The sequence below is a fragment of the Natronomonas marina genome, assembly GCF_024298905.1.
GTDB classification, from domain to species: Archaea; Halobacteriota; Halobacteria; order Halobacteriales; family Haloarculaceae; genus Natronomonas; species Natronomonas marina.
The window spans coordinates 3530009-3586241 of the sequence record NZ_CP101154.1 but is presented as its reverse complement, the minus strand read 5'-3'; the positions used below and the strand labels follow the sequence as shown (position 1 = coordinate 3586241).

At 69.5% G+C, this 56233-nt stretch carries 54 protein-coding genes and 1 tRNA gene (2 of these 55 cut by a window edge); 37 read left to right on the top strand and 18 right to left on the bottom strand.

Annotated elements, in window-relative coordinates; genetic code table 11:
- Both NLF94_RS18705 and ncsA read left to right on the top strand, forming a co-directional pair.
- Positions 1-769, top strand: partial view of a PAS domain-containing sensor histidine kinase gene (locus tag NLF94_RS18705; RefSeq protein WP_254839153.1) — the final stretch only. Its footprint begins 1535 nt before the window's first position; 769 of the gene's 2304 nt are visible here — the last part of the coding sequence; its start codon lies off the left edge, out of view; its stop codon occupies positions 767-769.
- Between the two features lie 67 nt (positions 770-836).
- The gene (gene ncsA, locus NLF94_RS18700; protein ID WP_254839152.1) at positions 837-1820 is read left to right on the top strand and encodes a tRNA 2-thiolation protein NcsA; all 984 of its coding nucleotides are present in this window, start codon (positions 837-839) and stop codon (positions 1818-1820) included.
- 120 nt (positions 1821-1940) lie between these two features.
- Here the strand turns inward: ncsA and ftsZ are convergent, their stop codons facing one another.
- The 3 genes from ftsZ to NLF94_RS18685 form a co-directional block, all read right to left on the bottom strand.
- The gene (gene ftsZ, locus NLF94_RS18695) at positions 1941-3146 is read right to left on the bottom strand and encodes a cell division protein FtsZ (protein WP_254839151.1); all 1206 of its coding nucleotides are present in this window, start codon (positions 3144-3146) and stop codon (positions 1941-1943) included.
- A 3-nt stretch (positions 3147-3149) separates the two neighbouring features.
- A complete protein-coding gene (gene cdrS, locus NLF94_RS18690) occupies positions 3150-3323 on the bottom strand; it encodes a transcriptional regulator CdrS (RefSeq protein WP_254839150.1) in 174 nt (57 codons plus the stop codon).
- Between the two features lie 233 nt (positions 3324-3556).
- On the bottom strand, positions 3557-4117 hold the full coding sequence (locus NLF94_RS18685; protein WP_254839149.1) for a double zinc ribbon domain-containing protein: 561 nt from the start codon (positions 4115-4117) through the stop codon (positions 3557-3559).
- A 140-nt stretch (positions 4118-4257) separates the two neighbouring features.
- On the opposite strand from NLF94_RS18685, the gene NLF94_RS18680 reads away from it, so the two are divergent.
- Positions 4258-4331: transfer RNA gene (locus NLF94_RS18680), tRNA-Tyr, on the top strand.
- Positions 4332-4652: 321 nt separating this feature from the next.
- Here NLF94_RS18680 and NLF94_RS18675 read toward each other — a convergent pair.
- Complete coding sequence (locus NLF94_RS18675) at positions 4653-5693, bottom strand: HNH endonuclease (RefSeq protein ID WP_254839148.1); 1041 nt, start codon at positions 5691-5693, stop codon at positions 4653-4655.
- A gap of 200 nt (positions 5694-5893) precedes the next feature.
- Here NLF94_RS18675 and NLF94_RS18670 point away from each other — a divergent pair, with 200 nt between their 5' ends.
- From NLF94_RS18670 to NLF94_RS18645, 6 genes are all read left to right on the top strand, one after another.
- On the top strand, positions 5894-6040 hold the full coding sequence (locus NLF94_RS18670) for a hypothetical protein (protein ID WP_254839147.1): 147 nt from the start codon (positions 5894-5896) through the stop codon (positions 6038-6040).
- Positions 6041-6107: 67 nt separating this feature from the next.
- Positions 6108-7391: a glycosyltransferase family 87 protein gene (locus NLF94_RS18665; RefSeq protein ID WP_254839146.1), complete on the top strand. Its 1284-nt coding sequence runs from the start codon at positions 6108-6110 to the stop codon at positions 7389-7391.
- A gap of 98 nt (positions 7392-7489) precedes the next feature.
- Positions 7490-9802 carry a GAF domain-containing protein gene (locus tag NLF94_RS18660; RefSeq protein ID WP_254839145.1) on the top strand — a complete coding sequence of 771 codons (2313 nt, stop codon included), beginning with the start codon at positions 7490-7492 and terminating at the stop codon, positions 9800-9802.
- 74 nt (positions 9803-9876) lie between these two features.
- Complete coding sequence (locus NLF94_RS18655; RefSeq protein WP_254839144.1) at positions 9877-11652, top strand: sensor histidine kinase; 1776 nt, start codon at positions 9877-9879, stop codon at positions 11650-11652.
- A gap of 64 nt (positions 11653-11716) precedes the next feature.
- On the top strand, positions 11717-12550 hold the full coding sequence (locus tag NLF94_RS18650) for a deoxyribonuclease IV (protein WP_254839143.1): 834 nt from the start codon (positions 11717-11719) through the stop codon (positions 12548-12550).
- Positions 12551-12640: 90 nt separating this feature from the next.
- Positions 12641-13420: a class I SAM-dependent methyltransferase gene (locus NLF94_RS18645; protein ID WP_254839142.1), complete on the top strand. Its 780-nt coding sequence runs from the start codon at positions 12641-12643 to the stop codon at positions 13418-13420.
- Positions 13421-13601: 181 nt separating this feature from the next.
- Here NLF94_RS18645 and NLF94_RS18640 read toward each other — a convergent pair whose 3' ends face one another.
- Positions 13602-14195 (bottom strand): LURP-one-related family protein, encoded by a 594-nt coding sequence (locus NLF94_RS18640; RefSeq protein ID WP_254839141.1) that lies wholly within the window; start codon positions 14193-14195, stop codon positions 13602-13604.
- A 318-nt stretch (positions 14196-14513) separates the two neighbouring features.
- Complete coding sequence (locus NLF94_RS18635; protein ID WP_254839140.1) at positions 14514-15695, bottom strand: lactate 2-monooxygenase; 1182 nt, start codon at positions 15693-15695, stop codon at positions 14514-14516.
- Between the two features lie 151 nt (positions 15696-15846).
- Here NLF94_RS18635 and acs (NLF94_RS18630) point away from each other — a divergent pair, with 151 nt between their 5' ends.
- From acs (NLF94_RS18630) to NLF94_RS18595, 8 genes are all read left to right on the top strand, one after another.
- On the top strand, positions 15847-17835 hold the full coding sequence (gene acs, locus NLF94_RS18630) for an acetate--CoA ligase (protein WP_254839139.1): 1989 nt from the start codon (positions 15847-15849) through the stop codon (positions 17833-17835).
- A 152-nt stretch (positions 17836-17987) separates the two neighbouring features.
- Positions 17988-20513 carry a bacterio-opsin activator domain-containing protein gene (locus NLF94_RS18625; protein ID WP_254839138.1) on the top strand — a complete coding sequence of 842 codons (2526 nt, stop codon included), beginning with the start codon at positions 17988-17990 and terminating at the stop codon, positions 20511-20513.
- A 208-nt stretch (positions 20514-20721) separates the two neighbouring features.
- Positions 20722-22692: an acetate--CoA ligase gene (gene acs / locus NLF94_RS18620; RefSeq protein ID WP_254839137.1), complete on the top strand. Its 1971-nt coding sequence runs from the start codon at positions 20722-20724 to the stop codon at positions 22690-22692.
- Between the two features lie 76 nt (positions 22693-22768).
- On the top strand, positions 22769-23236 hold the full coding sequence (locus tag NLF94_RS18615; RefSeq protein WP_254839136.1) for a DUF4212 domain-containing protein: 468 nt from the start codon (positions 22769-22771) through the stop codon (positions 23234-23236).
- Positions 23237-23301: 65 nt separating this feature from the next.
- Positions 23302-24906: a sodium:solute symporter family transporter gene (locus NLF94_RS18610; RefSeq protein ID WP_254841453.1), complete on the top strand. Its 1605-nt coding sequence runs from the start codon at positions 23302-23304 to the stop codon at positions 24904-24906.
- Between the two features lie 3 nt (positions 24907-24909).
- Positions 24910-25368, top strand: coding sequence for a universal stress protein (locus tag NLF94_RS18605; protein WP_254839135.1), 459 nt, complete (start codon positions 24910-24912; stop codon positions 25366-25368).
- A gap of 164 nt (positions 25369-25532) precedes the next feature.
- Positions 25533-26237: a ferritin-like domain-containing protein gene (locus NLF94_RS18600; protein WP_254839134.1), complete on the top strand. Its 705-nt coding sequence runs from the start codon at positions 25533-25535 to the stop codon at positions 26235-26237.
- Positions 26238-26348: 111 nt separating this feature from the next.
- Positions 26349-26729, top strand: coding sequence for a DUF5518 domain-containing protein (locus NLF94_RS18595; protein ID WP_254839133.1), 381 nt, complete (start codon positions 26349-26351; stop codon positions 26727-26729).
- A gap of 144 nt (positions 26730-26873) precedes the next feature.
- Here the strand turns inward: NLF94_RS18595 and NLF94_RS18590 are convergent, their stop codons facing one another.
- Entirely contained in the window at positions 26874-27539 is a 666-nt protein-coding gene (locus NLF94_RS18590; RefSeq protein WP_254839132.1) for a cob(I)yrinic acid a,c-diamide adenosyltransferase, read from the bottom strand.
- A gap of 167 nt (positions 27540-27706) precedes the next feature.
- Between NLF94_RS18590 and NLF94_RS18585 the strand changes: the two genes are divergently transcribed.
- A complete protein-coding gene (locus tag NLF94_RS18585) occupies positions 27707-28651 on the top strand; it encodes a beta propeller repeat protein (RefSeq protein WP_254839131.1) in 945 nt (314 codons plus the stop codon).
- A gap of 121 nt (positions 28652-28772) precedes the next feature.
- Here NLF94_RS18585 and NLF94_RS18580 read toward each other — a convergent pair whose 3' ends face one another.
- Complete coding sequence (locus NLF94_RS18580) at positions 28773-28931, bottom strand: hypothetical protein (RefSeq protein ID WP_254839130.1); 159 nt, start codon at positions 28929-28931, stop codon at positions 28773-28775.
- Between the two features lie 238 nt (positions 28932-29169).
- On the opposite strand from NLF94_RS18580, the gene NLF94_RS18575 reads away from it, so the two are divergent.
- Complete coding sequence (locus NLF94_RS18575) at positions 29170-29916, top strand: class I SAM-dependent methyltransferase (RefSeq protein ID WP_254839129.1); 747 nt, start codon at positions 29170-29172, stop codon at positions 29914-29916.
- Positions 29917-29945: 29 nt separating this feature from the next.
- Here the strand turns inward: NLF94_RS18575 and NLF94_RS18570 are convergent, their stop codons facing one another.
- From NLF94_RS18570 to NLF94_RS18545, 6 genes are read right to left on the bottom strand one after another with little or no spacing between them, the layout of a single operon-like run.
- Positions 29946-30638, bottom strand: a complete 693-nt coding sequence (locus tag NLF94_RS18570) for an adenosylcobinamide amidohydrolase (protein WP_254839128.1) — start codon at positions 30636-30638, stop codon at positions 29946-29948.
- A complete protein-coding gene (gene cobD, locus NLF94_RS18565) occupies positions 30635-31645 on the bottom strand; it encodes a threonine-phosphate decarboxylase CobD (protein ID WP_254839127.1) in 1011 nt (336 codons plus the stop codon). Before cobD ends, NLF94_RS18570 begins: the two co-directional genes overlap by 4 nt.
- The gene (locus NLF94_RS18560; RefSeq protein WP_254841452.1) at positions 31632-32180 is read right to left on the bottom strand and encodes an NTP transferase domain-containing protein; all 549 of its coding nucleotides are present in this window, start codon (positions 32178-32180) and stop codon (positions 31632-31634) included. The genes cobD and NLF94_RS18560 overlap by 14 nt, the downstream gene beginning before the upstream one ends.
- Positions 32180-32932, bottom strand: coding sequence for an adenosylcobinamide-GDP ribazoletransferase (gene cobS, locus NLF94_RS18555; protein WP_254839126.1), 753 nt, complete (start codon positions 32930-32932; stop codon positions 32180-32182). The genes NLF94_RS18560 and cobS overlap by 1 nt, the downstream gene beginning before the upstream one ends.
- Positions 32923-33840 carry a CobD/CbiB family cobalamin biosynthesis protein gene (locus NLF94_RS18550; RefSeq protein WP_254839125.1) on the bottom strand — a complete coding sequence of 306 codons (918 nt, stop codon included), beginning with the start codon at positions 33838-33840 and terminating at the stop codon, positions 32923-32925. The genes cobS and NLF94_RS18550 overlap by 10 nt, the downstream gene beginning before the upstream one ends.
- Positions 33837-34457 carry an HAD family hydrolase gene (locus tag NLF94_RS18545; RefSeq protein ID WP_254839124.1) on the bottom strand — a complete coding sequence of 207 codons (621 nt, stop codon included), beginning with the start codon at positions 34455-34457 and terminating at the stop codon, positions 33837-33839. The genes NLF94_RS18550 and NLF94_RS18545 overlap by 4 nt, the downstream gene beginning before the upstream one ends.
- A 203-nt stretch (positions 34458-34660) precedes the next feature.
- On the opposite strand from NLF94_RS18545, the gene NLF94_RS18540 reads away from it, so the two are divergent.
- The 4 genes from NLF94_RS18540 (at position 34661) to NLF94_RS18525 (ending at position 37310) form a co-directional block, all read left to right on the top strand.
- Positions 34661-35053: a hypothetical protein gene (locus tag NLF94_RS18540; RefSeq protein ID WP_254839123.1), complete on the top strand. Its 393-nt coding sequence runs from the start codon at positions 34661-34663 to the stop codon at positions 35051-35053.
- 82 nt (positions 35054-35135) lie between these two features.
- Complete coding sequence (locus NLF94_RS18535) at positions 35136-36647, top strand: molybdopterin-dependent oxidoreductase (protein WP_254839122.1); 1512 nt, start codon at positions 35136-35138, stop codon at positions 36645-36647.
- 46 nt (positions 36648-36693) lie between these two features.
- Positions 36694-36975 (top strand): winged helix-turn-helix domain-containing protein, encoded by a 282-nt coding sequence (locus NLF94_RS18530; protein WP_254839121.1) that lies wholly within the window; start codon positions 36694-36696, stop codon positions 36973-36975.
- 38 nt (positions 36976-37013) lie between these two features.
- Complete coding sequence (locus NLF94_RS18525) at positions 37014-37310, top strand: DUF8036 family membrane protein (RefSeq protein ID WP_254839120.1); 297 nt, start codon at positions 37014-37016, stop codon at positions 37308-37310.
- A 1-nt stretch (position 37311) separates the two neighbouring features.
- On the opposite strand, the gene NLF94_RS18520 is transcribed toward NLF94_RS18525, so the two are convergent.
- The 3 genes from NLF94_RS18520 to NLF94_RS18510 form a co-directional block, all read right to left on the bottom strand.
- A complete protein-coding gene (locus tag NLF94_RS18520; protein ID WP_254839119.1) occupies positions 37312-38097 on the bottom strand; it encodes an inositol monophosphatase family protein in 786 nt (261 codons plus the stop codon).
- Positions 38098-38259: 162 nt separating this feature from the next.
- A complete protein-coding gene (locus tag NLF94_RS18515; RefSeq protein WP_254839118.1) occupies positions 38260-39105 on the bottom strand; it encodes a lipoate--protein ligase family protein in 846 nt (281 codons plus the stop codon).
- Positions 39106-39141: 36 nt separating this feature from the next.
- The gene (locus NLF94_RS18510; protein WP_254839117.1) at positions 39142-39873 is read right to left on the bottom strand and encodes a ribonuclease H-like domain-containing protein; all 732 of its coding nucleotides are present in this window, start codon (positions 39871-39873) and stop codon (positions 39142-39144) included.
- A gap of 195 nt (positions 39874-40068) precedes the next feature.
- On the opposite strand from NLF94_RS18510, the gene NLF94_RS18505 reads away from it, so the two are divergent.
- Genes NLF94_RS18505 through NLF94_RS18460 form a run of 10 tightly spaced genes read left to right on the top strand, consistent with a single transcriptional unit; the run spans position 40069 to position 51586 of the window.
- A complete protein-coding gene (locus tag NLF94_RS18505) occupies positions 40069-41067 on the top strand; it encodes a HEAT repeat domain-containing protein (RefSeq protein ID WP_254839116.1) in 999 nt (332 codons plus the stop codon).
- A gap of 60 nt (positions 41068-41127) precedes the next feature.
- Positions 41128-42318, top strand: coding sequence for an ABC transporter substrate-binding protein (locus tag NLF94_RS18500; RefSeq protein ID WP_254839115.1), 1191 nt, complete (start codon positions 41128-41130; stop codon positions 42316-42318).
- A gap of 2 nt (positions 42319-42320) precedes the next feature.
- Complete coding sequence (locus NLF94_RS18495; protein ID WP_254839114.1) at positions 42321-43481, top strand: ABC transporter substrate-binding protein; 1161 nt, start codon at positions 42321-42323, stop codon at positions 43479-43481.
- The gene (locus tag NLF94_RS18490) at positions 43468-44391 is read left to right on the top strand and encodes an FAD-dependent oxidoreductase (RefSeq protein ID WP_254839113.1); all 924 of its coding nucleotides are present in this window, start codon (positions 43468-43470) and stop codon (positions 44389-44391) included. The genes NLF94_RS18495 and NLF94_RS18490 overlap by 14 nt, the downstream gene beginning before the upstream one ends.
- Positions 44392-45558 (top strand): FecCD family ABC transporter permease, encoded by a 1167-nt coding sequence (locus NLF94_RS18485; protein ID WP_254839112.1) that lies wholly within the window; start codon positions 44392-44394, stop codon positions 45556-45558. It begins immediately after the preceding gene.
- The gene (locus NLF94_RS18480; protein ID WP_254839111.1) at positions 45555-46451 is read left to right on the top strand and encodes an ABC transporter ATP-binding protein; all 897 of its coding nucleotides are present in this window, start codon (positions 45555-45557) and stop codon (positions 46449-46451) included. The genes NLF94_RS18485 and NLF94_RS18480 overlap by 4 nt, the downstream gene beginning before the upstream one ends.
- A complete protein-coding gene (locus NLF94_RS18475) occupies positions 46448-48409 on the top strand; it encodes an ABC transporter ATP-binding protein (protein WP_254839110.1) in 1962 nt (653 codons plus the stop codon). The genes NLF94_RS18480 and NLF94_RS18475 overlap by 4 nt, the downstream gene beginning before the upstream one ends.
- A 53-nt stretch (positions 48410-48462) precedes the next feature.
- Complete coding sequence (locus NLF94_RS18470; protein WP_254839109.1) at positions 48463-49482, top strand: hypothetical protein; 1020 nt, start codon at positions 48463-48465, stop codon at positions 49480-49482.
- Positions 49479-50666, top strand: coding sequence for an ABC transporter substrate-binding protein (locus tag NLF94_RS18465; protein ID WP_254839108.1), 1188 nt, complete (start codon positions 49479-49481; stop codon positions 50664-50666). Before NLF94_RS18470 ends, NLF94_RS18465 begins: the two co-directional genes overlap by 4 nt.
- The gene (locus NLF94_RS18460; RefSeq protein ID WP_254839107.1) at positions 50663-51586 is read left to right on the top strand and encodes an FAD-binding protein; all 924 of its coding nucleotides are present in this window, start codon (positions 50663-50665) and stop codon (positions 51584-51586) included. The genes NLF94_RS18465 and NLF94_RS18460 overlap by 4 nt, the downstream gene beginning before the upstream one ends.
- 56 nt (positions 51587-51642) lie before the next feature.
- Here NLF94_RS18460 and kynU read toward each other — a convergent pair whose 3' ends face one another.
- Positions 51643-52887 (bottom strand): kynureninase, encoded by a 1245-nt coding sequence (kynU, locus tag NLF94_RS18455; protein WP_254839106.1) that lies wholly within the window; start codon positions 52885-52887, stop codon positions 51643-51645.
- Positions 52888-52944: 57 nt separating this feature from the next.
- On the opposite strand from kynU, the gene NLF94_RS18450 reads away from it, so the two are divergent.
- The 4 genes from NLF94_RS18450 to NLF94_RS18435 all read left to right on the top strand — a co-directional run.
- Positions 52945-53847: an alpha/beta hydrolase gene (locus NLF94_RS18450; protein WP_254839105.1), complete on the top strand. Its 903-nt coding sequence runs from the start codon at positions 52945-52947 to the stop codon at positions 53845-53847.
- 221 nt (positions 53848-54068) lie between these two features.
- Positions 54069-54995, top strand: a complete 927-nt coding sequence (locus NLF94_RS18445) for an ABC transporter substrate-binding protein (protein WP_254839104.1) — start codon at positions 54069-54071, stop codon at positions 54993-54995.
- A gap of 2 nt (positions 54996-54997) precedes the next feature.
- The gene (locus NLF94_RS18440) at positions 54998-55708 is read left to right on the top strand and encodes an ABC transporter permease (protein ID WP_254839103.1); all 711 of its coding nucleotides are present in this window, start codon (positions 54998-55000) and stop codon (positions 55706-55708) included.
- A protein-coding gene (locus tag NLF94_RS18435) for an ABC transporter ATP-binding protein (protein WP_254839102.1) crosses the window boundary here: on the top strand, positions 55708-56233 show its 5' portion. Its footprint extends 239 nt past the window's final position; 526 of the gene's 765 nt are visible here — the first part of the coding sequence; its start codon is at positions 55708-55710; its stop codon lies off the right edge, out of view. The genes NLF94_RS18440 and NLF94_RS18435 overlap by 1 nt, the downstream gene beginning before the upstream one ends.

The following is a 56233-nucleotide window of genomic DNA, read 5'->3' as shown; positions in this document are numbered from 1 at the left end:
GCTGAACGCCGGAGCAGCCCTCGACCGGAGCGACCGCGAGGAACTGCTCCGGGAACGGACCGAGGAACTCAGGACGAGAGCGTCACAGATGGAGTTCGTCAACGGCATTATCAGACACGACGTCCTCAACGGGATGACCGTCGTCCGGTCGCGGGCGTCGTATCTCGAGGACCAACTGGAGGGACGGAACCGCGAGCACGCCGAGACCGTCGTCGAGTGGGCCGACAACATCACCGGACTCGTCGACCGCGTCCGGACGGTCCTGTCGACGCTGGGCGACGAGGAGAGCGCCGATCTCGAGGTCGTCGACGTCGCCGACCTGCTCCGCGAGGAGTTCGGCCGCCTCGAACGAACCTACCCGGAGGTGACCTTCGAGTCGGACCTCCCCGAGACGGTGCCGGTCCGGGCCGACGACGTGCTCGCGGACGTCCTCCAGAACGTCGTGACGAACGCCATCGAGCACAACGACCCGGAGGGGCTGGTGGTCTCGGTGAGCGCCGAGGTAGACGACGACCGTGCGACCGTCCGGATCGCCGATGACGGCGTCGGTATCCCGCCGGACCGGCAGGACGCCGTTCTCCGCCGGGGGGAGTCACGGACCGAGGCGGCCGACTCCGGGTTCGGCCTCTTTTTCGTCGACGCGATGGTCGAGGCCTACGACGGCGACGTCCGAATCGAGAACGACGACGGCGCCGTGGTAGTCCTGGAGTTGCCGGCCGCCGACGCCCCTGCGGAGCGGCCGACTGTCGGGCGTGGCGAGGGGGGATGAGCGGCCTCGCCGACGGCTCCGCCCGGAGTCGAAACCCGTATCCCACCCAGTCGGCAAGGGACCGCCAATGGAGTGCGACAAGTGCGGTTCGGACGCGGTGATGCACGCCGCCTACTCGGGACTGCACATGTGCGAGGAGCACTTCCGTCGCTCCGTCGACTCGCGGGTCCGCCGCCGGATCCGCGAGGACGCGCTGCTCCCGGAGTCGGCCACACCGGACGACCCCGAGACCTGGCTCGTCGGGCTCTCGGGGGGCAAGGACAGCGTCGTTCTCACGAAGCTCCTCCACGACACCTTCGACGCCGACCCCCGGGTCGAACTCGTCGCCGTCACCATCCACGAGGGCATCGACGGCTACCGGGACGCCTCGCTGGAGGCGTGTCTGGAACTGACCGACGACCTCGACATCGAACACGAGGTGGTCAGCTACGCCGACGAGTACGACCTCGAGATGGACGACGTCGCCGCCGACGACCCGCTCGATATGGCGCCGTGTGCCTACTGCGGGGTGTTCCGCCGGGACGCGCTCTCGCGGTACGCCGAGGAGTACGGCGCCGACAAACTCCTGACCGGACACAACCTCGACGACGAGGCACAGACGGCGATGATGAACCTCCTGTCCGGCGACGTCCGACAGATCGCAAAGCACTTCGACGCCTCGCTCGGCAGCTTCGAGGACCGAGAGGTTGACGACGACCCCTTCGTCCCGCGGGCGAAGCCGCTGCGGGACATCCCCGAGAAGGAGGTCGCCCTCTACGCGCACCTCGCCGAGCTCCCGACCCACATGGCCGAGTGCCCCCACGCCAGCGAGGCCTATCGCGGCGAAATCCAGCAGCACCTCCACGACCTCGAGGAGGACCATCCCGGGACGCGCCACTCCATCATGTCCGGGTACGAGGAACTCGCGCGGCTGGCCGCCGAGGCCTACCGCGACGACGCCGACGCCCCCCAGGGGCGCTGTGAGCGCTGCGGGGCACCGACGAACAACGCCACCTGCCGGAAGTGCGAACTCGTCGAGGAACTGGGCGGCGAACTACCCGGCGACGACTGAGGCGCCGTCAGCCGGGCGTCATACACGATGTTTTACGCCGATACTGTCAGTCGAGTTTCCCGACAGCTATCGAAGCTAACCGCTGTACGGCTTGCAAAAAATTAGTATAAGATCTCGGACTTATCGGATTACGTCGAGGCCGTTGTTCTGCTCGACTTCCGAGCGACCGCCGTCGGTTTCGCCCACGCCGAAGCCGCCGCTACCGGACTCGGACCCGCTGGGCGGCGTCGAGGCGAACTCGTCTTCGGTCTCGACGCCCTCGATGGCCTCCCGGGAGGCGTCGGCCTGCTTCTGGGTGGTCGGGCCGAGGATCTGGGCGGACTGGACGCCGGTCATGATGGCCATGACCCGGACCTTGCCCTTGTACTCGTCCTGGATGCGGGCGCCCCAGATGACGTTCGCCGAGGCCTCGAGGCGCTCGGTGATGTTCTGGGCTATCCCTTCGGCCTCCTTCAGCGTGAGGTCGGGACCCCCCGTGATGTGGACCAACCCGCCGGATGCACCGCGGTAGTCGACGTCCAGGAGTGGGTGGTTCATCGCGTCGTTCACGACCTCCTTGGTCTTGTTCTTGTCCTGGGTCTCGCCGACGAGCATCACCGCGACGCCGCCCTGGTTCATGATCGAGGTCATGTCCGCGTAGTCCAGGTTGATGAGCGACGGCTGGGTGATGGTCTCGCTGATGCCCTTGACGGTCTCGGCGATGATCTGGTCCATCACGGAGAACGCCTTGCCGATGGGCAGGTTCGGGACGTAGTCCAGCAGGCGGTTGTTGTCCAGCACGATGATGGAATCGGCCTCGTTGCGCAGCTTCTCGAGGCCTTCCTCGGCTTTCACCGTGCGGGCGCGCTCGACGTTGAACGGCGTCGAGACCATGCCCACGACGATGGAGCCCTGCTCTTTGGCGATCTTCGAGACGACCGGCGCCGCGCCGGTACCCGTACCGCCACCCATGCCGGCCGTGACGAACACGAGGTCGGCCTCGCCGAGGACCTCCTTGATGGTGCCCTGCGCCATCTCGGTGGCGCGTTCGCCCATCGAAGGGTCACCGCCGGCCCCGAGCCCGTTGGTCAGGGACTTGCCGACGAGGATCTTCGTGTCGGCTTCCACCATCTGCAGGTGCTGTTTGTCGGTGTTGATGGCGATGGTTTCGGCGCCGTCGACGCCGATGTTGTACAGGCGGTTGACGGTGTTGTTGCCGGCACCGCCGGCACCGACGATGACGATGCGGGGGTCACCGAACTCGGCGCCGTCGCCGTCGAGGTCGGCGTCCATGTCCCGCTGTTCGGCCTCGGCGTTCTCCAGTGCGGAGTTGACGATGTCCTGCATCGTCTACACCTTCGCCCACGGGCGGTTCTCGTCCCGTGCTTCGGCGTCCTGTTCGTTCAACATCTCACGCACGGCGGAGCGAATCGCCTCGCTCCGGTTCGGGAACTCCCCCGTATCGACCATGCGTTCGACCTCTTCGATCTGCTGCTTCGGGATCCGTAGTGTCACACGCTCCATATTGTTCTTCCCCTCTGTTTGTGGGTAAGACGGCGGTGCACACGCGAACTGGTTCGCGTTTACACCGGGAAAACGGCCGCGACAGCGGCGCACACGCGCCGATTGCCCCCGATGTAAGACGTACCGTCTTACGCAGATGTATGCACAGAAGGTAGGAACTTAAATGTTGGGGGCGGCGTAAGACAAATTCGTAGTATCGTCGTTTACCGACCCGTATAGCGTATTTTCGGCGTTTACGAGTCGCTCAACACGTCGGCTGCAGGGGTCCGACGGCCACAACTCGGGCAGAATCCCCAGTCAGAGCGGAGTTCGTCCCCGCACTCGCAGAACACTCTGTGGGACGCTTTCTCGCCGCAATTGGAGCAGTAAACGGCAGACGGCGGCAGGTCCTCGCCGCACTGTTTACACGTATCGGCCGTCGCGTCGGACGCGTTTTCGCGCTCCCCCTCCTCTGTCTTACGCTCGCCCCCCGTCTCGTGTGACACGCTGTCGGAATCGCCATCCAGCGTGATGTTTACGTTCACGTCCTGGGGTTCTCGACGCGTAAACGACCCCTCCAGTCGCTCGGCGACGATGGCGTCGACGCGCTCGGCGATGATGTCGTCGAGCGACTCCTCGGCGGTCGACGGCCCCGTCCCGGCGCTTACAGAGCGCTCACCCGCGTTTACGGGCGTTTCCTCGTTCCCGTCGAGGTACGCCCGGAGGGCCTGGCGCATGACCTCGCTCTTGGAGGCGTCGAACTCCTCCAGTTGGCGAACGAGGTCGTCGTCCGCCCGGAACGTTATCTTGCTCATTACTCGTCCGACGATTGTGTGTGACAGTATTTCAATCTTCCCGCGTTGTCTGACGGACGTCCGTCGGCGCGTGAGTCGCTGACACGAGTCCGACGGAGGTCAAAACCGTTAAGTCCGACAGTCGTCTCGTTCCGAGTGGACCGCCCTTAGCTCAGACTGGTAGAGCAGTCGACTGTAGATCGACTTGTCCCCCGTTCAAATCGGGGAGGGCGGACTACGTTTTCAGTCGAACTGTGGCAGAACCAGCTTCTGCTGTTCCTCGCCGTTAGCGGCGCTGAAAGAGCTGTTTTCGATTTCGTCGGACGGGCCTCGAAACTGGAACAGAACTGGAGTCATGTCGCCGCCCTCTGCCGTCTCGCGGTTTTCGTAGTTGGTCAGGGGTAGTCTGTGTGACGTGCTGGCCGCACCACGTCGCCTACGAGTACCGTTCGTGTCACGAGACCGTCTCGACTCCGCTGATCTCGATCGAAACGAGTTCCGAGCGTATGTTCCCTTCTCCCGTTCTCGACCGCTACTGTGCCCACCTCTGCGCCGCTCACTCCCCGGCGACCACGTCGTTGTGGTACGCGAGGTACTGGGCGCCGGGTTCGTGGTCGTCGGCCGTCAGGAGCGTCCGACCGGTGACCGACCCGTCGTACTCGTGTCCGACGGTCAGCGTCCGCGGGTCGACGGTCACCGTCCCGTGCTCGAAGTCGGCGTGGTGGTTCGGACAGACCACGACGGCGTTTTCAGGGTCGGCCGGCCCGTCGTGGGGTGCGGCCAGCGGCATGAGGAAGTGAATCTCCGAGTAGCCCCCGTCGTCCCCGCGCCGTCGCCGCTCGCCACAGACCATGCAGGTGTCGTCGTACCGGGCGCGAAGGTCGCTCTCGAGGGATTCCGGTGTGTCCTCGTCCGTTTCGTCGTCGGTTTCGATATCCCGAGAGCCGGACGCGTCAGCGGCCGGAGACTGTCGGACGCCCCCGCCCTCGGGTGACTCGCCCGCCGACCGCCCTCTCTCGGAGCCGGCACTGTCGAACGGGCCCGATCGCCCCGACCGATCCGCGTCCGCGCCGGGCGGCGTGAGGTCGTCGGTCGTGGCGACCAGCCGCCGGCCCTTCCGCGTCAGCTCGTTGACGCCGTCCTCGCGGGAGAGGTACCCGAGCGCGCACAGCCACGAGCCGTACCGTCCGGCCTCCGCGGGCTCGATTTCGGCCGCCAGCGTGGCCGACAACAGGTCGGCTATCTCGACGTCGGTGAGCGGCCGGACCGCGAGCCCCTCGAGTGCCGTCTCGAAGCCGTCCACCGAGTCCGACAGCGCCTCGTAGAGGACGGTCTCGTCGTGTGTGTCGAGGTATTCGCGGCCGACCTCACCTGGCGAACAGCCGTCGCCGGCACAGTCGAGGACGCCGACGGTCTCGAGGAATGCGAGTCGCTGCTCCGCGCTCTCGTCGTCGGCCGCCCCGGCGGACAGTTCCGCCAGCAGCGCGCCGCGGTCGACCGCTTCCTCGCTCGCGTCCCGGAGCAAATCCCGCAGGGCCGCCGGCCAGCCTGCGGGGTCACCTGCCAGCGTCTCGACGGTCGTGGGTCCGTCGCTCATCGTCGGCAGGTGGGCGGGCGGACACAGGAAAGTTCGGGTTCACAGCTACCCACGGACGTGTACAGCCCCGCCGCTGGCCCCCGATTGAAACGTCTCGGTTCCTTATATGTCGAGGGTCCAAAGCGGGAGTGAGGTCGGACGTAGCGGCGCCGGGACACGGCCGGGGAGCCGTGTCGGCACGTTCGAGACTCGTTCGATCCATGTCCATACTCACGCGCGTCAGACGGCTGTTCGTCGCCTCGCCCGAGATGCGGGAGTGCCGCCGGTGCGGGACCACGCTCGGGCCCGACAGCGACGTCTGCGACAACTGCGGCGCCGAGGACGTCGCCAGCTACCGGATCGAGTGACCGTGCCCGCACGACGCGGCGGGCGTCGTTCGAAAGACGTATGCCGGTCGTTCGTTCAACGCTACCCATGTCCGCCCTCCGGCAGCTGTGGTCCCTCCGGCGGCGCCGTCCGTGGTTCGTCGCCGCCTCGTTTGCGGTACTCGCGTTCCTCCTCGCGTACCCGGCCCTCCACTGGTGGCTCCAGTCGACGGGTATCGCCGGGGAGTTCCGGTACTTCGATCTGGGTGCCTACCGGCAGGCGGTCAACAACTGGCAGGCCGGCGACCCGCTGTACGTGCAAAACGACAACGGCGGCTACCACGGGAGCTACCTCTACCCGCCCGTGTTCGTGCTACTGTTCGTCCCCTTCACCGACTTCCCGTTCGCCGACATCACGTTCTACCAGGCCGGCGCGCTGTTGAACGTCGTCTCCGTCGGCCTGCTTTGGGTCGGCCTGCAGGCCGCAATCGCGGGGTACGGTCTCTCGCTCGCGTGGTACGAGCGCGCTCTGCTCCTGTGGGCCATCGGGGGATTCGCCCCCGTCATCGTCTCGATGCAGTTGGCGCAGGTGTCTGTCTTTCTGGCCGCACTCCTGGCGTTCGCGCTGGCTGGTCTCCTGTACGACGAGCGCGACGGGACCGGTCGGCTCGCGGCCTACGCCAGCGGCTTTGCGACGGCTGTGGCGGGTACGTTGAAGCTCATCTACGCGCCCGCGGGCGCCCATCTCCTGCAGGACCGCCGGCGGTTCGTCGGCGCGGTCGCAACCGGCCTCGCGCTCGCCGTCCTGTCGGTCGCGGTGTTCGGCGTCGAGACCCACCTGCGCTACTACGACGTGCTGACCTGGGGGAAGGGGTGGGGCGACTCGCGGGCGCCCTACCCGCCCGGGCTGTGGCTGCCGCCGTACTACCGGCCGTTCTACTACCTGGGTTCGACAGCCGGAATGGTGATCCGGGTCGGTCTGGCCGCCGTCATCTCCGCGCTCGCGCTGCTGTCGGTCGACGAGGGCGTCGAGAGCGAAACGTTCGCGCTCGGCGTCGCCGCCATCCCGCTGGTCGCCCCCCGCGCGTACACGCAGGACCTCGCGGTGTTCCTCCCCGTCGTCGTCGCACTCTTGGCGACCGAACTCCGGCGAGAGGACGGCCACCCCATCGTCCCCGTCGTCGGCCTGTGGCTGGCCGCCGTCCACGCCTACGGCCTCTACGCCATCGTCAACCTCCTCGGCGACTGGTTCCCGCCGTCGGCCACGCCGACGCTGAAACCCATCGCGGGCCTGCTCCAGCCGGGGCTGTGGGCGGCACTCCTCCTCGTCGGCCTCGCGATGTACCGCGTCGGCGATGCCGCCACCCTGCCGGAACGGCTCTCCGGCCGCTGACGCCCGACGCCGGGCCGGGCCCGCTCGCTGGGAGTGAGGCGTAAAGAGCGTCGAAACCATGCGCAGAATTAAATCCGAGCCCACCGCTACGTTCGGACGTGACACAGGGGACGAGGGTGTTGTACGTGCGGGGAGACGACTCCCGCAGCCAGCCGGCACGCCGTCTCGAACGGCGGGGCTTCGACCTTCGGGCGGTCGAGGACGCGGCGACCGCACTCGACGACCTCGGGTGGCCGGACTGTGTCGTCTCCGAGTACGACCTACCGGACGCCGACGGGATCGAACTCCTCCGGGCGGCCCGCGAGCGTGCGCCCGACCTCCCGTTCGTCCTCTTTACCGATCGGGGCAGCGAGGCGGTCGCAAGCGAGGCCATCGCCGCCGGCGTCACCGACTACCTTCCGAGGACGGGCGGGGAGTCGGCCGAACGTCTGGCCGACCGAATCGAGCGTTCCGCGACCGGGACGGACCGTCGAGCGGACGGTCGGTTCCGTCGGCTCCACGATGCGACCCGGGAGTTGATGGCCGAAACCGATCCGGAACGGATCGCCGAACTGACGACCGTGGCCGCCAGGGAGATCGTCGACGCGTCGGACGCCGCCGTCTATCTCGACGACGACGGCCTCGAGCTGGTCGCCGCGACCGGACCGCACGAGGGACGTACCGAGAAGCCGCCGGCGGCCGTCGAACGGACCCACCGGACCGGCGACGCGAGCCCCGGGAATGCCGGACGGGCCGGCGGCACCGACGGCGAGACGTACCTCCCGTTGGGCGACCACGGGGTGTTCGCGGTCGCGGCCTCGGGGACGGACGCCCTCGCTCCCGCCGAAATCCGGCTTGCGACCATCCTTGCGGCCAACGCCGAGGCCGCCCTCGATCGGGCGGAAAACGAAACGGCCCTGCGGCGGGAACGGGACGACCTCGCAGCCCTGTTCGAGAACATCCCCGATCCGGCGGTCGAGACGACGATGCAGGACGGCGAACCGATCGTCGAGCGTGTCAACACCGCCTTCGAGGAGGTGTTCGGCTACGACGGCGAACGGCTCCGCGGCGAGAACGTCGACGGTTACATCGTCCCGGAGGGCCAGGAGACGGAGGCCGAAGGCTACAACGAACGGGTCGAGACCGGCGAGGGCTTCTACGGTGAGGTTCGTCGCCGCACGACCGACGGCCTCCGTGATTTCATCCTGCACGTCGTCGCCCACGACGTCGGCGGTACGGAGACCCGCGGTTACGCCATCTACACGGACATCACCGAACAGAAGCAGCACCAGCGGGAGCTGGAACGGCAGAACCGCCGTATCGAGGCGCTCCACGACGTGACCAAACGGATGAAGGCCGCACCCGACCGGACGACGATCTACGACATCGTCATCGACGCCGCCGAGGAGATTCTGGCGTTCGACCTCTCGCTCATCGACGAGATAGAGGACGGCGTCCTCGTGCCCCAGGCGATCAGTTCCGGGGTCTCGCTGTCGGACTACTACGAGGAGACGCCGATCGACCGCGAGAACAACCTCGCCGCCGAGACCGCCCGGACCGGCGAGACGCGCGTCGTCGACGACCTCCGTGCCAGTCGGTACGCGCCGGCGAACTTCGAGTACCGGTCGGCGCTCAGCGTTCCGCTCGGCGACTACGGCGTCCTCCAGGCGGTCGCCACCGAGGAGGCGGCCTTCTCGACCGACGACTGCCGGCTCGCGGAGCTACTGGCCGAACACGCCGTCGTCGCAATCGATCGCCAGAAGCGCGAGCGCGAACTCGAAGAGCGGGCCGAGGAACTCGCCCGGCAGAACGAGCGCCTCGACAGGTTCGCAAGCGTCGTCAGTCACGACCTCCGGAACCCGCTGTCGGTCGCGCGCGGGCGACTCGACCTCGCGCGGGCGACCGGCGACGAGGACCACTACCGGGCCGTCGAGCGCGCCCACGAGCGAATGGACGAACTGGTCAACGGCCTGCTGACGCTGGCTCGGCGGGGCGAACTCAAGAGCGACCCGACGCCGGTCGAACTGCGAAGCGCCGCCGAACAGGCGTGGCGCACCGTCGAGACCGGCGACCTCGAGTTGGCCATCGAGGACGCCCCGACCGTCCGAGCGGACCCCGAGCGGCTCCGGCAACTGCTCGAGAACCTCTTTACCAACACCGCCGAACACGGCGACGCGGCGACGACCGTCACCGTCGGCGGGCTCGATGACGGCTTCTACGTCGCCGACGACGGCGTCGGCATTCCCGAGACCGAGCGCGAGGCCATCCTGAAATCGGGACACTCCGGCACCGACGAGGGAACCGGGCTGGGGCTGGCCATCGTCGAGACCATCGCCGAGGCCCACGACTGGACGGTGTCGGTCGTCGAGAGCGCCGACGGCGGCGCGCGCTTCGAGTTCCGCGAGGACGCCGGCGGGACGGCCGACGAGTGATCGTCGGCGGGGCGTTCAACGCGCCCGGATTTCGGGTGAACAGTTATTTATTGGACGGTAATAGACCGGGTACTGTGGCCACGCTCTCCTGGCTCCCGGTCGACCCCGTCTTCCTCGCCTACGTCCTCGCGTTCGGGGTTGCCAGCGCGGTCTGTCTCCTCGGCATCCCCCGCGCACGTCGGATCGACCACGCCGACACCCGGCGCGGTCTCGTCGCACTCCTGATTGCCAGCGGTGCCTGGGCGAGCGCCCACGTCGGCTTCCTGCTCGCGCCGACGCCGGGGCTCAAACTCGCCTTCCACTACGCCGGGCTGATAATCGGCTTCGGGACCGTCGGCCCGTGGCTGTACTTCTGTTCGGCCTACACCGGCCGGCGGCTCCACCGCTCGAGGACCCTCCGCCGGCTCGCGGGTGGCGTCTTTCTCGCCGTCGTGGCGGTGAAGCTCGCCAATCCGGTCCACGGGCTCTACTTCCGGACGGCGTTCGTCGAGACGCCGTTTCCCCACCTCACGGTCACCAACGGGCCGCTCCACTGGCTCGTGATGGGGCTTGCGTACGCGCTGTCGGCCGTCGGCTACTTCATGCTCGTCGAACTGTTCTGGCAGGTCGGCCACGAGACGCGGCCGCTCGTCGCACTGGTCGGGCTGACGGGCCTGCCGGTCGTCCTCGATTTCGCGGGCGCGACGAGTCCCCTGCTTCTGGACTTCACCTACGAGCCGCTGGGTGTGGCCGCTTTCTCGGTCGGCGTCCTCTTCGTGTATCTCGACGACTTCCAGACGATCCGGGTGGCAGGCGAGCGGGACGACCCCGTCATCGTGCTGGACGACGACGACCAGGTCCGGGACTACAACGCCGAGGCCTCGGAGCTGTTCCCGGGACTGACGGTCGACGAGCGCGTCGACGCGGTCGTCCCGGAACTGGCCGACCACCTCGACGCAGAGGAGGCGGTCGTCGACATCCAGCGGGTCGGCGGCATGCGGTACTACCAGCTCTCGACGAACCCCTTCTCCACTTCGGGGACCCGGACCGGCCGGCAGATCACGCTGACGGACATCACCGAACGCGAGCAGTACCGGACGGAGCTGGAACGGCAGAACGAGCGCCTCGAGCGGTTCGCAAGCGTCGTCAGCCACGACCTCCGGAACCCGCTCAGCGTCGCCAAGGGACGGGTCGACCTCGCGCTGGAGAGCCACGACGACGAGGACCTCGAGGCCGCCAAGTCGGCGCTGGAACGGATGGAGACGCTCGTCGAGGACCTGCTGACGCTCGCCCGCGAGGGCCAGCCCATCTCCCGGACGGACTACGTGTCCCTCGCGTCGGTCGTCGACCGAACCCGGGAGGTCGTCGACACGGGGGCGGCGACCGTCCGGGTCGAGGACAACCTCGAGTTCGAGGCCGATCCCGACCGACTCCAGCAGTTGCTGGAGAACCTGTTTCGGAACAGCGTGGAGCACGGCTCCACGAGCAGTCGGCCGTCGGCCGACGACGCCGGAAGCGAGGACGCTTCCGAGCCGTCGGTCGCTGACGCTCCCGACGACGCCGTCGAACACGGTTCGGCGGACGGGGAACGTACGGTCACCGTCCGCGTCGGTGCCCTCGACTCCGGCGAGGGGTTCTACGTCGAAGACGACGGCCCCGGCATCCCCGCCGAGGCACGCGACGACGTGTTCTCCTTCGGCTACTCGACCGAGGAGGACGGAACCGGCTTCGGTCTCGCCATCGTCAAGGAGATAGCCGAGGCCCACGGCTGGCGGGTGTCGGTCGTCGAGAGCGCCGACGGCGGCGCGCGCTTCGAGGTCACGGGTGTCGAGACGGCCCGTCGGGCGGAGGCGACCGACGGGTCGGGGTAGCCGGCGCCCCGGACCCGACGACTGATTCCGAAGCCCCTATCGTCCGGCCCGCCCGAGCGTTCGTATGCTCGACATCGGCGCACACACCTCCATCGCCGGCGGCGTCCACAACGCCGTCGAGGAACAACTCGAATACGACGGCACCTGCGGGCAGATATTCACCCACTCGCCGCAGGTGTGGCAGGACCCGAACGTCGGCGACGAGGAGGCCGAGCGCTTCCGCGAGATTTCGGTCGAGCACGATGTCGGCCCGTGGGTCGTCCACTCGTCGTACCTCGTGAACCTCTGTACCCCGAAGGACGACCTCCGGGAGAAGTCCATCGACTCGATGCAGAAGGAACTCGACGCCGCCGCGAAACTGTCGATACCCTACGTCAACGTCCACCTGGGCGCCCACACGGGCGCGGGCGTCGAGGGTGGCCTGGACAACGCCGCCTCCGCGCTGGAGGTGCTGGACGTCCCCGACGGCGTGACCGTCCTCGTCGAGTCCGACGCCGGCGGCGGCACCAAACTCGGCAGCACCTTCGAGGAACTCGCCGGCGTTCTGGAGCGGTGCTCGCTGAACCTGGACGTCTGTCTCGACACCGCCCACATGTTCGCCGCCGGCTACGACCTCTCGACGCCGGCGGGCGTCGACGAGACCTTCGCCGAGTTCGACGAGGTGGTCGGTCTCGAACACCTCGAGTGCGTCCACCTCAACGACTCCAAACACGACTGCGGCACGAACAAGGACGAACACGCCCACGTCGGCGAGGGGAAGATCGGCGACGAGGGAATGCGGGCGTTCGTCAACCACGACGCCGTCGAGGGCGTGCCCTTCGTCCTGGAGACTCCCACCGAGGACGGCAAGTCCTACGCCTGGAACGTCGAGCGCGTCCGGGAACTGTACGAGGAGTAGCGCGGGGCGACCCTCCGGTCCGCGAGGAGTAGTGCGGGGCGACCCGCCCGGTCCGGTTGGCTTTTGCCGCTCGCCGTCTTCGCTCCGCCAATGCGACGCTTCTCGGCGGACTACCTGCGGGAGACCCGCCGCGGCATGTGGGACGACGGCCGCGAGGCGCTGGCGGCGCTGGACCTCGATTCGTGCGAGCGGGTGCTGGACGTCGGGTGCGGCGAGGGGGCGCTGACCCGCGTCCTCCGCGAGGAGTGCCCCGGCGAGGTGATCGGCTGCGACCGCGACGCGGCGTTGCTGGCCGAACTCGACGGACCGACGATTCGCGGCGACGCCCACTGCCTGCCCGTCCGTGACGACGCCGTCGACCTCGTGGTCTGTCAGGCGCTGCTCATCAACCTCCCGACCCCCCGGCGGGCTGTCCGGGAGTTCTCTCGGGTGGCGAGCGCGCGGGTCGCCTGCATCGAACCGGACAACGCCGCCGTCTCGGTTCGGTCGACGGTCGACGCCGAGCGCGCGCTGGCGGCCCGCGCCCGAGAGCGGTACATCCAGGGGGTCGACACCGATGTCGGCCTCGGCGAGGGCGCTGCGGACCTCCTGCGGGCGGAGGGCCTCTCGAACGTCACGACCGAGCGGTACGACCAGACGCTCGTCGTCGAACCGCCCTACAGCGAGGCCGACGTCCGGGCGGTCGGCCGGAAGGCCAGCGCCGACGGCCTGCGCGACCGCCGGGAGACGATGGCCGGCACCGAGGAGGAACTGGACGCGCTCCGCAGCGAGTGGCGCGAGATGGGCCGGGAGGCGGTCCGGCAGTTGCAGGCCGAGGAGTACCGGCGGGAGGAGACCGTTCCCTTCTACGTGACCGTCGGCGAGGTGTGACGGTGCATGTAGGGTTGGAATTTAGCGTGGCCGACTACGAATTGTACGAATACTACGAGAGTCGCGTGTGAATACAGAGGGTGTATGCAGCAATCAAATCGATATCGATTCACTGGGCGTGTGGCATAACCGAGGAAAGTCGGGAGAGTAAGTCGAACGTCCGAGGGTACGTCGATCTCAGTCAGTTTTCCTGAATTGCATCGATAACGACTGTTCCCGCCACGATCGGGTCGATTGGCACCGAACTGCTATCGCTAATCGTGATTTCGTACTGGTCAAACACGCCGAAGCCGCTCTCGATGGTCCCAACAGCAGTGCCTTCCGCATCAGTTATCTCGAACTTGTGTCCGATCCACTGGCCCACTGGCAGAATCTTTCGACCCACAGTGAAGAGTGCGCCATGTGAGTTGATCTCGGCGAGAAGCAACTCGTCTTCAGCGTCGCGGATTCGCCAGGTATCTTGGAAGAGCGAAAAGTCGTTGTCCAGAACGACGAGTTCTTTTCCAGTCTGGCTATCGGTGAGCAGATAGTCGCCGGCGATATCCCAATTACCGCTGGCTTCGACAGTAAATAATTCAGTTCCGTCGGTGTCGAGGAAGGGGAAGGTATCGTTCCCCTCGTACATCTGGTGGGTGCAGCGGAAGATCGTGTTACCAGTGACATCCCTGGCTTCATACTCAGGTTGGAAGTTCTCGTCCGTTCCCGTCTGTTCGACGGTATACTGACTGCCAGAGAGATTGAGGGCAGTGGTCTCGTATTGTTGTGGTTCTCCCATCGTTCGGGGTGTTTTGCTAGTGACATACTTAAAGCCGGGACAAGGTTTCAATGTGAGAAATGGACAGATCTAAAGAACTGAATGGGCCAACTCCTGAAAATCATCTTGAATAAAGGTGCGCTTCAGAGCGATTACTCTCACCGACCCCAGAGGCCTACGGATACGTGACCGATTCGCGCCCTGTATACAGCAGGCCCACGATTACCTCTAACGAAATTGACGGAGTATCCTGCCCTCGACAAGCACGCTCCATCCGACAGTCGAGTCACGCCGACAGGACTGACCCCGACGGTCCGCGAGCAGTTCTACGACCGCGTCTCAGGGCGGCAGTTCCGACTCGTGTCGCAGCGAGTCGCGGTCCAGGTCCCTCGCGGCGTCGCGGCCGGCCAGCCCCATCGTGAGGTCGAAGTTCGCAACGAGGTTCTCGAGGACGTGGTGGACGCCGTCGCGGCCGCCCAGTGCCAGCCCGTAGACGAACGGCCGGCCGACGAGGCAGGCGTCGGCGCCGAGCGACAGCGCCTTGTAGATGTCCGACCCGCGGCGGATACCGGAGTCGAAGGTGATGGTCGCCTCGTCGCCCACCTCCTCGACGATCTCGGGCAGCGCCTCCAGGGCGGTGATGGAGCCGTCGACCTGCCGGCCGCCGTGGGTGGAGACGCCGACGCCGTCGGCGCCGTGCTCGACCGCGAGGCGGGCGTCCTCGGGGTGGAGGACGCCCTTGATGAGCACGGGGAGGTCGGTGTGCTCGAAGACGAACTCCAGGTCGTCCCACGTCAAAGAGGAGTCGCCGAAGATGTCGAGGAAGTGGTCGACGGCGGCCTGGGGGTCCTCCTCGGGCGGGGCCTCGAGCTGGCTGCGGAACTCGGGGTCCGAGAAGTAGTTGGCGACGCCGTGGCCCTCGAGAAAGGGGTAGTAGCCACGGTCGATGAGCCGCTCGCGCCACCCCAGCGTCGGCGCGTCGACGGTGACGACGATGGCGTCGTAGCCCGCGTCCTCGGCGCGGTCGAGGAACGAGCGGGCGATGGCCTCGTCGCTGGACCAGTAGAACTGGAACCACTTGGGGGTGTCACCCAGCGCCTCCGCGACGTCCTCCATCGAGTTGGAGGACAGCGAGGAGAGGATGAAGGGGACGTTCAGGTCGTCGCAGGCCGCCGCCGTGGCGAGTTCTCCTTCCTCGTGAACCATGCCCTGGACGCCCAAGGGCGTCACCATCACGGGGTAGTCGATCTCCTGGCCCAGCACCGTCGTCGTCAGGTCGCGCTCGGCGACGCCCTGCAGCATCCGGGGGACGATGCGCCACTCGGAGAAGTCCTGCTCGACCCGGAACGTCTCCTCGGCGCCCGCCCCGCCGTGGATGTACGCGCGGGCCTCCTCGCTCATCGCCTCGTGGGCCCGCTCGCGCAACTCCTCGTAGCTGACGGGGAATTCGGGGGTCTCGCCCTCGAACATCCCCTCGCGGTACACGCGATTGAGCTTCCGGTTGCCGAACTGCTCGGTCATGGTCGACCCGTCGTCGTGGGAGGGTATAGGGTTGGGGGAGTCGGTCGACGTGACGGTCCCGTTCCAGTCCCAGGGGTCGAGGTCGGGCCGCAAACGGGATCGGCCGCCGACGGAGGAACGCTTATCCCGGTGACAGCCCGATGAACGGGCGATGGACGACGGGGTCGACGTCGAACTGGAGGCGTGGCTCGAGAGCCGCGAACGGTTCGAGCCGCCGGGGGAGTTCGTCGAGCAGGCCAACGTCACCGACCCCTCGATCTACGAGGCGTTCGAGGAGAATTGGCCGGCCTGCTGGGAGCGCGCCGCCGACCTGCTGGACTGGGAGACCGACTACGAGGCGGTGCTCGACGACTCGGGGGCGCCGCGGTACCGCTGGTTCGTCGACGGGCGGCTCAACGCCGCCCACAACTGCATCGACCGCCACGTCGAGGCCGGACGCAAGAACCACGCGGCCATCCGGTGGGAGGGCAAGCGCGGCGAGACCGAGACCTACACCTACGGGGACCTGAAGCGGGAGACCGAGGCGTTCGGGGCCGCGCTGCGCGAGCTGGGCGTCGGCGAGGACGACGTCGTGACGCTGTACCTGCCGATGATTCCGGAGTTGCCCATCGCCATGCTCGCGTGTGCCCGCATCGGCGCGCCGCACTCGGTGGTGTTCGCCGGCTTCTCGCCCGATGCGCTTGCGACCCGGATGGACAGCGCCGACTCGCAATTTCTCGTCACCTGCGACGGCTACTACCGCCGCGGGGACGCCCTCAACCACAAGGGCAAGGCCGACCGCGCGGTCAGGCGGGTCGACCACGACGTCGAGACGGTGGTCGTCGACCGCCTCGGTGGGGGCCTGCCGCACTCGCTGGGTGACCGCCAGCACGACTACGACGCCCTCGTCACGGCCCACCGGTCGGAGACGGTCGAACCGGTCGCCCGCGACAGCGAGGACGACCTCTTCGTGATGTACACCTCGGGGACGACGGGCGAACCGAAGGCCGTCCGTCACACTACCGGGGGGTACCTCGCCCACGTCGCCTGGACCACACACGCCGTGCTGGACGTCAAGCCGGAGGACACCTACTGGTGTTCGGCCGACATCGGCTGGATCACCGGCCACTCCTACATCGTCTACGGGCCGCTCGCGCTCGGTGCGACGACCATCATCTACGAGGGGACGCCGGACTACCCCGAGAAGGACCGCATCTGGGAACTGGTCGAGCGCTACGGCGTCGACGTCTTCTACACGGCGCCGACCGCGGTCCGGGCGTTCATGAAGTGGGGTTCCGACCATCCCGAGTCCCACGACCTCTCGAGCCTGCGGCTGCTGGGGACGGTCGGGGAGCCGATCAACCCGAAGGCCTGGAAGTGGTACTACGAACACATCGGCGGCGGGTCCTGCCCGGTGGTCGACACCTGGTGGCAGGCCGAAACCGGCGGGATGATGATAACGACGCTGCCCGGTATCGGGACGATGAAGCCGGGGGCAGCGGGGCCGCCGCTGCCCGGCATCGACGCCCGCGTCGTCGACGCCGACGGCCAGGAGGTCGCTCCCGGCGAGGCTGGTTATCTCGTCGTCGAGAAGCCCTGGCCCGGCATGTTGCGCGGGCTGGCGGGTGACGACGAGCGGTTCGTCTCCGAGTACTGGGAGGACTACTCCGATCCCGAACTCGACGAGTGGGCCTACTTCGCGGGCGACGGCGCGAAGGTCGACGACGACGGCTACGTCACGCTACTGGGACGGGTCGACGACGTCATCGACGTCGCCGGGCACCGCCTGGGGACGATGGAACTGGAGTCGGCCATCGTCGGCGTCGAGGGCGTCGCCGAGGCCGCTGCGGTCGAGGCCGGCGGCGACCTGCTGGCGTACGTCAGCACCGAGCGGGAGCAGGCGGCCGACGCCGTCCTCCGGGCGACGGTCACGGAGGCCGTCGAGGCGGCCATCGGCGAGGTGGCCGTCCCCGACCACGTCGTGTTCACTCCCGAACTCCCGAAGACCCGCTCGGGGAAGATCATGCGCCGGCTGCTCGAGGACATCGCCACCGGCGAGGAACTGGGCGACATCAGTGCGCTGCGAAACCCCGAAATCGTGGGCGAACTCCGGGCGCGACTGGCCGGCGAGACGCGGTCGTACCTCGAGTCCGACGGCTGATTTCGCACCGAGTACCGAATCCGAAACGCTGCCCCGGGCGCGTCGACGGCGAAATCGGCAGTTTCCTCCCCGCTTCTCCCGCGAGGCGGCGGCCCGCTCGGGCTCGATTCCCCCGAAAGACCCAAGGTTTCGGAATACGTTACGTTCTCGAAATGGGCGGGGTACTCGACCGCGAGGCGTACGACCGGCTCCTGGCGGCCGCGACCACCGCCCGCGAACGGCTCGTGGTCCGGCTGGTCGCCGAGGCCGGCATCGCTCCCGCCGAACAGGTCCGCGTCCGGCCGGGCGACGTCGGCCGGCGGCGCTTCGACGGCGAGGTCCACCACTTCCTGTCGGTCCGAGACGGCGACGGCGAGCGCCGCCGCCGGGCCTACCTCCCCGAGGGACTCGCCCGCGAAATCGACGAGTACGCCGCGACGGCGGGGGCCGACCCCGACGCCCGGCTCGTGGACGTGACGCCGCGACGGGTCCAGATGCTCGTCGCCGAGGTCGCCGACCGGGCCGCCGCCGCGACCGGCGACGACAGTCTGGCGGGCGTCGCCAGCGACGACCTCCGGCGGTACTTCGCCCGCCGGCTGCTCGTCGAAGAGGACGTCGATCCCCGAGCAGTCCGCGCCGTCGGCGGCTGGGATCGACTTGGGGCGCTCGATTCCTACGTCGAGCCGCTCGAGGAACGGGAGATAGCGGCCGCCTTCGCCGACTCGAACGGGCGTGTCACGGCGGGGGGCGGGTCGTCCTTCGAGGACGCGACGGGCGCCGCGGTCGTCGAACTCGACGCCGACGGCCGCATCCTGGGCTGTGAGGGGGCCGTCGAGGCGCTGACGGGCAACGAGCCGGGAACGCTCGCCGGGACGCCCTTCGGCAGCCTGTTCACCGACGAGGCCCGCGAGCGCGCCCGCCCGAAGGAACTGCTCGCCGACGCCGGCCGCGACGACCTCACCGTCGAGGACTGCTGGTTCCGCCGGACGGACGGCGACCGGGTCCGGCTGTCGACGCTCGTCTGTGCCCGCCGCGATAGCGGCCGTCTCGAGGGGTTCGTCGCCGTCGTCAGCCGGGCGGAAGCCGGCGAGGGCCTGGCTGCCGGCGCCTTCCAGCGGGCCGTCGACGCTGCCGGCCAGCCCGTCTGTCTCGCCGACGCGACCGGCGAACTCCGCTACGCCAACGCCGCCTTCGAGGAGCTGACCGGCTACACCCAGGGGGAGGCGGTCGGCCGGCGCGCCGGCGACCTCCTCAGCTCCGACGAGGACGCCGACGCCTTCTACGAGGAGTTGCGCGAGACGGCGCTGGACGGCGAGGCCTGGACCGGCCAGCTGACAACGCGCCGCAAGAGCGGCGAGCGGGTCCACGTCCGACAGACAGTCGCGCCCGTCCACGACGAGGACGGCGACGTCGAGTTCTTCGTCGCCGTCAGCGCCGACGTCACCGAACGGGTCCGACGCGAGCGCGCCCTCGCGCGAAGGTGCGAGACGCTGGAGGGGCTGGAGGCGCTGGTCGCCGACATCAACGCCGCCGGCCGGGAACTCATCGAGGGGTCGACCCGCGAGGAGATCGAGGCGGCCGTCTGTGCGTCGCTGGCCGACAGCGACGCCTACGTCTCGGCGTGGGTCGGCGGCACCGACCCGGGCGACTCCCGCGTGCAGCCCCGCGAGTGGGGGATCGATCCCGCCGACGAAAGCGCTGATCCCGTCGACGTCGAGGGGTCGGCCCTGGAGACGGCCCTGGAGACGGAGACGCCGCGCGTCACGGGCGGCGAGTTCGACGAGGCCGTCGTCGGTCCGCTCGACCGAAGCACCGTCTCGGCGGCGCGGGCCGCCGGCGTCGTCCCGCTCGCCTACGGGGAGACCACCTACGGCGTCCTCGTGGTGTTCACCGACCGGGACGCGGCGTTCGGCGACCGCGAGCGGACCCTGCTCGCCGACCTGGGCGCCCGCCTCGGCCACGCCGTGACGGCCATCGAGCGCCGGAACCTCCTGCTTGCCGACACCGTCGTCGAACTGGAGTTCGGCTGTACCGACGACGGCGCCTTCCTCGTTTCGGCCACCCGCGAGCACGACTGCTCGTGTACGCTGGAGGCCGTCGTGCCCGTCGGCGAGACGACGCTCCTGTTCTACGTGACCCTCTCGGGGGCGCGGCCGGACCCGTTTCTGGACACCGCCGTCGCGGCCGACGGCGTCGCCGACGCCCGTTACATCCGGGAGTACGACGACCACTCGCTGCTGGAGTTCACCGTCGAGGGCGCCTCGCCCGCGCTGACGCTGACCGAGCTCGGCGCGACCATCCGGGCGGCGGTCGTCGACTCCGGCGAGGCGACGCTGCGGGCCGAAATCGCCCAGGAGACCGACGTCCGAAGCGTCGTCGAGGGCGTGCAGGCCTCCTTTCCCGACACCGACCTCCGCGCAAAGCAGGCCGTCGACCAGCCCGTCGAGACGGTCGCGGAGTTCCAGGACTCGCTGGCCGCCCGCCTCACCGACAAACAGCGGGCGGCGCTGCGGGCGGCGTACTTCGCCGGCTACTTCGACTGGCCCCGCGGGTCGACCGCCGAGGAGGTCGCCGACTCGATGGGCGTCTCCTCGCCGACGCTGCACAACCACCTCCGGAAGGCCGAGCGGAAGCTGCTGTCGTCGTTCTTCGAGCACACCCGTGACCACATCGGTGCCGACACGCCCCGGCCGGGCTAAACAGTTCGAACCGGGGGGCCGACGGCGTCGAGCGCGGCGTTCCGACCGCTCGGAAGCGTCGCGTCGCGGCGTCGGTTCCGGGGCGTGTCGGTGCCGCTCGACTCGAAACGAGCGGGTACCCCCGGCCCGAACGGGGTCGGTTCCACACGGTCGTTTGGCATGCTTAGATTCCCCGCTTATTAGGTGGGACGACAGTTCAACGAATGGAATGTCCGAGGAGGAAACACAACTGGAGGCTCGACTCGCCGAGCAGGAGACGTTCGAGCCTCCCACGGAGTTCGTCGAACAGGCCAACGTCTCGGACCCCTCGATCTACGAGGAGTTCGAAGAGAACTGGCCGGAGTGCTGGGAGCGCGCCGCCGACCTGCTGGACTGGGAGACCGACTACGACGAGGTACTCGTCGACGACGACGAGCCGTTCTACGAGTGGTTCACCGGTGGCGAATTGAACGCCTCGGCGAACTGCCTCGACAGACACCTCGACGAGCGCGGCGACGAACTCGCCATCCAGTGGGAGGGCGAGCTGGGCGAGACACGGGAGTACACCTACGAACAGCTCCACCGCGAGGTAAACGAGTTCGCGGCCGCGCTGCGCGAGCAGGGCGTCGAGGAGGACGACGTCGTGACGATGTACATGCCGATGATCCCCGAGTTGCCAATCGCCATGCTGGCGTGTGCCCGCATCGGCGCGCCGCACTCGGTGGTGTTCGCCGGCTTCTCGGCCGACGCGCTGGCGACCCGGATGAACTCCGCGGACTCGGAGTTCCTCGTCACCTGCGACGGCTACTACCGCCGCGGGGACGCCCTGGACCACATCTCGAAGGCCAACGAGGGGCTGGCGGGCGTCGAACACGGGACGACCACGGTGGTCGTCGACCGCCTCGGTGACGAACTGGACCACGAACTGGGTGCCGACCAACTCGACTACGACGACCTCGTCGCCGACCAGGAGGGCGCCACCGTCGAGCCGGTCACCCGCGACGCCGAGGACATGCTGTTCCTCATGTACACCTCGGGGACGACTGGCAAGCCCAAGGGCGTCAAGCACACCACCGGCGGCTACCTCTCGTACGTGTCCTGGACCTCCCACGCGGTGCTGGACGTCAAGCCCGAGGACACCTACTGGTGTGCCGCCGACATCGGCTGGATCACCGGCCACTCCTACATCGTCTACGGGCCGCTCGCGCTCGGGACGACCTCGGTGATGTACGAGGGCACGCCGGACTACCCCGAGAAGGACCGCCTGTGGGACATCGTCGAGACCTACGGCGTCAACCAGCTGTACACCGCGCCGACGGCCATCCGGGCGTTCATGAAGTGGGGCAGCGAGTACCCCGACCGGCACGACCTCTCGAGCCTGCGGCTGCTGGGGACGGTCGGGGAGCCGATCAACCCGAAGGCCTGGAAGTGGTACTACAAGCACATCGGCGACGAGTCCTGCCCGGTGGTCGACACCTGGTGGCAGACCGAGACCGGCGGGATGATGATAACGACGCTGCCGGGTATCGGGACGATGAAGCCCGGATCGGCGGGCCCGCCGCTGCCCGGCATCGACGCCCGCGTCGTCGACGCCGACGGCCAGGAGGTCGCCGCCGGCGAGGCCGGCTACGTCACCGTCAACAACCCCTGGCCCGGAATGCTCCGGACGCTGTACCGCAACGACGAGCGGTTCGTCTCCGAGTACTGGGAGGACTACTCCGATCCCGAACTCGACGAGTGGGTGTACTTCCCCGAGGACGGCGCGAAGATCGACGAGGACGGCTACATCACCATCCTCGGACGTGTCGACGACGTGATCAACGTCTCCGGGCACCGCCTGGGGACGATGGAGATCGAGTCGGCCGTCGTCGGCGTCGAGGGCGTCGCCGAGGCCGCCGCGGTCGGCGGCGACCACGAGATGAAGGGCGAGGCCGTCTACGCCTACGTCATCCTCGAGGACGGCTACGAGGAGGGCGAGGAGATGCGCGACCGGATCATCGAGGGCGTCGAGGACGCCATCGGTCCCATCGCCCGCCCGGAGAAGGTGATATTCACGCCGGAACTGCCGAAGACCCGCTCGGGGAAGATCATGCGCCGGCTGCTCGAGGACATCGCCAACGGCGACGAACTGGGTAACACCAGCACGCTCCGGAACCCTGACGTCGTCGAGGACATCGAGGCGAAGGTGCGAGGGGACTGACCGCGCACCGCTCTTTCGAACGATAGGCCACCACCGCACGAGACGACACCGATCGACCCACGAGTGAGACACATCTATGACAGACACGGACACGCACGATTCACGCGAACAGCCCGATCCGTCCGGGACCGACGAGCGCGTCGAGACGGACGGCGGGGCGGTCTCGACGGCCGCACAGGATCACGAACGGACCGACTACCTGGACTCGGAGGTGAACCTCCTGAGCCCCTCGACGCCGTTCATGCGGGACCACCTGAAGATCGTCTGGGGGACGTTCGTCGCCTGGGTGCTCGTCGTCTGGGGCCCGGTGACGGCGACCTACCTCGCCCCCGAGACGATGACGACGACGATGCCCGTCGTCGGGTTCCCGCTGCACTACTTTTTGGTCGCGGTCGGCGCGCCGACCGGGTCGCTGGTGCTGGCGGCCGTCTACGCGCGCTCCAGGGATAGACTCGACGAGAAGTACGGCATCGAGCCCGCCTCGGTCGAAAGCGAGGAAGCGACCGGCGAGGCCGCCGCCGCCGACGGGGGTGTCGAGCAGTGATCCCCCTGCAGGCCGAGGCGCTGAACATCTCGTTCAAGCTCGTTCCCGCCATCCTCGTCTTCCTGATGATGGCGTCGTTCCTCGTCATCGGCTACGTGTTCAAGGTGGCCGACACCGAGGGGATGTGGGTCGCTGGCCGCGGCATCGGCAACATCGAGAACGGGATGGCCATCGGCGCCAACTGGATGTCGGCGGCGTCGTACCTCGGACTGGCGGGGCTCGTCGCCCTGTCGGGCTTCTACGGGCTGGCGTTCATCGTCGGCTGGACGACCGGGTACTTCATCCTGCTCATCTTCCTGGCCGCCCAGATGCGCCGGTTCGGGAAGTACACCGCGCCGGACTTCGTCGGCGACCGGTTCAACTCCTCTGCGGCCCGCGCGCTGGCCGCGTTCACGACGCTTCTCATCGCGTACGTCTACTCGGTCGGGCAGGCCCGCGGCATGGGGCTCGTCGGCCAGTACGTCTTCGGACTGGACATCGTCCCGATGATCGTCGTGATGATGACCATCACCGTCGGCTACCTCGCGCTGTCGGGGATGCTGGGCGCGACGAAGAACATGGCCGTCCAGTACGTCATCCTCATCGTGGCGTTCCTCGCGGGCGTCTACGTCGTCGGCTTCACGCAGGGGTACTCGACGATACTGCCGCAGATCGAGTACGGTGCGCTCATCAACGACCTCGGGCGGGAGTTCTCCGAACCGTTCGTGAACGCGGGCTACTACGTCTGGGTCGCCACGGCCTTCTCGCTCGTCGTCGGTACCTGCGGGCTGCCGCACGTCCTCGTTCGGTTCTACACGGTCGAAAACGAGCGGACCGCCCGCTGGTCGACCGTCTCGGGGCTGTTCTTCATCTGTCTGCTGTACTGGGCCGCTCCCGCGATGGCGGCCTTCGGCGTCGACCTCTTCGCGCAGGTCAACGGCATCGGCCCCGACGCGGTGTTCAGCGGTCAGCAGGCGATGTCCGGCGCGGAGGGTGACGTCATCGTCGTGCTGGCCGCACAGTTCGCCGACCTGCCGCCGTGGTTCGTCGGACTGGTCGCTGCCGGCGGGATGGCCGCCGCCATCGCCACCACGGCGGGGCTGTTCATCACGGCCTCGTCGGCGGTCGCCCACGACATATACACGGAACTCGTCAACCCCGACGCGACCCAGCGCCAGCAGGTGCTCATCGGCCGTGCGACAATCGTCGGCATGGGCGCGCTGGTGACCGTCACCGCGTTCAACCCGCCGGCGCTCATCGGCGAACTCGTCGCCTACGCCTTCTCGCTGGCCGGGACCGTGCTGTTCCCGATGTTCTTCCTCGGCCTGTGGTGGGAGAACACGAACCGCCAGGGCGCACTGGCCGGCATGATCGTCGGCCTGCTCCTGTGGATCGCCTCGGTCGTCAACAGCGTCCTGCCGGCCTACATCGGCTTCCTCGCCGACATCGCCGGCGGCAGCGGGCAGGCGCTGGTGCCGATATACGCCCAGTACGTCCCGCCCATCGGTGCGGCGCTGGTCGGGACGCCGCTGGTCTTCCTCGTCACTATCGCCGTCTCGCTTGCGACGCCGGAGCCGCCGATGGAGACCAAGCACCTGGTGCGGCAGTGCCACAGTCCCGAGCCGATGGGACAGCAACAGACCGCCGAAGACGTCGTGACAGACGGGGGCGAGACCCCCGCCGACGACTGACCAATGTACGAAAAGATACTCGTTCCGACCGACGGGAGTGACGTCGCCGAAACCGCCGTCGAGCACGCGCTCGACCTCGCCGAGAAGTACGACGCGGAGGTGCATGCCCTCTACGTCGTCGACATCGACTCGATGAGCCTGACGCTCGGCGGCGAACAGCTAGACCGCATCGAGGCGGGACGCTTCGACGAGATGGAGGAGGTCCGCGAGGCGGCCGACCGGGCGACCGGCTACGTCGCAGACCGCGCCCGCGAGCGCGGCCTCGAGGTGGTCGAACACGTCTCCTCGGGGCGCCCCCACGAGAAGGTCGCAAGCTACGCGGAGAACAACGACATCGACCTCGTGGTGATGGGCTCGCACGGCCGCTCGGGCGTCAAGCGCGCCCTGCTGGGCAGCGTCACCGAGCGGACGCTCCGGGAGACGCACGTCCCGGTGCTGGTCGTCGACGTCCGCGGCGACTGACCGGCGGTTTCCCCTTCTAGACTGTTCGGTCCCAAGGCGCCGCTCGTCGGGTTAGTACGACCGTCGAATACGGCGCAATTTGGGTCGCGGTCCGGACGGAATCCGGCGAAGCCTCTTTGAGGGTCGTCCGAACCATCGGGCGTGCCCCGGAGGCACGGCAACCCATGACCGACGGAATCGACGGAACGGCGATTGCGGACCGTATCGTGGCGGCAGCCCGTGGCGAACTCGGGACGGACACCCGGCGCGGCGTCCTCAGGAAGTCCGCGGGGGCCGGCGCCGGACTGCTCGCGCTCGGCGCCGGCGCCGGCGGCGCGGCCGCCCAGGACGACTCCTTCGAGGACGACATCGCGGTGCTCAACTACGCGCTGACGCTCGAGCACCTCGAGGACGTCTTCTATCGGCGCGGAACCGAGGAGTTCAGCAAGGAAGACTTCCGGGAGGCCGCCTACGACGACGAGCAGGACCTGGAGCAGTACCCCTGGGACATGGAGCAGGCCTACGACCGGATGGTCACCATCGGCGAGCACGAGGCGACCCACACCGAGACGCTGACGAGCGTCATCAACGACCTCGGCGGTGATCCCGCCGGGGAACTGGAGTACGACTTCGGCTTCGAGACCGTCGCGGACTTCATCGGCATCGCGATGGTGCTGGAGAACACCGGCGTCTCCGCCTACGACGGCGCGATCAAGTTCATCGAGAGCGCCGAACTCACCCAGGCGGGCGCGACCATCGCCACCGTCGAGGCCAGACACGCGTCCTACCTCAACGACCTCAACAACGAGGACCCGTTCCCGGAGGCCTTCGACACGACCAGAAGCAGGTCCGAGGTCCTCGACGCGGCCGGCGGTTTCATCGAGTCGTAACGGTCCGCACCGGTGGACCCACACGCTTCGTCCCCTCTCCGGTGCCGTCCTGGGGCCCGCCCGGTCGGTGTCGGGGATGCTTTTATTCGCTGCCCCCGTCCAGCCGGATGTATGGCCGAAGGAGATACCCTCCTCAACGCGTTGATCGGCGGCGTCGTCTCGATAGTCCTCTCGTTCGTTCCCTTCTCGCCGGTGCTCGGCGGAGCCGTGGCCGGCTACCTCCAGGGCGGCGAGCGGGGCGGGGGGGCCCGCGTCGGCGCCTACGCGGGCGTCGTCGCCGCGATTCCCATCGCCCTGTTTCTCTTCGTCGCGGTCGCTCTCTTCGGGTTCATCGCGGTCAGCCCCGGTGGTGGCGGTGGTGGCGGTGCGGGCGTGTTCCTCGTCGTCGTCCTGGTCGTGATCGTCCTGTCGGCCCTCTACACCGTCGCGTTCAGCGCGCTCGGCGGCTGGCTCGGCAACTACGTCAAGTACGAGACGGACCTCTTCGAGTAGGCGTCCGAAAGGGAGCACAAAGGGGAAGGAGCGTGCGCCCACCCATCCTCCGGGCGTCACTCCGGCGGGGTCCGTAATGGGCTTTGTGCTCGCGTCGGTCGCGCGTCAGACGGCCGTCTGCTGGCGGTTTTTCGAGTCGACCGCTCAGTACTCGGTTCCCTTCCGCGCCCGCTGGCCGGCGTCGATCGGGTGTTTCTCCTTGCGGACGTTCGTCACCAGGTCGGCGTGTTCGACGAGGTAGTCGGGGCGCTCGTGGCTCCCCGACAGCACGAGTTCGAGGCCCTCGGGGGCGTCCTCAACGAGGGCGACGACGTCGTCGGGGTCGACCAGCCCCCGGTCGGCGGCGTACAGCACCTCGTCGAGGACGAGCATGTGCATCCCCTCGTCGGGGTCCGAATCGAGTGCGAACGGCGTCGTGAGGTCGGCGGCGTCGGCGGCCGCCACCAGGTCGCGGGCCCGTTCGAGCCCCGCCCGCGCCTCGGCGGCGTGGTCGCGCTCGTCGGTCCCGTCGTTCATCGCGTGCCAGCCGTAGTGGCCCAGGTTCTCGCAGGTCAGCCCCGGCATCGCCGCCACGGCGTTGTACTCCCCGCGGACGTCCTCGACGCTGTCGGCACCGCCTTTCATGAACTGCAGGACGTGGACCCGGAAACCGTGGCCCGCCGCCCGGAACGCCATCCCCAGCGTCGCCGTCGTCTTGCCCTTGCCGTCGCCCCACCAGACCTGCGTGAGGCCGAACGCCTCGGGTGCGGCCGGGACGATGTCGCGGGCCGCCGGCGTCCGGCCGCCGCCCGGCGTCTCTTTGTCGGTCATGCGGGTACGTAGGGAGCGGCCATCAAAATCCCTGCGGCGGGCCGCCGACCGGGAGGTTGTACCCATCCCTCCAGAGGGAACGGTATCCCACAGCAGTACTAATTACTTATTTCTATTCTAGAAAGAATACGAGGATTTAATACCGTGACTCGGAACATCAAAACGAAATGTTCCGAAAATTCTGGACGCGACGGACAGTACTGAAGACCATCGGCGCGGTCGGCGCCGCCGCGGCCGCGCCGGCCGTCTCCGCGATGCCGGCGGAGTGGACCGTCGAGGAGACGCCGACGGACGGCGACCTCCACGACGTGGCCTACACGTCGGAGGGCGCCTACGCGGTCGGCAACAACGGCGTCGTCCTCGAGCGCACCCAGGAGGGCTGGCGGAAGGTGACCGACGGCGGCGTCACCGGCGACGGCCGGGACCTCTACGGCGCCGACGTCACCGACGACGGCGACCGCCTGTGGTTCGTCGGCGCCTCCGGCGCCGTCGGCGAGTACAACGTCAGGACGGGCAACATCAACGACCACGGCTCCCCGCAGGACAACACCAACAACTTCCTCGACGTCGCCGTCACCGGCCAGGCCGGCGAGGCCAACGTCTACGTCGCCGACGGCTCCGGCATCGTCTCCTACAGTTTCGAGAACGGCGAGAGCGGCGAGTGGAACTCCGTGGGGGTCGGCCAGGGCTACGCGCTCGCGGGCATCGACTTCTACGACGTCACGTCCGGCCACGTCATCAACACGAACGGCAACGTCTTCGCCACCATCGACGGGACCTCCTTCGACAAGATCGGCATCGCCGACTCGAACGGTAGCTTCTACGGCGTCGACAGCGACGGCCCGCAGGACGTCTGGGTGGCCGCCAGCGGCGGCGTCGTCTACCGCTACGACGGCGCGTGGACGAAGACGGTCCTCGGGGACCCGACGCTGCGGGACATCGACGTCGCCGACGGAACCGGCTACGCCGTCGGCGAGAGCGGGCACGTCTTCGAGTACGCCGGCGGCGCCTGGACCGAGGAGACCACCGAGACGGGCCAGAACCTCCGGGCCGTCGACCAGGGCGACCCCAACGTCTCCGTCGGCGACTCCAGCACCGTCATCACGGACTGACGCCGCCGCGACGTCGCTTCTTTTCGGTATCGCGCGCTCACGACGGTCCACGTCCCGTGGACGGCATCCTATCGAGAGCCGCTTCCCGGGAGCGAGCGGCGGCGACCGCCCGGAGGGCCGATCACCGGGGACGCGGGCCGTCGGCCGCGCCGTCGGGACGGCCGTCGTCGACGCCGACGAACCTGTCGTAGAGCGCCAGGGCCTTCACCCCGACGTAGAACAGCGCGAGGAAACAGAGGACGAGGACGTTCGGGTCGGCCAGCGTTTCGGCCCCTAGCATCCCCGATCACCCTTCCCTTCGAGCGGTTCCTCCCGTAGTCGTCGCCGGCGTCGAGTGCGTGCCATCGACGGTCACCCGCCCGAGCCTCGCTCTCGCGGCGACAAGAGGGCTGCTATGAGGCGTACGGGCAGCCACGTAGCTCTCGGGAGCAGTACGTACCCGTTCGGCGTCGGACCTCCGTGCCAACAGTTGTCAACCGTCCGCCGCGTTCATGCCGTCGGTGGCCGAACCGCCGGACATGCCCGACGCACCGTGGCACGGGGACCCGTCCTTCTGGGAGACGCTCGAGGGGCTGATGTTCCCGCCGGAGAAGCTCGAGGCGGCCGACGAGGAACTCGACGCGCTGTGTGCGCTGGCCGGCGTCGAGGCGCCGTGTCGCGTTCTCGACGTGCCCTGCGGGGTCGGCCGCTACGCCGTCGAACTCGCCGACCGCGGCTTCGACGTGACCGGCGTCGACGCGACGGCGGCGTACCTCGACACCGCACGCCAGCGGGCCGACGAGGCCGGCGTCGACGCCGAGTTCGTCGAGGCCGACATGCGCGAGTTCGTCCGGCCGGACACCTTCGACCTCGTTGTCAACGCCTTCACCTCCTTCGGCTACTTCGAGGACCGCGACGACGACCGACGGACCGCGCGGAACTTCTACGAGTCGCTGCGCCCCGGTGGGCGGCTCGTGATGTCGCTGACGAGCAAGGAGGTGCTCGCCGGGAAGTTCCGCGAGCGCACCTGGTCCGAGCGCGACGGCACGTACCTGCTGGAGGAACACGAGGTGCGGGACGACTGGAGCTGGATCGAGAACCGCTGGGTCGTCGTCGACGACGGCGACGTCCGCGAGTTCGAGGTCTCACACCGCCTCTACTCGGCGCGGGAACTGTCCGAACTCCTCCGGGACGTGGGGTTCGACGAGGTCGAGGTCTACGGCGACCGGGAGGGCGCCGAGTACGACCAGAACGCCGAGCACCTGGTGGTCGTCGCCCGGAAGTGACCGGCCGACGCGGGGAGGGACGGGGACCGCTACGGTTCGAACACCTCGGCGGCGGCGTCCGTCGAGACGCCGTACCGGGCCTCGGTGGGTGTCGGCGGGGACTCGCCGTCGTAGCGCGCCTGGAGGCTCGCCGAAATCGCCTCGCGGACGCAGGCCCGCGCGGCGCCGCCGACCGCCGTCGCGCTGCCGGCGAAGGCCGACGGTTCGCCGGTCGGGTCACAGCCGACGGCGACCGCATCGCTCGTCGTCCCGGGGACGCCGGCGGCGTCCAGCAGCGTCGCCGCCTTCGCCTCGACGGCGGTCGCCAGCAGCCCCGCGAGGCCGCCCGAATCGAGCGCCGCCGTCGTCCCGACGAAGACGTTGACCGTGCCGGGCCGCCAGTCGGTCTCCGGGTCGGCCGGCGGCGCGTCCGCCGAGGGGTCCATCGGGAGCGCGGCGGGGTTCGACAGCCCCGCCGTCGCCACCGCGGTGACGGGGCCGCGCCGGGCACCGCGGGCGTGGCGCTGGCTGACGCCGGTCAGAAGCGTCGGGCCCGCGGGCGACTCGCCCAGCCGTTCGGCCGCGTAGGCGTCGAGGTCGGTCCGGTCGAACCCCTCCGGAACGGTGAGATTGTGGGCGGCGTCGGCGGTCCGGTAGCCGCCATCGAAGCCGTTCGAGAGCCACCGTGTCCCCGGGCGGCGCAGCGTCAGGCGGTCGTCGGTGCGGCGGTACTCGAAGGTCATCGGTCGTCGAGGACGGCCAACAGCCGGTCGGTCGATTCGCGGTCGCGGACGGCGACCCGGACGTGGCTCTCCAGCCCCCGGAACGTCGTCGCGTCCCGCAGGACGACGCCGCGCTCCCGGCAGTCCGCCAGCAGGTCGGCGGGGTCGGTGCCGACGTCACAGAGGACGAACGGTGCCTCCGAGGGCAACACCTCGAAGCCGCGCGCCGCGAGGCCCTCCCGGAGGTGGGCGCGCTCGCGGCGGACGCGACGGCGCGTCGCCTCGACGAAGGCCGAGTCCCGCATGGCGTGGGCGCCGACGGCGGCGGCGGGCCCGCCGAGCGACCACGTCGGCCGGGCGGTCCGGAGTCGATCCAGGACGTCGCCGCTGGCGGCCGCGAAGCCGGCCCGGAGCCCCGGGAGACCGAACAGTTTCGTGAGCGAGCGGGCGACGACGCAGCCCTCGCGGCCGGCCAGCGACGCGCGGTCGGTGAAGCCGAGGAACGCCTCGTCGGCGAGCAGGACCGTCCCGGCGTCGGCACAGCGGTCGGCGAACGCACGGAGAGCGTCGGCGTCCGGACAGTCACCGGTCGGGTTGTTCGGCGTACAGACCACCGCCATCGCGTACGGTTCGGGGTCGGCATCGAGCACCTCGTCGTGCGGGACGAAATCCGGGGCGCCGCCAGCCAGTTCGACCTCGCGGGCGTACTCGCCGAAGGAGGGGTACGGGACGAGGACGCCGTCGCCCGGGGAGACGGTGACGCCGATTGCCAGCCGGATGGCCGCGAGGCCGCCGGCCGTCGGGACGACGCTCTCGACGTCACAGCCGACGTAGTCGGCCGCCGCCGCCCGGAACTCGGGGTAGCCGTCGTCCGGGTACGAGCGGGCGGTGGCGAGGGCCTCCTCGTAGACCGCCCGCGTGCCGTCCGGCGTCTCGGGGTTGACGTTCGCGCTCAAATCGAGGACGGCGGGGTCGTCGCTGGAGCCGTGCGGGACCCGCCCGGCGTCGGCGACGCTATCCGGGTCCATCGGCGAGCACCTCCGCGAGTTCCGCGTCGGCGGGTCGGTTGACGTTGATCGCGAGGCGGGCGTCGTAGCTGACCCGGAGGCGTTCGTCGCCCGACCCGACGACGTTCAGCCCCGACGGGGAGAGCGGGCGGCCGTCCCGCTCGCGGGTCGCGTCGACGCTGACGCCAAGGGCCTCCTTCAGAGCCGTCGGCACGCAGACGGCGAGCGAGCCCTCGCCGTGTGCCGACAGCGCCCGGTCGACCAACTCGGCCGAGAGGAGGGGCAGGTCAGCGACGGCGGTGAGGACGGGCAGCTCGACGCGCTCGAGGGCGGCCGTCAGGTCCTCGACGTAGCCGTCGCCGCCGGCCTCGATTCGGGGAACGTGGCCCTCCAGATGGGCGGCGGTCTCGGGGACGTGCGGCGACGTCACGGCGTGGACGGCCTCGACGCCGCTGGCCTCGAGAGCGGCCAGCACCCGGTCGACCATCGGGTCGCCACCGACCGCGTAGAGGGGTTTCTCGCCGTGGTCCAGTCGGGTCCCCCGGCCGCCGCACATCAGAAGTGCGTCCACGCGACCACCCCCGCGTGCAGTGCGACGAGGCGGGCGAGTTCGTTCACCGCGCCGAAGACGTCGCCGTTGACGCCGCCCAGGGCGCCGTCGGTCCACCGGACGACGGCGACGGCCACGAGCGGTCCGGCGAGGACGGCAACCGGGGCGGCCGGCGAGAGCCCGGTCAGCAGGGCCGCGGGGACGGCGACGACGGCCGGGCCGACCAGCAGCGCGGGGTCGGCGGCCCGGGTGAACCCCGAGCCGAGACCCTCGTGGCTCGCCGACCCGACGCAGGCGACCGTCGCCATCCCGAGTTTGGCGCCCACCTCGCCGGCGACGACGATTCCCGCCGCCCGCAGCGGCGGAAGACCCGAAAGCGCCAGCCCCGCCAGCGCCAGCCCCGCGACGACGAGGGTGACGGCCACGATAGCGCCGACGCCGGTCGTCGTGTCCTTGAGTGCCTCTCGGCGGCCGTCGGCGTCGTGGACGACGGCGGCGTCGGCCAGGTCGGCGACGCCGTCCAGGTGCGTGATGCCGACGAGTGCGACCAGCACGGTCACGTACGCGAGGGCGGCGGCCTCGGCGGGCAACAGGAGGAACGGCACCGCCGCGACGGCGCCGACGAGGTAGCCGACCAGCGGGAACACCGCCGGGACCGCCTGAAAGCGGCGCCACTCCTCCTCGCCGGCCCCGACGGGGATTCGCGTGAGAAAGGCGACGCCGCCGCGGAACGCCGCCCCGATATCGGTCACAGCCACAGTACCACTCCGACGGCCGCCGCGAGTATATACGTCACGACGCCGGCACGCCGGACCGCCGCGAGCGCCGCCTCGCCGTCGGCGACCGTCGGGAGGTTCGAAATATCGTTGAGGACGTAGGCGCCGGGCTTCTCGAGGCGGACGTCGAGGGCGGCCGCTATCGTCCCCATCGGCCATCCGGCGTTGGGCGAGGCCGGTTTCCGGGCGTAGCGGCGCGCACGCCAGGGCGCATCCGGGTCCCCGGCCGCGGGACCGAGCAGGGCGGCGGTCACCCGCGCGGGAACGAACATGACCGCGTCGTCGAGTCGCGCGCTGCCCCACCCGAAGTCGCCGGGGTAGCCGAGCATCGAGTCCATCGTGTTGACGGCCTTGACGAAGGCGGCGGCCGCGGCGGCGGCCGGCAGCGAGACGAACGAGAGGAGGACGAACGCGAGCACCGGCGCGACGAGGCCGTCCGAGAGGTTCTCCGCGAGGCTCTCGACGGCGGCGCTGCGGATCAGCGCCGGTGACAGCGACCCGGGGTCGCGGCCGACGAGCGCCGGCAGAGACTCGCGTGCGGCCTCGGGGTCCGCATCGCTGTGCTCGATCACTCGCTCGCCCGCCTCGAGCAGGAGCCCGAAGCTCGAACTCGACCACAGGACGAGGCCGGCGAGGCCCGCGACGACGACGCCGGACAGCCCAGCCGTCGCCGACAGGGGGAGGTACACGAGGACTGCGGCGGCCGTCGGGAGAGCGACCGCGACGACCGCGCCGGCGAGCTTCGACGACCCCGGCGGCCGGGCGTCGACCCCCTCGACGACGCGGCCGAACAGCGCCACCGGGTGGTAGCGGGCGGGCGGTTCCCGGAACAGCCACTCCAGCGCGACGGCGAGGCCGACGGCGACGGTGACGGGCGGGACCGAGTTCACCGAGGCGCCTCCAGTTCGGCGTCGAGCGCCGACAGCGGCGTCTCGTCGATGTCGACGAACCGGCCGCCAGCGTCGACGACGCCGCCGTCGGTCGCCGGGTCGTCGCCGACGTGAGTCAACTCGGCGACGGGGACGTCGAGCCGCCTGGCGACCGTCTCGAAGGCCCGCGGGTCCGGCTTGCGCCACCCGCAGGCGACGCTCGTGACGACGCAGTCGAGAGCGTCCCGGAGGTCCGCCCGGATCAGCGCCCGGCGGGCCAACTCGGGGACGCTGCAGTTCGAACAGAGACCCACTGGCCCGTGCTCGCGGGCCGCCTCGATGGCCTCGATTGCGCCCGGTCGTCGCCGGACCTCGGGGTCGAAGGCCGCCACGACCGCCCGGCGTGCGGCGTTGTTCGGCGCGTCGACCCCGCGGGAGGCGAGCGCCGCCGAGACGTGCGCCGGCAGCGGCACCTCGGCGCCCTCGGGGGCGTCGACGTGCGTCTTCCGGTATGCCGCCTCGAAGTCCGACGGGACCGCGACGTCGCGTTCACGGAGTTCCCGTGCGACGGCCGCGGCCGGGTCGGTCGGCCGGTCGGCGTCGACGAGCGTCCCGAAGAGGTCGAAGGAGACTGCCACTGTCGCCGCCTACTGTACGGGTCGACTTGAATATCCCGGGAGCGGCGGGGTGCCGACCCTCGGGGGCCGACACCGGCGCGACCGACGCGGCCGGCGACAACCGGCGACGCCGAATTCTAGAGAGACCTGCAACCGACTTCCCACGGAAGACGCACCGACTTTGAAAAATACACTATACCGAGGTCGTCCACGGTCGGCGTACGATGCGAGAACACACGACGCGACGACGGGCGCTACAGGTTACCGGCAGCGTCGGGGCCGTCCTGGTCGCCGGCTGTACCGACTTCGGGTCGAGCGAGGACGACGGCGATTCGATGGACGACTCCAGTGACGGTGACTCCATGGACGATGAATCGATGGACGACTCCAGTGACGGTGACTCCATGGACGATGAATCGATGGACGACTCCAGTGACGGTGACTCCATGGACGATGAATCGATGGACGACTCCAGTGACGGTGACTCCATGGACAATGAATCGATGGACGACGACGGGTCCATGGAGGACGAAGGTATGGACGATGAATCGATGGACGACGGCGATTCGATGAACGAGTCGATGGACGACGGCGACTCCATGGACGATGAGGGGTAGCGGTGCTCGTGTGGCAACCTACAACAGTCTGGAGTCCATGTGTCGAACGAATGGATAGTTTCCGACGCGGGGCGGACGACGGATGAACGACTCGTCACGAACCGGCGTACTGGGCCGGCTACCTGGCGCGTGGGCGCTGCTGGTCGCAGCGTGTGCGGGCGCGGCTGGCGTCGCCGGGTCCTTCGCGGTGGCGGCGTTCACGCCGTCGTTCGTCGCCGGGCCGATAGCGGGACTGCTGGCCCGCGAGATGCCGGCGGTCGTCGTCAGGTACGCCATCACGGTGCTGGGCGACCTCGGCAGCAAACTCAACATCGTCGCGGCGCTGGCGATTTCGACGGCCGTCTTCGCCGCCGCGGCGCTGGTCGGCCTCGGCGTCGCTCGCCGGACCGACCTGCCGCCGGTGGGACCGCCGGTCGGCGGCGCACTCGCCGCTGGCGCCGCCTACGCGGTGACGGCCGTGCCGCTGCCCTCGGCGGTCGCCGGCCTCGCCGTCGGGGGCGTCCTCGCTGCCGCGGCGTTCGCCTCGCTGCCCGACCTGGAGACGGTCTCCGAGGAGCGCCGTCGCGTCCTCGGCGGCGCCGCGAGCGCGCTCGCGTTCGTCGGCGGCGGCTACCTCCTCGGTGGGCGGGGCGGCTTCACCGAGCCGTCCGGTGCCGGCGAACCGCTGGAGGTCAACAGCGTACTGCAGGCGGAGATCGACCAGCGGCTGAGCCAGGCGGAGGGTCAGTCGCTGGACGTCGAGGGGCTCGAGGCGCTCGTTTCCGAGGACTTCTACGAGGTCGACATCAACGCGACGGACCCGACCCTCGACGCCGCCGAGTGGGAGTTGACGGTCACCGGCGCCGTCGAGGAGGAGGTCAGTTACACCTACGCGGACGTCCGGGAGATGGACGCCGAGAACAGGTTCGTCAGCCTCCGGTGCGTCGGCGAGCGCCTCAACGGCCGGAAGATGGACAACGCCCTCTGGACGGGCGTGCCCATCATGGACCTCGTCGAACCGGCCGGGCCGGCCGAGGAGTGCTGCGTGATGCTCCGGGCGGCCGACGACTTCTACGAGGAGTTCCCGCTGTCGGCACTCGAGGACGGCTTCCTCGCGTTCGGGATGAACGGCGAGACGCTGCCGGCGGGCCACGGCTACCCCGCTCGCGCGCTCATCCCCGGCCACTGGGGCGAGATCAACGTCAAGTGGATCACCGAAATCGAGATCCTCGAGGAGGAGGCCGACGGCTACTGGGAGGAGCGCGGCTGGCACGGTACCGGCCCGGTCAACACCGTGGCCAAGCTCCACCTCGAAGAATCGCTCGACGACGGCCTGATTCGGGTCGGCGGCCACGCCTACGCCGGCACGCGCGGCGTGGGGTCGGTCGAGGTGTCGATCGACGGCGGCGACACCTGGACGGAGGCGGACCTCTCGGAGCCGCTGCCCGGCGACGACGTCTGGCGACAGTGGGTCCACACCTACGACCCGCCGGACGGCGAACACGAGGTGGTCGTCCGGGCCATCGAGACCGACGGAACCGTCCAGCCGTCCGACGAGACCGACGCGTTCCCGAGCGGTCCCTCGGGGTGGGTCTCCAGGACCGTCGAGCCGTGACCCTCACGTATATACCGTCACTGGTCGAATCCCGGGTGGACACTGGATGGAGAAAGCGCTCTGGTACCTGTTGGCCGGCACGCGGGGCGGGAAGAACCGGGCGCGACTCGTCCGGGCCATCGACGACCGACCGCGGAACGCGAACCAACTCAGCGAGGCGCTGGACCTCGAGTACAACACCGTCAGATACCACCTTGCAAAACTCGAAGACCACGACGTCGTCGAGACCGGCGGGGACGACTACGGCGAACTGTACTTCCTCACCGACCGATTCGACCGTCACCGCGAGGAGTTCGAGCGCATCACCGAACGGATGGAGGGCGAGTGAGCCGTGGCGAGGACCGACGTGACGACGGAGGAACGACAATGGCAATGAACACAAATCTGATGATAGCGAGCGGGCTCTCGGCGGTCAGCGTCGTGCTGTTGCTCGGGCTCATCGCCGTGTGGGTGCGCAACTACCGGACGTTCCGGACGCCGCTGACGCTGGGACTCATCGCCTTCGCGGCCGTCCTGCTCGTCGAGAACCTGCTGGCCGTCTACTTCTTCTTCAGCACTGGGATGCTCTACTCGGGTGACCCCATCGCACAGCGGGCGCTGCTGTCGCTGCGGGCGCTACAGCTGTTCGCGCTGGCCGTCCTCACCTACGTGACGATGCAGTAGGCTACAGCGCGTCCTCGACGACCGCCCGGAGGTCGGCCGCCAGCCGTTCGGTCCGGGCCGCGACGAACCACTCGCCGTCGTCGCCGGCCGCCGTCTCGTGACCGACCGACTCGACGAACAGTTCGCCCAGCAGTTGTTCCTCTGCGTCGGGGCGATAGCAGACGGCCCCGTCGATGCGGCCGCGGGCGAGCAGTCCCCAGTGGACCGTCGGACTCCAGCTTTCGAGGCGTCGCTTGCAGGTCGCCTCGACGTCGCGGTTTATCGCCTCGGAGACGGCGCTGGCCTCTGGGTCGCGCTTGACGTCGTGGCCGATGACGGACATCACCGTCGCGGCCTCGGGCGCCGGTGCCGGCGTCTCGGCGCCGTCGACGGGGGTCGCGCCGTACCGCAGCCCCCGGTCGTGACGGCAGACGTAGAGGTCGTCGGGAATGGGAACGTAGGCCGCCGCAAGCGCCGGTTCGTCCTCGACCAGCAGCGTGACCGCCGAGGCGAACGCGGGCAGTCCGGCCTCGAAGTTGTTCGTGCCGTCGAGGGGGTCGACGACCCATCGGTATCGGTCGTCGCCCGAGTGGTGGCCGGACTCCTCGGCGTCGACGGCGTGTCCCGGGAACGATTCGCACAGGACGTCCAGCATGCGCCGTTCGGCCCCGACGTCGGCGCTGGACTTCGTGTCGACCGCCGAGTGGTTCGCCTCGGAGCTACCGTCGTGGTAGACGTCGCGGAGGTACTCGCCGCCCGCAAGACAGGCGTCGACCGCCACCGACTCGGCGTCGTCGAGGAGGGTCATGGAATCGTGGCGAGGCCGGCGTCGGGCAAAGCGGTTTCGGTCCACGGGAACGTCGCGGCTCCGGGGCCGCGGATATCGACGCTGCCGTTGTTGTAAAGAACATCGAAACTGGGGGGCGATGTGGCTAAAAACAACGCCAGTCACACGACGAGGGAGCCCCGGTCAATCCAGCGGGTCGGTGCGTCCACGGACCCACTCGTCGGCGCCGTACTTCGCGTCGAGAATCTCGCCGGCGCGGTCGGTCTCGGCGTCGGTCCACTCGCCCTCCTCGGCGCCGGCCCACTCGGACAGTGCGTCCTCGAGGTCGGCGACCAGCCGCGAGCGGTGGAGGTCGTAGCCGCCGAGCGCCCCCACGCCGGTCTCGACGACGTCGTCGTGCTCGCGGAACTCGAGTGCGCCACAGACGCGCTCCTCGAACTCGTCGGCGGTGACGGGCGGGTCCTCGAAACAGCCGAGGTGGGTCTCGGCGTCGACGTCGAAGGACAGCGAGCCGTGCTGGACGATGGCGTCGCGGGTCCGGTACTGGGCGTTGCCGGCTATCTTCCGGCCGTCCGGGCCGACGAGGTCGTGGGCCGGGTCCAGTTCGCGGAGGTAGCAGGCCGGCGACCAGATTGCCTCCCGCTCGTCGTCGGCGAAGGAGACGTCGACGCCGAACGTCTCGAAGGCCTCGACGACCGGTTCGAGAAGCTGTCGGTAGCTCTCGGTGACGTCGCCGGAGAACTCCTCGGCGGGCGCGATGATTGAGTAGGCGATGTCCTCGGCCGAGCCGTGGTAGATGGCGCCGCCGCCGGTCGGCCGGCGCGTGACCGTGATGCCCATCTCCTCGCAGAACTCCCAGTCGACGACGTCGGCGTCGTTGCCGTAGCCCAGAGAGAGCGTGCTCGGGAGCCACCGGTAGAGCCGGACGGTCGCCGGACCGCCGGCGGCGACGGTCTCGGCGGCGACCTCGTCGAGCGCCATCGACACCGCGCCGTCGAGCATCTCCTCGGGGACGAGCCGCCAGTCCATACCCGGCGTTGTGCCGGCGGCGGCAAAGCGGTTGCGCTACGGCAACAGTTCGCCGTCGAGGCGGTCGACGGTCTCGTCGGCGACCGTCCGCAGGTTCACCGCGTCCTCGCGGTTGTAGGAGACGAGCGTCTCCAGGGACCCGTCGACGCCCCGTTCGTGCTCGCGCCACAGGCGGACGGCGTCCTCGCCGGAGATGTCCGGCCGGTCGCGCTCGACGCCGACCTCGGGTTCGATGGTTTTCAGCCCGCCCGTCAGCCCGGCCCGCCGGCAGGGGTACATCAGGTCGAGGTGCGGCGCGTCGACCGAGAGGTCGAACGACGTCTCGAGGAAGGGCACGTCGAAGCGGGCGCCGTTGAACGTCACCAGCAGCGGCGCGTCGAGCAACTCCCGGAGGTTCCCGCGGGTGAGGTCGTCGCCGCGGACGAGCGTCTCGGTGGTCCCGTTCCGGTGGGCGCTGACGCAGGTGACCCTGTCGCGGTCGTGGTCGAGTCCCGTCGTCTCGATGTCGAAGAAACAGGCCGACTCTCGGAAGTCCTCGTAGAGTCGCCACCGCTCGGCGGAGGGCAACTGCTCCTCGAAGAACTCCGAGTCGTCGGCCGCCAAGCGAGGGCGGGCGGTCTCGATGAACGACTCGATGCGGTCGGCGGTGGTCGACCCGCACAGCGAGGGGTCGAACTCCGACCAGGTGCGGGCGCCCCGCTCCCAGAGACGCCGCTCGGTGGTCTCGCCGACCCCCTCGACGCCGATGTAGGTGTTCTCCAGGCGCACGGATGTCCCTGCGTCGTCGGGGGACCTAAATGGCTCGCTCGCGTTCCGGTTCGTCGGCGACCGCTCCGGCGACGTCGCCGCCGCGCTTCCGTTCGACGAGACTCGACGCCGGGTCAATGCCCGACGTGAGGATGCCTGCAGATGAGGACGAACTATACGCCGCCGTGCCGAAGGCCGGGCACGGAGCAGGAACCGATGACGGACCCCGCCCAGCCGCCGTCGCCCGGCCGCCCGGCCGAACTCCTCGCGGCCGGTGACCGCGAGGGTGCGGCGGCGTGTCTGGGCCGACTCGACGACGCCGACGCCCGCAAGCGGGCGCTGCGGGAACTCCGGAACCTCGCCGAGGAGCGGCCGGAGGCCTTCGGAGACTTCGCCGGGACGCTCGCGACCTTTCTGGACGACGAAGAGCGGGCCGTCCGACTGACCACCGCCAAACTGTTCGTCGCGCTGGCCCAGTCGGTACCCGACGTCGTCCTGCCAGCCGTCGAGTCGCTCGCCGACCGACTGGCCGACGACGGGGAGTTCTACTACGTGCGGGGGCGGTGCGCCGAGGCCCTCGGCTACGTCACGCTCGAGGCCCCCGGCGCGGTCGAGGACCCGGCGGTGCTGGCCGACCTCCGGGTCGGCCTCTCGTTCGACGAACCCGAGGTCAGGGAAAAACTGGCGAAGGGCCTCGCCTGCGTCGCACTGGGCGACCCGGACCGGCTCCGGCACCTGGTCCCGTCGCTGGCCGAACACCTCGACGACGACCGCGTTCTCGTCCGGTACCACCTCTGTACGGCGCTCGCGGCCGTCGGTTGCGAGCACCCGGAGAACCTCTCGGAGGCGGCCGACCCGCTCCGGGCCCGACTGGCCGACGAGAGTCCGTACGTCCAGGGGCGGGCCGTGGAGGCCGTCGCCCTGCTCGCACGGTCGGGTGCGCCGGCCGACCCGGTGCCGGGCCTTGGCGGGGTGGCCGACGACGACGCCCCGCCGTTCTTGACCGACCGTGTGCGGTTCGCACGCGCGTCCCTCGGCGACGATACCGGGCGGACGCCGGACGGGGTCGGAACCGTCGAGTCGATTCGGCGGGGCACCGACGAGGCCGTCGCGGCGATTCGGTCGACCGACGGCGACGGCGAGTGTCCCCACTGCGGACTCGAACTACCCGACGGCGCACCGCCGATGTGTCCCCGCTGCGGGGCGCCTCACTGACTGTTTTCGGTCTGCCTAAAGTTCGGAACCGTTTTGTATTGTTAGGCGGGCCTAAAAAGTATGGCAGACGAGACACCGGAGTACGAGGGGGCGACGCGGCGCGACTGTGTGAAGTACGGCGGCGCGGTCGTCGGCGGCGGACTGTTGGCTGGCTGTACCGACCTGGGCGGGTCCGACTCGACGCCGGACGGCGAGGGGCCGACGCCCACAGGTGGGACCGACACGGCGACCGAATCCGGCGGCTCCTACACCGTCGAGATGGCGCCGGCCGGGGAGGTGGCGTTCGACGAGCCACCGGAGCGCGTCACCCACTACTTCCCCGATTACGCGGACATGGCGGTGGCGCTGGGCCACGGCGACTCGGTCCTCTCGCTGGGTCTGCCGTCGCGGTTCCACACCGACCACTACGACGAACTCGACGGCGTGGACGTCGACACGGAGTCGATTACCAAGCTGAACGGCGAGGAGGGCATCGACAAGGAGATCTTCTACGAACTGGACGGCGACGTTCACCTCATCGACCCGAGGTGGCTCGTCAACAACACCTTCTTCGGTCTCGACGAGGCCGACGTCGAGGAACTGGCCGGCAAGGTCGCCCCCTTCGTCGGGAACACGATCTTCCGGCGGACCGACGAGTGGCACACCTACCGCTACTACGACCTGTACGGTGCCTTCGAGAAGGTCGCCCGCGTCCACCAGGAACACGGGAAGTTCACCCGGCTCAAGGAGCTCCACGACGAGTTCATCGCCCGAATCCAGGCGGACCTCCCGCCCGCGGACGACCGGCCGAACGCCCTCCTGACGTTCGCCGCTCCCGACCAGCCGGAGGCGTTCTACCCCTACCGCGTCAGCGACCAGGGGACGAACAAGAAGCAGTTCCACGACCTCGGCATCACGGACGCGCTGGCCGGGACGGGCATCGAGGGTCTCTCGACGACCGACCGGGGGCAGATCGACTACGAGACGATGCTCGAGGTCGACCCCGACTCGGTACTCGTGCGCGGCCACGAGGACAAGAGCCGCGAGGAGTTCGAGGACACCGTCCTCGCATTCATGCGGAGCCACGAGACGGCCTCGGAGTTGACGGCGGTCGAGGACGGGCGGGTGTTCCGCGGTGGGCCCATCTACGCCGGGCCGCTGCACAACCTATTCCTGACCGAGCGGTACGCGAAACTGTACTTCCCCGAGGTCTACTCGGGCGACCTGTTCGACCGCGACGCGGTCGCGGACATCGTCAACGGAGGGGCCTGACGATGGCCGAGGACGCCCCCGGGACGGCCGAGGGGCCGGCTCGGCGTGACTACATCGAGTACGCCGGCGCGGTCGTCGGGGGCGGGCTGCTGACGGGCTGTACGGGCGGGCCTGACAGTCCGGGCGGGGCGAACCAGGGCGACGACCCGACGCCGACTGGGACGGTCGACGAGTCGTATTCGGTGTCGATGGAGCCAGTCGGGTCCGTCGAGTTCGAGGAAGTGCCCGAGACGTGGTTCCCGTACACCGGCGACTACGCGGACATGGGCGTCGCGCTCGGTCGGGGCGACGGCCTGGAGGCTATCGGCATCCGCCGGCGGTTCGGGGCGCACCACTACGAGGAACTTCCGGGCGTTTCGGTGGACAAGAGCGAACTCACGCAACTGTGGCAGGATGGGACCGACAAGGAGGTCTTCTACGAACTCGACGCCGACATCCACGTCGTCGACCCCGAGTTCATGATAAACCGGATCCAGTGGGACCAGGGGGATGTCGACGAGATCGGCGAGAACGTCGCGCCGTTCTTCGGCAACACGACGTTCACGCGGGTCTACGGCTGGCACGACTACGAGTACTACTCGATGTACGGGGCCTTCGAGAAGCTCGCGGAGGTCTTCGACGAGCGGGAACGCTACGAGGCGTTCGAGCAGTACCACGACGAGATACTCGCCGACGTCGAGGGGCGGCTCCCGGCCGAGACGCTCGACGTCGCTGTCCTAGTCCCGGCGGGCACCCCGCCGGAGGAGTTCTGGCCGTACCGCATCGGCTCCGGGACCCAGTCCAAACACTGGAACGACCTGAACGTCCGGGATGCGCTCGCCGAGAACGACGTCACGGACGCACAGGTGGGCGGGGGGAAGATCGACTACGAGACGCTGCTGGAAATCGACCCCGAGGTCATCGCCATTCGGCTCCCCGGCGAGATTACCCAGGAGTGGGTCGACGAGAACGTCACCGCCCACATGCGGGACCACTCCGTCGCGAGTGAACTCGCGGCCGTCCGGAACGACCGCGTCGTCTACGGCGGGATGACGTACCAGGGCCCCATCATCCACCTCTTCCAGCTCGAAACTGCCGCCCAGGGGCTGTACCCCGACGAATTCGGCGGAGAACAGCTGTTCGACCGACAGCGGGTCGCCGACATCGTCAATGGGAACATCTGAGCGGACGACCGAGTACGACGTCGTCGTCGTCGGTGGCGGGCCGGCGGGCTGTTCGACGGCTCTCTTCACGGCCCGGTACGGCCTCGACACCGCGGTGTTCGACAAGGGAAGCGCGGCCCTGCGGCGGTGTGCCTACCTGGAGAACTATCTCGGGTTCCCCGCAGGCGTCGACGTCGACGTCTTCTACGACCTGATGCACGCCCACGTCCGGGAGGCGGGCTGTGACCGCCTCGAGGAGCGGGTCGACTCGGTCGAGCGCGCGGGGGCCGACTCGAACTTCGTCGTCGAGACCGGCGCGGGGCGGGAGTACACCGCCGAGTACGTCGTCGCCGCGACGTGGTACGACGGCTCCTACCTCCGCGGGCTGGGCGTCGAGGCCATGTTCGAAGAGCAGGAGCACCACGGCGAACTCGAAGAGCGGTTCGACCCGACCTACCCCGACGACGACGGTCGGACCCCGGTCGACGGGCTCTACGTCGCCTCCCCCGCCGGCGACCGGAGCGCACAGACCATCGTCGTCGCCGGCCACGGCGCCCACGTCGCCCGGTGCCTCCTCGAGGACCGACGGCGGGAACGGGGGTACGCCGGCGAGGTCGCCCCCCACTACGACTGGCTCAGGTCCGACGCCGAGTTCTCGGGGGAGTGGGCCGACCGCGACCGCTGGCGGGAGTGGTTCGAAAACGAAATGCACGGCGGCGTCGACGAGGAGCGGTTCGTCGAACTCCGCGAGCGCTACATCGACGGCGCCTTCGAGACGCGCCGCACCGACGAGGAGGTCGAGGCGGCCGCCGAGCGGGGCGTCGAGCGACTCGTCGAGGTGCTCGGAACCGGGCGGGTGCTCGACGCCGTTGACGACGAACTGGTACTCGAACGTGCCGCCGAACTCGACGGGGCGGAGGTGAGCCGGTAGATGGCCACGGAGACGGGGTCGGACGCGGGCGCGAGCGGCTGGCGCGAGGCGTGGCTCGGCTGGTTCGACGGCTCGCTCGCGGCCCTCTGTGCCGGCAGCGTCGCAGTCGTTGTCGTCAGCGGACTCGTGCAGGTGAGCTTCGGCGCGTACTCGATGACCATCGTCGAGGCCTGGCGGGCCGTGTTCAACCCCGACGTGGTGTTCAGCTGGCAGGCCTGGGAGGCGTTCCTGCTGGGCGGGGAGGTGCCGGAGATGAACGAGCGCAGCCTCATCGTCTGGAACATCCGGCTGCCGCGCGTGTTCGTCGCCGCGCTGGTCGGCATGAACCTCGCCGTCTCGGGGGCCATCTTCCAGGCCGTCACCCGGAACGAACTCGCCAGCCCGTTCATCCTCGGTGTCTCCTCGGGGGCGGGGCTGATGATACTGCTGACGCTGGTCGTGTTCTCGGGGATGACCGCCACCATCGTGCTCCCGCTGGTTGCCGGCGCGGTGGTACTGAACGCCTCGGCGTTGCTCCCGGTCATCGCCTCCGTGGGCGGCATCGCCGCCTTCCTCGTCGTCTACGCCATCGCCTGGAAGAACGGGACCAGCCCCGTGCGGCTCGTCCTGGCCGGCGTCATCGTCGGGACGGTGTTCACCTCGCTGCAGACGGCGCTTTTTTTCTTCGCCGACAGCATCGGCGTCGTCCAGTCGGCCATCGCCTGGACGACCGGCTCGCTCACCGGCACCGACTGGGAGCAGGTGCGGATGGCGCTGCCGTGGTCCGTGGTCGCGATGGTGCTGGCGCTCGTCAGTTCCCGGCAGCTGAACGTCCTCCTGCTCGGCGAGAACACCGCCTCCTCGCTGGGGATGAACGTCGAGCGGGTCCGGTTCGCGCTGTCGGGCGTCGCGGTGCTGGCCGCCGCCGCGAGCATCGCCGTCGCCGGCATCGTCGGCTTCGTCGGCCTCATCGTCCCGCACATGGTCCGCAACGTCGTCGGCAGCGACTACCGGAAACTGGTCGTCGGCTGCCTGTTCGCCGGGCCGGCGCTGATGGTCGCCGCCGACGTGGGCGCCCGCCTGGCGCTGAGCCCCGTCCAGATACCCGTCGGCATCGTGACGGGACTCGTCGGCGGCCCGTACTTCCTCTACCTGATGCGCAGGCAGGAACGGATGGGTGAGATATGATGCCGGGAGAGCAGGCGTCCGACCCGCGGACGAACGGCCACGAACCGGCCCCCGACGCGGAGGAGGCGAGCCTCGCCGGCGAGAATCTCGTGCTCTCGTACCCGACGGGCGAGACGCCGGTCGTCGACGGGGAGACCATCGCGGCCCGGGACGGGGCGGTCACGGCACTCGTCGGGCCGAACGGCTCCGGCAAGAGCACGCTCCTGAAGGGGCTGGCCGACCAGCTCGCGCCCGACGCCGGGTCGGTCCTCCTCGACGGCCGGGAGATAGACGCCCTCGACGCGAAGGAACTGGCCCGGCGGGTGGGCCTGCTCTCACAGGAGAGTACCTCGCCCGACAGCATCACGGTCGAGGACCTCGTGTACCACGGCCGGTACCCGCACCGCGGCTTCTTCGAGAGCGTCACCGCCGAGGACGAGCGGGCGGTCGACCGCGCCATCGAACTGGCGGGCTGTGGGCACCTGCGGGGCCGCGAGGTCGGACAGCTGAGCGGCGGGCAGAAACAGCTCGCCTGGATAGCGATGGTGCTCGCCCAGGACACCGACGTCCTCCTGCTGGACGAGCCGACGACGTTCCTCGACCTCCACCACCAGCTGGAGGTGATGGAGATAGTCGAGACGCTGCGGGAGGACAGCGACATCACCGTCGTCGTCGTCCTGCACGACATCGAGCAGGCGGCGCGGCTCGCCGACGAGATGGTCGCGCTCAAGGACGGCGAGATACGGGCCCGCGGGACGCCCGAGGAGGTCGTCACCGAGGAGTTGCTCGCGGAGGTGTTCGAAATCGAAGCCGAGGTGGAGTCGACGCCGCGCGGGCCGCGCATCGAGCCGTTGCGGCCCCGTCACGACCGGGAGCGCCCGACCGAACGCGTCGACCGGGGCGGCGAGCGATGAGCCGCGCCGAGACGTTCGAGACCGAACTGGATGCCTACCGGAACCGGGTGGAGCGGCCGCTCGTGCGACTGTTCCGGGGCTACGCGGCGGGCCAGCGGTGGTGGCTCCTCGTCGGAATCGTCGGCAGTGTCCTCGCGTACGGCGCCCTTCTGGTGACGCCGGTCGTGCTCGGGACGACCATCGACGCGGTGTTCAACGGCAAGGGCGCCTACACGCTGCCGCTGGTGCCGGCGGCGTGGCTTCCGACCGACCGGGCGGCGCAGTTCCGGCTGTCGGCGGCCGTCGTCGGGGTCTCGCTTTTCGGCGGCGCGGTCCTGCAGTGGGTCCGCGGCGTGGCGATGAACTTCTTCGCCCACGGCGTGATGTACAGCATTCGCGTCGACGCCTACGAGAAGATGCAGCGGCTGGACATGACCTTCTTCGACAACAAGGAGACGGGCGAGGTGATGTCCATCCTCAACAACGACACCTCGAACCTGGAGACGTTCTTCGACAACGCCCTCGGCGACAGCGTCCGCATCGTCGTCATCGTCGGCGGCATCCTCGCCGTGCTGCTGTACACGAACTACCAGCTCGCGCTGGTGACGCTGGGGGCGGTTCCGCTACTGGTCGGCTTCACCTGGTGGTTCGTCCGGCTCATCGAACCGCGGTACGCCCGTCACCGCGAGACGGTCGGCGATCTGAACACCCGCATCGAGAACGGTCTCGGTGGCATCGAACTGGTCAAGACGACCGCCACCGAGTCCTACGAGAACGAGCGCCTCCGGGGCGTCTCCCAGGACGTCTTCGACGCCCAGATGGACGTCCTGAAACTGAGCTACTTCTACCGGCCGGGGATGCAGCTCATCACCGGCGCGGCGCTGCTGGCGACGTTCGTCCTCGGCGGGCTGTGGGTGTTCTCGGGACCGCCGCTGTTCTTCTCCGGCGAGTTGACCACCGGCGATTTCGTCGTGTTCGTGCTGTTGACCCAGCGTCTGACCGGCCCGATGGCCCAGCTTTCGAACGTCGTCGACTGGTACCAGAACGCCAAGGCCTCCGGCAAGCGCATCTGCGGGCTGATGGACGTGCCCGTCCGCATCGAGGACGGGCCCGACCCCGACCCGCTGGAGGACCCGGACGGCCGCATCGAGTACGACGACGTGACCTTCGCGTACGGCGGCCCGCTCCGGGGCTCGAAGGAGTCGACCGGGGAGCGACCCGAGACCGGGGACGGCGAGGTGGTGCTCGACGGCGTGGACCTCTCGGTCGAACCGGGCGAGACGGTCGCCATCGTGGGGCCGACGGGCGCGGGCAAGTCGACCGTCGCCAAGCTCCTCCTGCGGCTGTACGACGCCACCGACGGCGCGGTCCGGGTCGACGGCCACGACGTCCGGGACGTCGGGCTGGCGGACCTCCGGTCGGCAATCGGCTACGTGAGCCAGGAGACCTTCCTCTTCGACGGCACGGTCGCCGAGAACGTCCGCTACGGTCGCTTCGACACAGACCGCGAGGAGGTGGTGGCCGCCGCCGAGGCCGCCGAGGCCCACGGCTTCGTCGAGCGACTCCCGGAGGGGTACGACACCCGCGTCGGCGAGCGGGGCGTCAAGCTCTCGGGCGGCCAGCGGCAGCGCATCGCCATCGCGCGCACGGTCCTGCAGGACCCCGAAATCCTCCTGCTCGACGAGGCGACCAGCGCCGTCGACACCGAGACGGAGTACCTCATCCAACGCTCGCTGGACCGGCTGGCCGAGGACCGGACGACGCTCGTCATCGCCCACCGCCTGTCGACGGTGAAGGACGCCGACCGCATCGTCGTGCTGGACGACGGCGAGGTGGTCGAGCGGGGCACCCACGAGGAACTGCTGGCCGCCGACGGCCTGTACGCGAACCTCTGGGGTATCCAGGCCGGCGAGGTCGACTCCCTCCCCGACGGGTTCCTCGAGCGCGCCACGGAACCGTCCGCCGACGGCCGGACCTGACCCGGTTGCGCCGAAACCGGAACTACTATTATTTTTTAGGCTAGCCTAAAAATATGACAGACGAACGGAACCCTCGGAACGGCTGGCTTCCTGCCGGCCAACGCACAGCGTCCGAACCGGGCGCCGGCGACCCGTCCCTCGGGGGGCGGGCCTCCGGCGGATCGAACCGGTGGCGACGACTGGCGGCCTGTGCCGTCGTGGTACTGTTCGGCCTCGTCGCGTTCGCGGGCGGGGCCAGCGCCAGCCACGGCGGCACCGGCAACTACACGGTCGACTTCGACGGCCCAGCGGACCACGAACCCGGAGAGAACAACGCCTCCGCGGCGCTTCTGTCGGTCAACACCGTCGACATCGGCTACCTCGAGGAGGCGGCCTTCCGGTACCCCGCCGGCGTCCCGAGCAAGTGTTACACCTCGGACGTGCGGTCGCTGGGCATCGACCGCGACGACGACGCCGGCGGCGCGACCGTCGACGAGTCGCTGTTCCAGTACGTCGCCGGCACGCAGCGCTCCACCCACGAGGTCGTGATCGAGTTCAACGACCGAAGCGACCCGCTCGGCACGTCGACCAACCTCGCGGCCGGCGACCAGTTGGTCCTCTCGGTCGCCGACTGCCTCCAGAACCCCGACGACCCCGGCTGGTACCTGATGGAGTCGATGTTCACGGGCGCCGAGAACGAATCGGAGACCTACACCTCCCACTACGTCTGGATCTGCGACTGCGAGAACGAAAGCCAGGCCCGATCCCGACTGGGTCCGCCGCCGTCCGAACCGACCCCGACCCCGACGGCAACAGCGACGCCGACGGTAACGGCGACTGCAACGTCGACCCCGACGCCGACGGCAACGCCGACACCGACGGCGATCGAGGCCGGCACCGAACGGCCTTCGACGACGACGGCAACGCCGACACCGACGGCGGCCGCGGGAGCGGACGCGGGACCGACGGCGACGCCGACCGAGGCCGCGACCGGGACGGACGGGAGCGGCGACGGGTTCGGCCCGTTCGTGGGGGTCGTGGCGCTCGCGTCCGTGGTCGCAACTGCGCTCGCGCGCCGGCGGTGGTCGCGGTGACCCGGCGGAGCAGGCGGTCGGTACTGACCGGCGTGGCCGGGGGCGCGGCGCTCTTGGCCGGTTGCGCGGAACGGGGCGGCGACGACCCTCCCCCGGGACCGGCGGACTCGACGACCGGAACGCCGACCTCGACGGTCGAGACGCCCTACACCGCCAGCATCGAGCCGGTCGGCGAGGTCACCTTCGAGTCCGTCCCCGAGCGGTGGGTCACCTACAAGATGGGGTACGCCGACGTCGCCTTCGCGCTCGGGGTCGGCGACGGGCTGGTCGGGCTCGACCGTCCCGGCAGGTACCTCACGCCGATGCGGGAACTGTTCTACGGCCAGCTCCCGGACGTACCGGTTCCGGCCGCCGACGGGGTTACCGACATCCGGGGCGGCGGCTCAATCGACGAGGAGACCTTCTACGAGATGGCCGCCGACCTCCACCTCCTCGACCCCCGGGTCCCGAAATTCTACTTCGACTGGAGCGAGGAGGACGTCGAGAGGATCAGCGAGCGGGTCGCACCCTTCTTCGGCAGTTTCGCCCGCCGGAAGCTACCGCGGGACTACCGGTTCTACTCGCTGTACGAGGTCCTCGAACGCGTGGCGCAGGTCTTCCAGCGGCGGGACCGCTACGACGCCTGGGTCGACCTCCACGCGGACGTCCAGGCCCGCATCGAGGAACGGCTGCCGCCGGCGGAGGAGCGGCCGTCCGTCGCGTTGCTGGCCGGCGGCTCCGATCCCACGAAGGGGGAGTTCTTCGCGATGGACCCGACCCGGCTCGGCTACGAGACCAAGCAGTACCGGGACCTCGGCGTCGGCAACGCCCTCGCGGAGTACACCGACGACAACCGGGGCGTGTTCACGCGCATCGACTACGAGGCGCTGCTGGAGGCCGACCCCGAACTCGTCGTCTTCCACTGGCGGCTGCAGGACGACCCCGACGCCTTCGAGTCGGAGTTCGTCGAGCCGATGCGCGAGCACCCGGTCGGCAGCGAGGTGACCGCCGTCCGGAACGGCGAGATATACCGCGGCGGCAGCGCCGAGCAGGGGCCCATCCTCTCGCTGTTCCAGACGGAACTGTTCGCCACCCAGCAGTACCCCGACCGGTTCGGCGAGTTCCCCGGCTTCGGCGAGCGGCCCGCCGACCCGCTGTTCGACCGCGAGCGCGTCGCGGCCATCGTGCGGGGGGACCTGGAATGACGGTGGGGCCGGGACGGACCGCCGCGGCCGCCCCCGGGTCGGCGGTCGAGTGGGACGCCGTCGTCGTCGGCGGCGGGGCCGCCGGCCTGTCGGCGGCGGTGTTCCTGGCGCGGTACGGCCTGGAGACGCTCGTTCTCGCTCGCGGCAAGTCGGCCATCGGCCAGTGCGCCGTCCTGGAGAACTTCCTCGGCTTCCCGGGCGGCATCACCCCCCAGCGGTTCCTCGCGCTGGGCCGGGCGCAGGTGACCCACGAGGGCGGCGTCGTCCGGGAGGAGGCCGTCGAGACGGTCGAACGGGTCGACATCGAGGAGCCGCGGACGGAGGACGGCGGCGAGGCGCCCGGGGTCGGCGGCTTCCGCGTCGAGAGCGACGAGGGCGAGTACCGGACCCGGTACGTCCTGGCGGCGACGGCCTACGACGGCGACATGTTCGCGCCGTTCGTCGACGAGATAGAGACCGGCGACGAGTTCGGCATGGCCGAAACCGACCACGGCCGGACCGCCATCGAGGGGCTCTACGGGGCCGGGTGGATGACGACCGAGACCGTCCACCAGGCGCTCGTCAACGCCGGCCACGGCGCGCGCGCGGCCGTCTCGCTGATTCGGGACGACGTCGCCGCGCGGTACTGGCCGGGCGTCGCCGACCAGTACGTCGACTGGGTGGTCCACGAGGGCCGCTACGGCGGCGACGACTGGGACGAGCACACCCGCGAGTGGTTCGAGGAGGACGTCCTCGTCGACGGTGTCGACCCCGACCTCGCCGAGACCGCGCTGGCGGAACTGAAGGCCGGCTACCTCGCCCGCGAGGTCGACGCCGACGAGCGCCGCCGCCGCGACCGGGAGGGACAGCGGCGGATGCTCGAGCAGTTCGACGACGAGGTGGTCCGGGCGTACGCCGAGGACCTGCAGGACGAGAAGTGACGACCGCGACGGACGGGTGTCGGTAGACGGCCCCGCGGCCTCGCCCGCGCCCCGACTCAGGTCACGTCGGCGTCGAGGTCGACCGTCTCGTGGGCACCCTCGTCGAGAACCGACCGGAGCCGCTCGACCGCCCGGTGGACGTCCTCGAACCCCGTGTACAGCGGCGACGGACAGACCCGGATCACGTTCGGCGGGCGGTAGTCGACCACCACGTCGCGCTCCTTCAGGGCGGCGCTGACCCGCTCGGCGTCGGGGTGCTCGACGGCGACGTGGCCGCCGCGCCGGGCCGGGTCGCGGGGCGTCCCGACCGAACACGCCGGCAGTCGCTCGTCGACGAGACCGATCAGGTAGTCGGTGAGCGCGACCGACTTCTCCCGGATGGTCCCGATGCCCGCCGCCTCGACGACGTCGAGTGCGCCCTCCAGCGGCGCCACGGCGAGCACCGGCGGCGTGCCGATCTGGTAGGCGCCGGCGTCGGCCGCCGGCGTGAACTCGAGGTTCATCTCGAACTGGGTGGCCTTCTCGTGGCCCCACCACCCCGGCAGTGCGGGCCGGCGGTCGAAGTGCCGCTCGTCGACGTACAGACCGCCGGGCGCGCCGGGACCGGCGTTGCAGTACTTGTAGTGACACCAGACGGCGAAGTCGACGCCGGCCGCCGAGAGGTCGTGGTCGACGACGCCGACGGAGTGCGCGAGGTCGAACCCCGCCAGCGCGCCGTGGTCGTGGGCCGCCTCGGTCAGTCGCTCGACGTCGAGCAACTGGCCCGACCGATACAGCACCGAGGGCATGAACAGGAGGTCGACGTCGCCGCCGAGGGCGTCGACCACGTCGGCCTCCTCGATGGTGCGGCCGTCGCGGGACTCGACGACGACGAGGTGGTCGTCGGGGTCGAGCCCCCGGCGCCGCAACTGCGCCCGGAGCGCGTAGTGGTCGGAGGGAAAGTCGAGTTCGTTGACGACGATGCGGCCGCCGTCGAGGAACGTGTCGACGAGCGCGTGGATGTTGACCGTCGTGGAGTTGGCGACGACGCATTCGCCGGCGGAGGCGCCGACCAGCCCCGCCAGCCGGTCGCCGAGCCGTTCGGCGTAGTCGAACCACGGCGGGTCGCCGTCCGTCCAGCCCTCGATGGCGAGGTCCCGCCACTCCTCGCGGACCCGTTCGAGCGTCCGCTCGGCGTCCCGCGAGACGGGCCCCAGCGAGTTGCCGTCCATGTAGCAGCCCGGGGCGTCGAAGCGGTCGGCGAAGGCCGAGAGCGGGTCGGCCTCGTCGCACTCCCGGGCGTACCCGCGGCTCGTGTCCATGGGCCGACGTGGGCTGGCGTCCACAAGTGGCTTTTTCCCGGCAGCCGAGCGGCCCGTATGGATTCCGACCTCGAGGCGGTCCTCGACGAACTCCCCGACGTCCCGCCGTGGCACGCGCTGTCCGTCGAGGGCGCAAGACGGCTCGAGGACGAACTGTTCTCGAGCGACGCCGCCCACGACTGCACCGTCCGGGCGTTCGCCATCGACGGCCCCGGCGGCGAACTACCGGTGCGGAGCTACCGGCCGGCGGCGGGACCGCTCCCGACGGTCGTCTTCTATCACGGCGGCGGCTGGACGCTCGGGACGCTCGACTCCGTCGAGGGCGTCTGCACCGAGGTGGCCGAGCGGGCCGGCTGTCTCGTCCTGTCGGTCGACTACCGGCTGGCGCCGGAACACCCCTTCCCGGCGGCCGTCGAGGACGCGTGGGCCGCTTTCGAGTGGGCCGACGACCACGCCGAGTCGCTGGGCGGCGACGGCACCGTCGCGGTCGGTGGGACGAGCGCCGGCGGGGGGCTGGCCGCCGCGACCGCACTTCGGGCGCGCGAGCGGGACCGCTCGCTGGCCGCACAACTGCTCCTCTACCCGATGCTCGACCCGGGTCTCGACACCGACTCCTGCCGGGAGCACGCCGACGCGCCGCTGCTCACCCGGGCGGACCTGGCGTGGTTCTGGGAGCAGTACCTCGACAGCGGCGCCGACCGGTACAACCCGCTGGCGGCCCCGCTGCGGGCGCCGGCCCTCGACGGGGTGGCGCCGCCGGTCGTCGCCACGGCCGGCCACGACCCGCTCCGCTCGGAGGGGGTCGCCTATGCCGACCGACTGGCGGACGCCGGCGTCGACGTCGAACACCACCACGCGCCGTCGCTGTGTCACGGCTTCTGCTCACTGACCGACCGCGTCCCGGCCGCCGACGAGGCCGTCGGGGAAACCCTCGCGGCGTTCGAGGCCCGCCTGACGTAGCCGCCGGGAGCGGCCCCCGTCTTCACGATACCCGAATTCGGAGTTCGGATCCGTTCCCCGGCGAAACCGTTCGTGTCTACGCTTCGTGCTCGACAGGGCGCCACTACCGGCAGAAACGAGTCCAGCGAGGGCGGACCGCAGGTGTCCTCGACACGGGGGTAATCGATTCGGGTTACCCGACGGGGGAAGCTATATGCGACGCCGGGCGCAACGATGTTTCCATGCCGATACAACGCCGACAGTTCATCACGGCGATAGGCGCGGGAGCACTGGCGAGCACGGCTGGCTGTGCCCAACTCGGCGGGGGCGACGGGAGTCAGCCGGGCGTCGCCGGCGAGACGCTGACCCTGACGACGACGACGAGCACCTACGACACGGGGCTGCTCGACGCGATTCACCCCGACTTCGAGGAGATGTACGGGGTCACCGTCGACCCGGTGCCCAAGGGAACCGGCGCCGCCCTCGAGACGGCCCGAAACGGGGACTCGGACATCGTGATGGTCCACGCCCGCGGTCTCGAAGACGAGTTCATGCGCAACGGCTACGGGGTCAACCGCCGGGACCTCATGTTCAACGACTTCGTCATCGTCGGGCCGGAGGACGACCCGGCGGGCATCGAGGGGATGGACTCGGCGACGGAGGCGTTGACCGCCATCGCGGAGGCGGAGGCGACCTTCGTCTCGCGGGGGGACAACTCCGGGACCCACACCAAGGAGCTCAACCTCTGGGAGGCGGCGGCGGCCGACCCCGGCGGCGACTGGTACCAGGAGACCGGCAGCGGGATGGGCGAGGCGCTGAACATCGCCAACCAGCAGGGCGCCTACACGCTCTCGGACCGCGGGACCTTCCTCTCACAGCGCTCGGAGATCGACCTCGTCATCCTGGTGCAGGGCCCCATCGAGGACGGCCCGGAGATACTCGCCAACCCCTACGGCATCATGCCGGTCAACCCCGGCGTCCACGGCAACGCCAACTACGACCTGGCGATGGCCTACGTCGGGTGGATCACGAGTCCCGACGTCCAGAGCTCCATCGCCGAGTACCAGGTCAACGGCGAACAGCTGTTCTTCCCCGAGGCGGTCTCGGAGGACCCCGACTTCCAGCAGTACGTTCCGGAAGGGTGGAGTAGCGACGGCGCCGACGAGTAGGCGTGCCGCTGGAATCGGCCCTGCTGTTGCCGGTCGTCGACCTGCCGTTCAGGGACGGCTACGTCTCGAGCATCATCTACGTCTCGCTGTACGTGAGCCTCACCGCGGTGACGCTGAGCACGCTGTTCAGCCTCTCGGTCGCCATCACGATGGCGTTCACCGACTTCCCCGGCCAGGGGCTCGTCAGGTCGGTCATCAACACCGGGATGGGCTTTCCCAGCGTGGTCGTCGGCCTGCTCGTGCTGTTCGCCGTCTCCAACCAGGGCCCGCTCGGGCCGCTGGAACTCGTCTTCACGAAGGAGGCGATGATCATGTCCCAGTTCGTGCTCGCAACGCCGCCGATTACGGCCATCAGCCTGGCGGCCATCACCGGCGTCGACGAGAACGTCCGCGACGCCGCTCACGTCCTCGGCGGGACGCGCCTGGACGTGGCGCTCGTCGTCATCAAGGAGGCGCGCTACGGCATCGCCACGGCCGTCCTTGCGGGGTTCGGCCGCGCCATCAGCGAGGTGGGTTCCGTCCTCATCGTCGGCGGCAACATCACGAGCGCCGACGGCATCTCGAAGACGCGGACGCTGACGACCGCCATCCAACTGGAGGCCCGTCAGGGACAGTACCGCACAGCGATGGTGCTGGGGGGCATCCTGCTCGCGCTCGTGTTGGCCATCAACACCGTCGTCGTCCGGTACGGGGACAGAGGGGTGCAGCGCTGATGCTCCGGGCCGTCGAGGTCTCGCAGGCCTACGGCGGCGAGTGGGTCCTCAAGGACCTCTCTATCGAGGTCGACCCCGGCGAGGTCCTCGCCGTCATCGGCCCGTCGGGGGTCGGGAAGACGACGCTGCTTCGGGTGCTGGCGCTCTCGCTGGAACCCGACGACGGCACCGTCGAGTTCGACGGCACCGACGCCTGGGCCATCGAGGAGGACGACCGCCTCTCGTTGCGCCGACGGGTCGGGATGGTCTTCCAGGCGGCGAGCCTCTTCGACGCCTCCGTCGCCCGGAACGTCGAGTACGGACTCCGGGTCCGCCGGTCGTGGGCCGACCGGCTCCGGGACGAACTCCGCGCAGTCGTCGGCTCGAACGGCACCGCCGACGCGGTCCGGGAGTCCCTGGACGTCGTCGGACTCGCCGACAGGATGGGCCAGCACGCGGGCTCGCTGTCGGGCGGGGAGGCCCAGCGGGTCGCCTTCGCTCGCGCCCTGGCCTACGACCCCGATGTCCTGTTGCTGGACGAACCCA

What these genes read in the sequence shown, in the direction of transcription:
- ncsA (WP_254839152.1), top strand. Translation starts at nt 837, where the DNA reads ATGGAGTGCGACAAGTGCGGTTCGGACGCGGTGATGCACGCCGCCTAC.
- ftsZ (WP_254839151.1), bottom strand. Translation starts at nt 3,146, where the DNA reads ATGCAGGACATCGTCAACTCCGCACTGGAGAACGCCGAGGCCGAACAG.
- cdrS (WP_254839150.1), bottom strand. Translation starts at nt 3,323, where the DNA reads ATGGAGCGTGTGACACTACGGATCCCGAAGCAGCAGATCGAAGAGGTC.
- NLF94_RS18685 (WP_254839149.1), bottom strand. Translation starts at nt 4,117, where the DNA reads ATGAGCAAGATAACGTTCCGGGCGGACGACGACCTCGTTCGCCAACTG.
- NLF94_RS18675 (WP_254839148.1), bottom strand. Translation starts at nt 5,693, where the DNA reads ATGAGCGACGGACCCACGACCGTCGAGACGCTGGCAGGTGACCCCGCA.
- NLF94_RS18670 (WP_254839147.1), top strand. Translation starts at nt 5,894, where the DNA reads ATGTCCATACTCACGCGCGTCAGACGGCTGTTCGTCGCCTCGCCCGAG.
- NLF94_RS18665 (WP_254839146.1), top strand. Translation starts at nt 6,108, where the DNA reads ATGTCCGCCCTCCGGCAGCTGTGGTCCCTCCGGCGGCGCCGTCCGTGG.
- NLF94_RS18650 (WP_254839143.1), top strand. Translation starts at nt 11,717, where the DNA reads ATGCTCGACATCGGCGCACACACCTCCATCGCCGGCGGCGTCCACAAC.
- NLF94_RS18645 (WP_254839142.1), top strand. Translation starts at nt 12,641, where the DNA reads ATGCGACGCTTCTCGGCGGACTACCTGCGGGAGACCCGCCGCGGCATG.
- NLF94_RS18640 (WP_254839141.1), bottom strand. Translation starts at nt 14,195, where the DNA reads ATGGGAGAACCACAACAATACGAGACCACTGCCCTCAATCTCTCTGGC.
- NLF94_RS18635 (WP_254839140.1), bottom strand. Translation starts at nt 15,695, where the DNA reads ATGACCGAGCAGTTCGGCAACCGGAAGCTCAATCGCGTGTACCGCGAG.
- acs (WP_254839139.1), top strand. Translation starts at nt 15,847, where the DNA reads ATGGACGACGGGGTCGACGTCGAACTGGAGGCGTGGCTCGAGAGCCGC.
- NLF94_RS18625 (WP_254839138.1), top strand. Translation starts at nt 17,988, where the DNA reads ATGGGCGGGGTACTCGACCGCGAGGCGTACGACCGGCTCCTGGCGGCC.
- acs (WP_254839137.1), top strand. Translation starts at nt 20,722, where the DNA reads ATGTCCGAGGAGGAAACACAACTGGAGGCTCGACTCGCCGAGCAGGAG.
- NLF94_RS18615 (WP_254839136.1), top strand. Translation starts at nt 22,769, where the DNA reads ATGACAGACACGGACACGCACGATTCACGCGAACAGCCCGATCCGTCC.
- NLF94_RS18610 (WP_254841453.1), top strand. Translation starts at nt 23,302, where the DNA reads ATGATGGCGTCGTTCCTCGTCATCGGCTACGTGTTCAAGGTGGCCGAC.
- NLF94_RS18605 (WP_254839135.1), top strand. Translation starts at nt 24,910, where the DNA reads ATGTACGAAAAGATACTCGTTCCGACCGACGGGAGTGACGTCGCCGAA.
- NLF94_RS18600 (WP_254839134.1), top strand. Translation starts at nt 25,533, where the DNA reads ATGACCGACGGAATCGACGGAACGGCGATTGCGGACCGTATCGTGGCG.
- NLF94_RS18595 (WP_254839133.1), top strand. Translation starts at nt 26,349, where the DNA reads ATGGCCGAAGGAGATACCCTCCTCAACGCGTTGATCGGCGGCGTCGTC.
- NLF94_RS18590 (WP_254839132.1), bottom strand. Translation starts at nt 27,539, where the DNA reads ATGACCGACAAAGAGACGCCGGGCGGCGGCCGGACGCCGGCGGCCCGC.
- NLF94_RS18585 (WP_254839131.1), top strand. Translation starts at nt 27,707, where the DNA reads ATGTTCCGAAAATTCTGGACGCGACGGACAGTACTGAAGACCATCGGC.
- NLF94_RS18580 (WP_254839130.1), bottom strand. Translation starts at nt 28,931, where the DNA reads ATGCTAGGGGCCGAAACGCTGGCCGACCCGAACGTCCTCGTCCTCTGT.
- NLF94_RS18575 (WP_254839129.1), top strand. Translation starts at nt 29,170, where the DNA reads ATGCCCGACGCACCGTGGCACGGGGACCCGTCCTTCTGGGAGACGCTC.
- NLF94_RS18570 (WP_254839128.1), bottom strand. Translation starts at nt 30,638, where the DNA reads ATGACCTTCGAGTACCGCCGCACCGACGACCGCCTGACGCTGCGCCGC.
- cobD (WP_254839127.1), bottom strand. Translation starts at nt 31,645, where the DNA reads ATGGACCCGGATAGCGTCGCCGACGCCGGGCGGGTCCCGCACGGCTCC.
- NLF94_RS18560 (WP_254841452.1), bottom strand. Translation starts at nt 32,180, where the DNA reads ATGTGCGGCGGCCGGGGGACCCGACTGGACCACGGCGAGAAACCCCTC.
- NLF94_RS18540 (WP_254839123.1), top strand. Translation starts at nt 34,661, where the DNA reads ATGCGAGAACACACGACGCGACGACGGGCGCTACAGGTTACCGGCAGC.
- NLF94_RS18535 (WP_254839122.1), top strand. Translation starts at nt 35,136, where the DNA reads ATGAACGACTCGTCACGAACCGGCGTACTGGGCCGGCTACCTGGCGCG.
- NLF94_RS18530 (WP_254839121.1), top strand. Translation starts at nt 36,694, where the DNA reads ATGGAGAAAGCGCTCTGGTACCTGTTGGCCGGCACGCGGGGCGGGAAG.
- NLF94_RS18525 (WP_254839120.1), top strand. Translation starts at nt 37,014, where the DNA reads ATGGCAATGAACACAAATCTGATGATAGCGAGCGGGCTCTCGGCGGTC.
- NLF94_RS18520 (WP_254839119.1), bottom strand. Translation starts at nt 38,097, where the DNA reads ATGACCCTCCTCGACGACGCCGAGTCGGTGGCGGTCGACGCCTGTCTT.
- NLF94_RS18515 (WP_254839118.1), bottom strand. Translation starts at nt 39,105, where the DNA reads ATGGACTGGCGGCTCGTCCCCGAGGAGATGCTCGACGGCGCGGTGTCG.
- NLF94_RS18505 (WP_254839116.1), top strand. Translation starts at nt 40,069, where the DNA reads ATGACGGACCCCGCCCAGCCGCCGTCGCCCGGCCGCCCGGCCGAACTC.
- NLF94_RS18500 (WP_254839115.1), top strand. Translation starts at nt 41,128, where the DNA reads ATGGCAGACGAGACACCGGAGTACGAGGGGGCGACGCGGCGCGACTGT.
- NLF94_RS18495 (WP_254839114.1), top strand. Translation starts at nt 42,321, where the DNA reads ATGGCCGAGGACGCCCCCGGGACGGCCGAGGGGCCGGCTCGGCGTGAC.
- NLF94_RS18490 (WP_254839113.1), top strand. Translation starts at nt 43,468, where the DNA reads ATGGGAACATCTGAGCGGACGACCGAGTACGACGTCGTCGTCGTCGGT.
- NLF94_RS18485 (WP_254839112.1), top strand. Translation starts at nt 44,392, where the DNA reads ATGGCCACGGAGACGGGGTCGGACGCGGGCGCGAGCGGCTGGCGCGAG.
- NLF94_RS18480 (WP_254839111.1), top strand. Translation starts at nt 45,555, where the DNA reads ATGATGCCGGGAGAGCAGGCGTCCGACCCGCGGACGAACGGCCACGAA.
- NLF94_RS18475 (WP_254839110.1), top strand. Translation starts at nt 46,448, where the DNA reads ATGAGCCGCGCCGAGACGTTCGAGACCGAACTGGATGCCTACCGGAAC.
- NLF94_RS18470 (WP_254839109.1), top strand. Translation starts at nt 48,463, where the DNA reads ATGACAGACGAACGGAACCCTCGGAACGGCTGGCTTCCTGCCGGCCAA.
- NLF94_RS18460 (WP_254839107.1), top strand. Translation starts at nt 50,663, where the DNA reads ATGACGGTGGGGCCGGGACGGACCGCCGCGGCCGCCCCCGGGTCGGCG.
- kynU (WP_254839106.1), bottom strand. Translation starts at nt 52,887, where the DNA reads ATGGACACGAGCCGCGGGTACGCCCGGGAGTGCGACGAGGCCGACCCG.
- NLF94_RS18450 (WP_254839105.1), top strand. Translation starts at nt 52,945, where the DNA reads ATGGATTCCGACCTCGAGGCGGTCCTCGACGAACTCCCCGACGTCCCG.
- NLF94_RS18445 (WP_254839104.1), top strand. Translation starts at nt 54,069, where the DNA reads ATGCCGATACAACGCCGACAGTTCATCACGGCGATAGGCGCGGGAGCA.